Source organism: Streptomyces sp. NPDC032721 (assembly GCF_055579625.1).
In genome coordinates, this window is record NZ_JBVIMX010000009.1 from 276831 (window position 1) to 329629 (window position 52799).

Annotated in this window: 60 protein-coding genes (2 of these 60 cut by a window edge); 31 read left to right on the forward strand and 29 right to left on the reverse strand. The window is 71.9% G+C overall.

Going from position 1 to position 52799, the window contains the following annotated elements; all coding sequences use genetic code 11:
* Both ACZ5PB_RS20805 and ACZ5PB_RS20810 read left to right on the forward strand, forming a co-directional pair.
* A protein-coding gene (locus ACZ5PB_RS20805; RefSeq protein ID WP_468693113.1) for a YdeI/OmpD-associated family protein crosses the window boundary here: on the forward strand, positions 1-214 show its final stretch. The gene continues 416 nt to the left of window position 1, outside the view; 214 of the gene's 630 nt are visible here — the last part of the coding sequence; its start codon lies off the left edge, out of view; it ends in the stop codon at positions 212-214.
* Complete coding sequence (locus tag ACZ5PB_RS20810) at positions 211-1149, forward strand: NADP-dependent oxidoreductase (protein ID WP_468693114.1); 939 nt, start codon at positions 211-213, stop codon at positions 1147-1149. Before ACZ5PB_RS20805 ends, ACZ5PB_RS20810 begins: the two co-directional genes overlap by 4 nt.
* Positions 1150-1177: 28 nt before the next feature.
* Here the strand turns inward: ACZ5PB_RS20810 and ACZ5PB_RS20815 are convergent, their stop codons facing one another.
* Positions 1178-2200, reverse strand: coding sequence for a hypothetical protein (locus tag ACZ5PB_RS20815; RefSeq protein WP_468693116.1), 1023 nt, complete (start codon positions 2198-2200; stop codon positions 1178-1180).
* Entirely contained in the window at positions 2197-2778 is a 582-nt protein-coding gene (locus tag ACZ5PB_RS20820) for a PadR family transcriptional regulator (protein WP_468693118.1), read from the reverse strand. The genes ACZ5PB_RS20815 and ACZ5PB_RS20820 overlap by 4 nt, the downstream gene beginning before the upstream one ends.
* Positions 2779-2892: 114 nt before the next feature.
* Between ACZ5PB_RS20820 and ACZ5PB_RS20825 the strand changes: the two genes are divergently transcribed.
* Together ACZ5PB_RS20825 and ACZ5PB_RS20830 are read left to right on the forward strand one after the other, a co-directional pair.
* Positions 2893-3492, forward strand: coding sequence for a DinB family protein (locus ACZ5PB_RS20825; RefSeq protein WP_468693120.1), 600 nt, complete (start codon positions 2893-2895; stop codon positions 3490-3492).
* Positions 3493-3634: 142 nt separating this feature from the next.
* A complete protein-coding gene (locus ACZ5PB_RS20830; protein WP_468693122.1) occupies positions 3635-3925 on the forward strand; it encodes a hypothetical protein in 291 nt (96 codons plus the stop codon).
* An 18-nt stretch (positions 3926-3943) separates the two neighbouring features.
* Here the strand turns inward: ACZ5PB_RS20830 and ACZ5PB_RS20835 are convergent, their stop codons facing one another.
* Together ACZ5PB_RS20835 and ACZ5PB_RS20840 are read right to left on the reverse strand one after the other, a co-directional pair.
* A complete protein-coding gene (locus ACZ5PB_RS20835; protein ID WP_468693124.1) occupies positions 3944-4429 on the reverse strand; it encodes a hypothetical protein in 486 nt (161 codons plus the stop codon).
* Positions 4426-5181: a 2-phosphosulfolactate phosphatase gene (locus ACZ5PB_RS20840; protein WP_468693126.1), complete on the reverse strand. Its 756-nt coding sequence runs from the start codon at positions 5179-5181 to the stop codon at positions 4426-4428. The genes ACZ5PB_RS20835 and ACZ5PB_RS20840 overlap by 4 nt, the downstream gene beginning before the upstream one ends.
* Positions 5182-5281: 100 nt before the next feature.
* Between ACZ5PB_RS20840 and ACZ5PB_RS20845 the strand changes: the two genes are divergently transcribed.
* From ACZ5PB_RS20845 to ACZ5PB_RS20855, 3 genes are all read left to right on the forward strand, one after another.
* Positions 5282-5920, forward strand: a complete 639-nt coding sequence (locus tag ACZ5PB_RS20845) for a GNAT family N-acetyltransferase (protein ID WP_468693127.1) — start codon at positions 5282-5284, stop codon at positions 5918-5920.
* A gap of 104 nt (positions 5921-6024) precedes the next feature.
* Positions 6025-6948, forward strand: a complete 924-nt coding sequence (locus ACZ5PB_RS20850; RefSeq protein ID WP_468693129.1) for an NADP-dependent oxidoreductase — start codon at positions 6025-6027, stop codon at positions 6946-6948.
* Positions 6949-7024: 76 nt separating this feature from the next.
* A complete protein-coding gene (locus tag ACZ5PB_RS20855) occupies positions 7025-7987 on the forward strand; it encodes an AraC family transcriptional regulator (RefSeq protein ID WP_468693131.1) in 963 nt (320 codons plus the stop codon).
* A gap of 43 nt (positions 7988-8030) precedes the next feature.
* Here the strand turns inward: ACZ5PB_RS20855 and ACZ5PB_RS20860 are convergent, their stop codons facing one another.
* From ACZ5PB_RS20860 to ACZ5PB_RS20870, 3 genes are all read right to left on the reverse strand, one after another.
* Positions 8031-8687 (reverse strand): DJ-1/PfpI family protein, encoded by a 657-nt coding sequence (locus tag ACZ5PB_RS20860; protein WP_468693133.1) that lies wholly within the window; start codon positions 8685-8687, stop codon positions 8031-8033.
* A gap of 21 nt (positions 8688-8708) precedes the next feature.
* A complete protein-coding gene (locus ACZ5PB_RS20865) occupies positions 8709-9716 on the reverse strand; it encodes a GlxA family transcriptional regulator (protein ID WP_468693134.1) in 1008 nt (335 codons plus the stop codon).
* Positions 9717-9835: 119 nt separating this feature from the next.
* On the reverse strand, positions 9836-10375 hold the full coding sequence (locus tag ACZ5PB_RS20870) for an AAA family ATPase (protein ID WP_468693135.1): 540 nt from the start codon (positions 10373-10375) through the stop codon (positions 9836-9838).
* A 51-nt stretch (positions 10376-10426) separates the two neighbouring features.
* Between ACZ5PB_RS20870 and ACZ5PB_RS20875 the strand changes: the two genes are divergently transcribed.
* Together ACZ5PB_RS20875 and ACZ5PB_RS20880 are read left to right on the forward strand one after the other, a co-directional pair.
* Positions 10427-10840: an SCO4402 family protein gene (locus ACZ5PB_RS20875; RefSeq protein ID WP_468693137.1), complete on the forward strand. Its 414-nt coding sequence runs from the start codon at positions 10427-10429 to the stop codon at positions 10838-10840.
* Positions 10841-10933: 93 nt separating this feature from the next.
* Positions 10934-14062, forward strand: a complete 3129-nt coding sequence (locus ACZ5PB_RS20880; protein ID WP_468693138.1) for a tetratricopeptide repeat protein — start codon at positions 10934-10936, stop codon at positions 14060-14062.
* A gap of 28 nt (positions 14063-14090) precedes the next feature.
* On the opposite strand, the gene ACZ5PB_RS20885 is transcribed toward ACZ5PB_RS20880, so the two are convergent.
* Positions 14091-15002, reverse strand: a complete 912-nt coding sequence (locus ACZ5PB_RS20885) for a LysR family transcriptional regulator (protein ID WP_468693140.1) — start codon at positions 15000-15002, stop codon at positions 14091-14093.
* A 116-nt stretch (positions 15003-15118) separates the two neighbouring features.
* Between ACZ5PB_RS20885 and ACZ5PB_RS20890 the strand changes: the two genes are divergently transcribed.
* Positions 15119-16327: an MFS transporter gene (locus ACZ5PB_RS20890; RefSeq protein ID WP_468693142.1), complete on the forward strand. Its 1209-nt coding sequence runs from the start codon at positions 15119-15121 to the stop codon at positions 16325-16327.
* A gap of 54 nt (positions 16328-16381) precedes the next feature.
* Here ACZ5PB_RS20890 and ACZ5PB_RS20895 read toward each other — a convergent pair whose 3' ends face one another.
* Together ACZ5PB_RS20895 and ACZ5PB_RS20900 are read right to left on the reverse strand one after the other, a co-directional pair.
* Positions 16382-16585, reverse strand: a complete 204-nt coding sequence (locus tag ACZ5PB_RS20895) for a ferredoxin (RefSeq protein WP_468693144.1) — start codon at positions 16583-16585, stop codon at positions 16382-16384.
* Between the two features lie 4 nt (positions 16586-16589).
* Positions 16590-17828, reverse strand: coding sequence for a cytochrome P450 (locus tag ACZ5PB_RS20900; protein ID WP_468693146.1), 1239 nt, complete (start codon positions 17826-17828; stop codon positions 16590-16592).
* Between the two features lie 193 nt (positions 17829-18021).
* On the opposite strand from ACZ5PB_RS20900, the gene ACZ5PB_RS20905 reads away from it, so the two are divergent.
* Positions 18022-18471 (forward strand): BlaI/MecI/CopY family transcriptional regulator, encoded by a 450-nt coding sequence (locus ACZ5PB_RS20905; RefSeq protein ID WP_468693267.1) that lies wholly within the window; start codon positions 18022-18024, stop codon positions 18469-18471.
* Positions 18472-18477: 6 nt separating this feature from the next.
* Positions 18478-19440: a M56 family metallopeptidase gene (locus ACZ5PB_RS20910; RefSeq protein WP_468693149.1), complete on the forward strand. Its 963-nt coding sequence runs from the start codon at positions 18478-18480 to the stop codon at positions 19438-19440.
* 68 nt (positions 19441-19508) lie between these two features.
* Here ACZ5PB_RS20910 and ACZ5PB_RS20915 read toward each other — a convergent pair whose 3' ends face one another.
* Positions 19509-20429 (reverse strand): LysR family substrate-binding domain-containing protein, encoded by a 921-nt coding sequence (locus ACZ5PB_RS20915; RefSeq protein WP_468693152.1) that lies wholly within the window; start codon positions 20427-20429, stop codon positions 19509-19511.
* An 82-nt stretch (positions 20430-20511) separates the two neighbouring features.
* Here ACZ5PB_RS20915 and ACZ5PB_RS20920 point away from each other — a divergent pair, with 82 nt between their 5' ends.
* The gene (locus ACZ5PB_RS20920) at positions 20512-20904 is read left to right on the forward strand and encodes a DUF5997 family protein (RefSeq protein ID WP_468693153.1); all 393 of its coding nucleotides are present in this window, start codon (positions 20512-20514) and stop codon (positions 20902-20904) included.
* A gap of 69 nt (positions 20905-20973) precedes the next feature.
* Here ACZ5PB_RS20920 and ACZ5PB_RS20925 read toward each other — a convergent pair whose 3' ends face one another.
* The 3 genes from ACZ5PB_RS20925 to ACZ5PB_RS20935 all read right to left on the reverse strand — a co-directional run bounded on the left by ACZ5PB_RS20925 (position 20974) and on the right by ACZ5PB_RS20935 (position 23411).
* Positions 20974-22023, reverse strand: coding sequence for a S66 family peptidase (locus ACZ5PB_RS20925; protein WP_468693155.1), 1050 nt, complete (start codon positions 22021-22023; stop codon positions 20974-20976).
* Positions 22024-22126: 103 nt separating this feature from the next.
* A complete protein-coding gene (locus ACZ5PB_RS20930; protein WP_468693156.1) occupies positions 22127-22918 on the reverse strand; it encodes an amidohydrolase family protein in 792 nt (263 codons plus the stop codon).
* 139 nt (positions 22919-23057) lie between these two features.
* Complete coding sequence (locus ACZ5PB_RS20935) at positions 23058-23411, reverse strand: DoxX family protein (protein ID WP_468693159.1); 354 nt, start codon at positions 23409-23411, stop codon at positions 23058-23060.
* Positions 23412-23511: 100 nt separating this feature from the next.
* Between ACZ5PB_RS20935 and ACZ5PB_RS20940 the strand changes: the two genes are divergently transcribed.
* Entirely contained in the window at positions 23512-24435 is a 924-nt protein-coding gene (locus ACZ5PB_RS20940; RefSeq protein WP_468693160.1) for a LysR family transcriptional regulator, read from the forward strand.
* 29 nt (positions 24436-24464) lie between these two features.
* Here the strand turns inward: ACZ5PB_RS20940 and ACZ5PB_RS20945 are convergent, their stop codons facing one another.
* Entirely contained in the window at positions 24465-25832 is a 1368-nt protein-coding gene (locus tag ACZ5PB_RS20945) for a LuxR C-terminal-related transcriptional regulator (RefSeq protein WP_468693162.1), read from the reverse strand.
* Positions 25833-25993: 161 nt separating this feature from the next.
* Between ACZ5PB_RS20945 and ACZ5PB_RS20950 the strand changes: the two genes are divergently transcribed.
* The gene (locus ACZ5PB_RS20950) at positions 25994-26902 is read left to right on the forward strand and encodes an NADP-dependent oxidoreductase (RefSeq protein WP_468693165.1); all 909 of its coding nucleotides are present in this window, start codon (positions 25994-25996) and stop codon (positions 26900-26902) included.
* A gap of 152 nt (positions 26903-27054) precedes the next feature.
* On the forward strand, positions 27055-27528 hold the full coding sequence (locus ACZ5PB_RS20955) for a carboxymuconolactone decarboxylase family protein (protein ID WP_468693167.1): 474 nt from the start codon (positions 27055-27057) through the stop codon (positions 27526-27528).
* Positions 27529-27573: 45 nt separating this feature from the next.
* On the opposite strand, the gene cydB is transcribed toward ACZ5PB_RS20955, so the two are convergent.
* Together cydB and ACZ5PB_RS20965 are read right to left on the reverse strand one after the other, a co-directional pair.
* On the reverse strand, positions 27574-28617 hold the full coding sequence (cydB, locus tag ACZ5PB_RS20960) for a cytochrome d ubiquinol oxidase subunit II (RefSeq protein WP_468693168.1): 1044 nt from the start codon (positions 28615-28617) through the stop codon (positions 27574-27576).
* 44 nt (positions 28618-28661) lie between these two features.
* A complete protein-coding gene (locus tag ACZ5PB_RS20965; RefSeq protein WP_468693169.1) occupies positions 28662-29957 on the reverse strand; it encodes a cytochrome ubiquinol oxidase subunit I in 1296 nt (431 codons plus the stop codon).
* Between the two features lie 269 nt (positions 29958-30226).
* Between ACZ5PB_RS20965 and ACZ5PB_RS20970 the strand changes: the two genes are divergently transcribed.
* From ACZ5PB_RS20970 to ACZ5PB_RS20980, 3 genes are all read left to right on the forward strand, one after another.
* The gene (locus ACZ5PB_RS20970) at positions 30227-31183 is read left to right on the forward strand and encodes a LysR family transcriptional regulator (protein WP_468693171.1); all 957 of its coding nucleotides are present in this window, start codon (positions 30227-30229) and stop codon (positions 31181-31183) included.
* A 205-nt stretch (positions 31184-31388) separates the two neighbouring features.
* Complete coding sequence (locus tag ACZ5PB_RS20975) at positions 31389-31724, forward strand: 2Fe-2S iron-sulfur cluster-binding protein (RefSeq protein WP_468693173.1); 336 nt, start codon at positions 31389-31391, stop codon at positions 31722-31724.
* Positions 31724-33007: an NAD(P)/FAD-dependent oxidoreductase gene (locus ACZ5PB_RS20980; RefSeq protein WP_468693174.1), complete on the forward strand. Its 1284-nt coding sequence runs from the start codon at positions 31724-31726 to the stop codon at positions 33005-33007. Before ACZ5PB_RS20975 ends, ACZ5PB_RS20980 begins: the two co-directional genes overlap by 1 nt.
* A 103-nt stretch (positions 33008-33110) precedes the next feature.
* Here the strand turns inward: ACZ5PB_RS20980 and ACZ5PB_RS20985 are convergent, their stop codons facing one another.
* Positions 33111-33566 carry a PPOX class F420-dependent oxidoreductase gene (locus ACZ5PB_RS20985; RefSeq protein ID WP_468693175.1) on the reverse strand — a complete coding sequence of 152 codons (456 nt, stop codon included), beginning with the start codon at positions 33564-33566 and terminating at the stop codon, positions 33111-33113.
* Here ACZ5PB_RS20985 and ACZ5PB_RS20990 point away from each other — a divergent pair.
* The 3 genes from ACZ5PB_RS20990 (at position 33468) to ACZ5PB_RS21000 (ending at position 36090) form a co-directional block, all read left to right on the forward strand.
* Positions 33468-34673 (forward strand): RNA-guided endonuclease InsQ/TnpB family protein, encoded by a 1206-nt coding sequence (locus tag ACZ5PB_RS20990; RefSeq protein ID WP_468693177.1) that lies wholly within the window; start codon positions 33468-33470, stop codon positions 34671-34673. The genes ACZ5PB_RS20985 and ACZ5PB_RS20990 overlap by 99 nt on opposite strands.
* Before the next feature lie 109 nt (positions 34674-34782).
* Positions 34783-35007: a phospholipase D-like domain-containing protein gene (locus tag ACZ5PB_RS20995; RefSeq protein WP_468693178.1), complete on the forward strand. Its 225-nt coding sequence runs from the start codon at positions 34783-34785 to the stop codon at positions 35005-35007.
* 291 nt (positions 35008-35298) lie between these two features.
* A complete protein-coding gene (locus ACZ5PB_RS21000) occupies positions 35299-36090 on the forward strand; it encodes a DUF4344 domain-containing metallopeptidase (RefSeq protein WP_468693180.1) in 792 nt (263 codons plus the stop codon).
* Here ACZ5PB_RS21000 and ACZ5PB_RS21005 read toward each other — a convergent pair.
* Positions 36073-36402, reverse strand: a complete 330-nt coding sequence (locus ACZ5PB_RS21005; RefSeq protein WP_468693181.1) for a hypothetical protein — start codon at positions 36400-36402, stop codon at positions 36073-36075. The two genes, ACZ5PB_RS21000 and ACZ5PB_RS21005, sit on opposite strands and share 18 nt — an antisense overlap.
* 60 nt (positions 36403-36462) lie before the next feature.
* On the opposite strand from ACZ5PB_RS21005, the gene ACZ5PB_RS21010 reads away from it, so the two are divergent.
* Entirely contained in the window at positions 36463-36678 is a 216-nt protein-coding gene (locus tag ACZ5PB_RS21010; RefSeq protein WP_468693182.1) for a CGNR zinc finger domain-containing protein, read from the forward strand.
* Between the two features lie 12 nt (positions 36679-36690).
* On the opposite strand, the gene ACZ5PB_RS21015 is transcribed toward ACZ5PB_RS21010, so the two are convergent.
* Both ACZ5PB_RS21015 and ACZ5PB_RS21020 read right to left on the reverse strand, forming a co-directional pair.
* Complete coding sequence (locus ACZ5PB_RS21015) at positions 36691-37290, reverse strand: hypothetical protein (RefSeq protein ID WP_468693184.1); 600 nt, start codon at positions 37288-37290, stop codon at positions 36691-36693.
* Between the two features lie 174 nt (positions 37291-37464).
* Entirely contained in the window at positions 37465-38109 is a 645-nt protein-coding gene (locus ACZ5PB_RS21020; RefSeq protein WP_468693185.1) for a cysteine hydrolase family protein, read from the reverse strand.
* 142 nt (positions 38110-38251) lie between these two features.
* On the opposite strand from ACZ5PB_RS21020, the gene ACZ5PB_RS21025 reads away from it, so the two are divergent.
* Positions 38252-39232 (forward strand): GlxA family transcriptional regulator, encoded by a 981-nt coding sequence (locus ACZ5PB_RS21025; RefSeq protein ID WP_468693187.1) that lies wholly within the window; start codon positions 38252-38254, stop codon positions 39230-39232.
* Here the strand turns inward: ACZ5PB_RS21025 and ACZ5PB_RS21030 are convergent.
* Positions 39177-39860 (reverse strand): GrpB family protein, encoded by a 684-nt coding sequence (locus ACZ5PB_RS21030; protein ID WP_468693189.1) that lies wholly within the window; start codon positions 39858-39860, stop codon positions 39177-39179. The genes ACZ5PB_RS21025 and ACZ5PB_RS21030 overlap by 56 nt on opposite strands.
* Positions 39861-39973: 113 nt before the next feature.
* Here ACZ5PB_RS21030 and ACZ5PB_RS21035 point away from each other — a divergent pair, with 113 nt between their 5' ends.
* Genes ACZ5PB_RS21035 through ACZ5PB_RS21045 form a run of 3 tightly spaced genes read left to right on the forward strand, consistent with a single transcriptional unit; the run spans position 39974 to position 42563 of the window.
* Positions 39974-40759 (forward strand): alpha/beta fold hydrolase, encoded by a 786-nt coding sequence (locus tag ACZ5PB_RS21035; RefSeq protein ID WP_468693190.1) that lies wholly within the window; start codon positions 39974-39976, stop codon positions 40757-40759.
* A gap of 15 nt (positions 40760-40774) precedes the next feature.
* The gene (locus ACZ5PB_RS21040; RefSeq protein ID WP_468693191.1) at positions 40775-41926 is read left to right on the forward strand and encodes an ABC transporter substrate-binding protein; all 1152 of its coding nucleotides are present in this window, start codon (positions 40775-40777) and stop codon (positions 41924-41926) included.
* A gap of 37 nt (positions 41927-41963) precedes the next feature.
* Positions 41964-42563, forward strand: a complete 600-nt coding sequence (locus tag ACZ5PB_RS21045; protein ID WP_468693193.1) for a DUF6609 family protein — start codon at positions 41964-41966, stop codon at positions 42561-42563.
* Here ACZ5PB_RS21045 and ACZ5PB_RS21050 read toward each other — a convergent pair.
* The gene (locus ACZ5PB_RS21050) at positions 42556-43818 is read right to left on the reverse strand and encodes a glycosyltransferase (protein WP_468693194.1); all 1263 of its coding nucleotides are present in this window, start codon (positions 43816-43818) and stop codon (positions 42556-42558) included. The two genes, ACZ5PB_RS21045 and ACZ5PB_RS21050, sit on opposite strands and share 8 nt — an antisense overlap.
* A 297-nt stretch (positions 43819-44115) precedes the next feature.
* Between ACZ5PB_RS21050 and ACZ5PB_RS21055 the strand changes: the two genes are divergently transcribed.
* Positions 44116-45555 (forward strand): CoA transferase, encoded by a 1440-nt coding sequence (locus ACZ5PB_RS21055; protein WP_468693196.1) that lies wholly within the window; start codon positions 44116-44118, stop codon positions 45553-45555.
* A gap of 330 nt (positions 45556-45885) precedes the next feature.
* Complete coding sequence (locus ACZ5PB_RS21060) at positions 45886-46602, forward strand: 4'-phosphopantetheinyl transferase family protein (protein ID WP_468693198.1); 717 nt, start codon at positions 45886-45888, stop codon at positions 46600-46602.
* Between the two features lies 1 nt (position 46603).
* On the opposite strand, the gene ACZ5PB_RS21065 is transcribed toward ACZ5PB_RS21060, so the two are convergent.
* From ACZ5PB_RS21065 to ACZ5PB_RS21075, 3 genes are all read right to left on the reverse strand, one after another.
* Positions 46604-47242, reverse strand: a complete 639-nt coding sequence (locus ACZ5PB_RS21065; protein ID WP_468693199.1) for a GNAT family N-acetyltransferase — start codon at positions 47240-47242, stop codon at positions 46604-46606.
* A gap of 75 nt (positions 47243-47317) precedes the next feature.
* The gene (locus tag ACZ5PB_RS21070; RefSeq protein WP_468693201.1) at positions 47318-48205 is read right to left on the reverse strand and encodes a GNAT family N-acetyltransferase; all 888 of its coding nucleotides are present in this window, start codon (positions 48203-48205) and stop codon (positions 47318-47320) included.
* Complete coding sequence (locus tag ACZ5PB_RS21075; protein WP_468693203.1) at positions 48202-49056, reverse strand: class I SAM-dependent methyltransferase; 855 nt, start codon at positions 49054-49056, stop codon at positions 48202-48204. The genes ACZ5PB_RS21070 and ACZ5PB_RS21075 overlap by 4 nt, the downstream gene beginning before the upstream one ends.
* A gap of 96 nt (positions 49057-49152) precedes the next feature.
* On the opposite strand from ACZ5PB_RS21075, the gene cutA reads away from it, so the two are divergent.
* Positions 49153-49515: a divalent-cation tolerance protein CutA gene (cutA, locus tag ACZ5PB_RS21080; RefSeq protein ID WP_468693205.1), complete on the forward strand. Its 363-nt coding sequence runs from the start codon at positions 49153-49155 to the stop codon at positions 49513-49515.
* Between the two features lie 30 nt (positions 49516-49545).
* Here cutA and ACZ5PB_RS21085 read toward each other — a convergent pair whose 3' ends face one another.
* The 3 genes from ACZ5PB_RS21085 to ACZ5PB_RS21095 all read right to left on the reverse strand — a co-directional run bounded on the left by ACZ5PB_RS21085 (position 49546) and on the right by ACZ5PB_RS21095 (position 52071).
* Complete coding sequence (locus ACZ5PB_RS21085) at positions 49546-50784, reverse strand: cytochrome P450 family protein (RefSeq protein WP_468693207.1); 1239 nt, start codon at positions 50782-50784, stop codon at positions 49546-49548.
* Complete coding sequence (locus tag ACZ5PB_RS21090) at positions 50765-51910, reverse strand: cytochrome P450 (protein WP_468693208.1); 1146 nt, start codon at positions 51908-51910, stop codon at positions 50765-50767. Before ACZ5PB_RS21090 ends, ACZ5PB_RS21085 begins: the two co-directional genes overlap by 20 nt.
* 80 nt (positions 51911-51990) lie before the next feature.
* Positions 51991-52071, reverse strand: coding sequence for a tryptorubin family RiPP precursor (locus tag ACZ5PB_RS21095; protein ID WP_468693268.1), 81 nt, complete (start codon positions 52069-52071; stop codon positions 51991-51993).
* 291 nt (positions 52072-52362) lie between these two features.
* On the opposite strand from ACZ5PB_RS21095, the gene ACZ5PB_RS21100 reads away from it, so the two are divergent.
* Positions 52363-52799 carry the 5' portion of a GNAT family N-acetyltransferase gene (locus ACZ5PB_RS21100; RefSeq protein WP_468693210.1) on the forward strand. Its footprint extends 127 nt past the window's final position, so only the first 437 of its 564 coding nucleotides appear in the window; it begins with the start codon at positions 52363-52365; its stop codon lies off the right edge, out of view.

Consider the following 52799-nt stretch of genomic DNA (forward strand, 5'->3'; position numbering starts at 1 on the left):
GGCACTGGAGGCCGATCCCATGGCGAAGGCGGCGTTCGAGGAGCTGGACAGGACCGCCGCGTACCAGCTGATCCTCCCGCTGCTGCAGGCGCTGACACCGCAGACCCGCGAGGCACGGCTGAGCGCCGCGCTCGCCCGGCTCGGCCAGGGCCACCCGCGTGCCGCTCCCATTGGTAGGCAGTCAATCCAAGATCGTCAAGAAGGAGCCCCATGACGACCACAAGAGTGATCACCCAGAGAACCACCGGCACCTCCGACGTGCTGGAAGTGGCCGAAGTGCCCGTTCCCGTGCCGGGTCCCGGCGAGGTGCTGGTGCGCGTTCTGGCCACCGGCATGAATCCGGCGGACTGGAAGGTCCGGATCGGCAAGGTCGACTTCTTCGGGCCGCCGCCCTACGTCCTGGGCCACGAGTTCAGCGGCACCGTCGAGCGCGTCGGAGAAGGCGTGACCCGGTGCGCGGTGGGCGAGGAGGTCTACGGCTGGACCACGCCGCCGCACGGCAGCCACGCGGAGCACGTCGTGGTGGCCGAGGACCGTGTCGCCGCCAAGCCCCGGACCCTTGACCACGTCGGTTCCGCGGCCCTGCCCATCTCCGGATTCACCGCCTACCAGGCCCTGATCACCCTGTCCGACGTGCAGCCGGGCCAGCGCGTGCTGATCCACGGCGCGGCGGGCGGGGTCGGTCACCTCGCCGTGCAGATAGCCAAGGCCAGGGGCGCGTACGTCATCGGTACCGCCAGCGCCGCCAAGCACGACTACCTGCGCGGGCTCGGCGCCGACGAGCTGATCGACTACACGGCCGAGGACTTCTCCACGCTGCGCGACATCGACGCGGTCCTGGACACGATCAGCAACGACTACGGCCCCCGCTCGCTCGCCACCCTCAAGCCGGGCGGCATCCTCGTGGACGTCGTCGGCGTCGGCGTGGACCGCACCGAGGTCACCGCGCGCGCCGCTGAACTCGGTGTGCGCTTCGTGGAGTTCTTCCTCGACCCGACCCCCGCCGTGCTGACCGCGTTCGCCGCACTGGTCGACGAGCACGGCGTACGCCCCACGATCGCCGAGACGCTCCCGCTGGACCAGGCCGCCAAGGCACACGACCTGAGCGAGACCGGGCGCGTGCGCGGGAAGATCGTCCTGGTTCCCTGAGTCGGGTGAGCCCGGCCGGTCAGCGTGGTCAGCGGACCGGCCGGGCCCGGCCGAGTTCGGTGATGAGCGTGCGGTACGTCTCGTACGCGGGCTTCGGGCGGTAGTCGCTGGTGGTCAGGCCGAATCGGGCCACCGCCTCGGGGTTCGCGGAGTCGGCGTCGCGGAGGCCGAAGAGCTCGTAGTGGGTGATGTGGTGGCGGGCGGCGGCCGACGCGATCGTACGGATCATGGATTCCAGGCGCGCCGCCTGCTCCTGCGGGGTGCGGTCGGGGGTGGTCGGGGTGCCGTTCTCGCAGATTCGGATCGGCGTGCCGGGGCGCAGGCCGAGCGGCGGGAGGCTGACCGTGCGCAGATGGGTGAGGGCGTGCTCGACCATGGGCGCGAGGTGTTCGTACGGGGTCGGGGAGAAGGCGTCCGGGTAGAGGCCGAGCCCCACGTAGTCGACGTACGCGGCGAACTCCCCGGCCGGTACGGCGGCGAGCCGCGCCCAGAACTCGTCGTCGCCGCCCAGCCATTCGGCGGGCTCGGCCACCGAGAACCCGATCCGTACGTGGCCCAGGCCCGCGGCGTCCAGCGTGCGGCGGGCGTGCGCGGTGCCGCGTACGAGAGCGGTGACGGCGCCGGGGGAGCTGCCGTCGATCCACGGGACGGGGAAGTTGGGTTCGAGGGTGACCTGGAGGTGCCGGACGATCGGGCCGTAGCGGCGGACGGCGCGCGTGATGAAGTCCAGCCAGCCGTCGATGTCCTCGGTCTCGGGCAAGTAGCTGAGGACCAGGTCCAGTTCACGGCCGTGCTCGGTGTACCAGGCGTCGGGCATGGTCAGGGCGGTCATCGTCTCCTCGGGCCGGAGGGCCTTCACCTTCTCGGGGTCGGGGCTCTGCCCGAGGAAGTGGATGTACTCGCGGACGAGGAAGGGGAGTTGGCCGCCGGGGCGCAGCCCGTCGACGAGGAGGTCGATCGAGCGGGGGTCGTCGGGGATGCCGAAGATCTTGCTGACCTGGCCGGCGGCGTAGATGCCGAAGGTGAGGGAGCCGTCTGTGCTCGTACTCATTTCTGGGGGCCTTCCTCTGCTGGCCACGGCAGGCTGCCGTCGGCGATACGGGCGATCAGGTTCCGGATCCAGTCGGACTCGGAGCGCAGCTGGTGGCCGACGAACGCGGTCTCGACCATGAAGAGTTCCGGAACCCCACCGGCCCCCGCCTCGTCCGCCGCCGTGGCGAGCGCCTCGATCTGCGCGTCGAGCGAGCCGACCCGCTCCCGCAGCGCGGCCACGGCCTCCTCCCGGCCGAGCGCCCCCAGGTAGGCCAGCGCGTCCACGAACGCCGAGGTCTCCACCTTGGCCTCGCGCACCTGCCGCCCGACCCGCTCTCGGAACGCCTGCCACCCCTGGGGCGTGAGCGCGTACACGGTGCGGGCGGGGCGGTTCCCGGCCTGCTCGGTCCCGGTAGGGGCGATCCAGCCCGCGTCGATCAGCGAGGTGGTGAGCGTGTAGAGCGAGCCGCTGCGGGCTCGTACGTGCGGATAGCGCCTGTTGAGCTCGGTTCCGAGCGCGTACGTGTGCATGGGGCGCTCGACGAGCAGCCCCAGGAGGCGAAGGGCCAACGGGTTGTCCACGGCTTTCAGCGGCATGCCGGAAACCGTAACACCCGTATACAGGTATTCGGGTGCTCGGGTGCTCGGGTGCTCGGGTGCTCGGGTGCTCGGGTATGCCGATTGTCAGTGGCGGATGGGAGGGTGTCGCACATGACGCAACCGGACCCCAAGCAAGACCTGCACCACTACCTCAAGTCCGCCAGGGAAGCCCTGTTGTGGAAGGTCGAAGGGCTGTCGGAGTACGACGCGCGCCGCCCGCTCACGCCGACCGGCACCAACCTCCTTGGCCTGCTCAAGCACCTGGCGGGCTGCGAGGCCGGGTACTTCGGCGACACCTTCGGGCGGCCCTTCGCCGAACCGATGCCCTGGACCGAGGAGTTCGACGAGGACCCCACCGTCGACATGTGGGCGAAGGCCGACGAGTCCCGTGAGTACATCACCAGTCTCTACCGCAAAGCCTGCGCCCACTCCGACGCCACCATCGAGGCCCTGGACTGGGACTCCCTCGGCCGCGTCCCGCACTGGCCGGCGGAGCGCAACGAGGTGACCCTGCACCGCATCCTGATCCACATGCTCGCCGAGACCAACCGGCACGGCGGCCACGCCGACATCGTCCGCGAACTCATCGACGGAGCCGCCGGTCTCCAGCACGACAACGAGAACATGCCACCGGCCGAGGGCCTTTCGTGGGTCGAGTACCGGCAGAAGCTGGAGGAGGTGGCGCTGGAGGCGGGGAAGGCGGAGCAGTAGGCGAAGGCGAAGGTGGAGCGGTAGGCAGGCGAAGGCGGGGTGGGAAAAGGGCCATCTGGTCACAAACCGCTACGGTCGACTACCGTGTGTGCCTTGTGTGTTGCGTAGGGCAACCACAGCGAGGGAAAGAGGTACGCACGTGATGCGACGTATGGCAACGGCTCTGGGGGCTGCCGGGACGGCTCTGGCGCTCGTGCTCGCCGTCTCGAACACCGCCTACGCGGCCAGCGGGACCCTGAGCATCAACGGCAGCGAGTACGACGACCCGAGCGGCTGCTACGCGGTCGACTGGTTCCCGTCGTCCGTCACCAACCACACCGACGCCATCGCCGAGGTCCACAGCGGGCCGAACTGCACGGGGCAGGTCGAATGGCTGGTCTACCCCGGGGAGACGTACCACACCGAGACGGCCCAAAGCGTCTTCATCCTCTGACTCTGACCCTTCCGCCCGTCAGTCCCAGGCGTTGAAGAGCACTCCACCCAGCGTGGTGATGCCGTAGAGGCGGACCTCGCGCCACTCGCCCCGGGTGAGTGGCGCGGTGTCGACTTCGGTGAGCGGCATGGTCAGTTGCCCGTGCGTGAGCACCGTGAACCCCGCGTCGGTGAAGGCGCGGGCCCACGGCGGCGGCGCGAGGAACTGGTCGGTGTACCAGTCGCGGCGTTGCCCGGCGAACGCGATCCATGGGTGGTGGGCGTGGCACAGGACGATGCGCTCGCCCGCGCCATCGGTGACCGACGCGGCGTGGAAGGTACGGGGATAGGCCTGCTCCTCCACCTCCCCGACCTCGCCACCGGCGGCGCGGGCGGCCGCGTGCAGCGCGGTACGGAAGAGCCGGAGGTCGACCTCCGGAAGCGGGCCGTCCGCCGGGCGGAAGAAGCCCGTCGCACCTCGCGGCAGCGCGAAGCCCGCCTGCCCTTCATTGCTCTGCGGCGTCATGCGGTGAAGGCACCTTCGCTCAGCAGCGGGACGGCCTCGCTGGTGTCCAACTCCCTTGCCACGGCGACGTCCTGGGCGAACCCGCCCTCGGTCAGCTCCCGTCCGGAGGAGCAGGTGGCGAGGGCCTCGCCGATATCGGGCATCGCCGTGTACGCGGCGGCGGCTGCCGTGGCCTCGGGGGAGAGGGAGCCCGGTTCCGGTAGGTGTTCCCGCAGCGCCGCGATCACCGCTCCGGCGCCGAGCAGGTCCTCCAGAGCGGGGCGCAGGCTGCCGTCGGGCCAGCGTTCGCCCGAGGCGATGACGCCGACCGGGCGGGAGGCCCGCCCGTACCCCCGTACCGCGAGCCATCGGCCCACGGCGGCGGCGTTCCGCAGGGAGGCCGCGACGACGGTGGAGTCACCGGCGGCTGCGGCGATGGCCGACCCGTTGGGGGAGGGGAGCACCAGCCTGGGAGTGAAGGGCGCCTCGCGCAGGGCGGCCGGGGAGAGCGTCCACGGGGTCGTCCCGGTGACCATGCGGCGCCCCACCGCCAGGTCGGCGCCCAGTTCGGCGGCGTACCCGGCGGCGGTCCCGTCGCGCCACCGGTAGGGGTAGACCCGGGTCCCGGCCTCCACCGCGACGCCCACCGCCGTGGTGAACGACAGCACGTCGACGACCACCAGACACGCCACGTCCGGCGCCAGCCGCTCGGCCCCCGCAGGCCCCCACTCGAAACGTACGCCGTGCCCTGCCTGCCGGAACCAGTCATCCATGAGGGCCGATCATGCCAGCCGCCGCATGTGGTGCCCGCCGCACGGGGTAGCCGCCGCACCCGGCAGCGGTGCTGTCAGTGCCAGGTGCGAGGATCCCGGGATGCCGAACAGCCCCGCCACCCTCCACCAGTTCACCTCGCCGGACGAGCTCACCCCCACCGTGCGGCAGTCCCTCGCCGCCTGCTGGACCGAGGTCACCAACTCCGGCGGGGCGGCAGGTTTTCCCTTCCCGCCGATCGACCGGGAGCAGGCGGTCGCGGCCGTCGACGCGCTCGCCGGTTCGCTCGCACCGGAGGCCGGCCGCATCCTCACCGTGACGACCCAGGACACCGGGTACACCTCGGACGGACTCGTCGGCTGGCTGAACATCCGCCGCGACCCGTCGTCCCCACTGACCGCGCACTGGGGCACCCTTCACCACGTCCAGACCCACCCGGCCGTACGGGGGCACGGCCACGGAGCCTTCCTCATGGCGGAGGTCCACCGGATCGCCCGCGACGAAATGGGCCTGGAGCAGCTCCACTTGGCCGCGCGCGGCGGGGTCGGACTGGAGACCTTCTACGCCCGGCACGGCTGGCGGGAGGTAGGGCGCTGGCCGCGCGCGCTGCGGTTCGCCCCGGGCGGGGGCGGCGACGACCGGGACGAGGTGCTGATGTTCCTCGACCTGCACAGCCCGCACAGCCCGAGCAGCCATCACAGCGGACCCGGGGCGTGCCTGCCCCAGAAGGACGTCCGGTGAGACGAATGGACATGTGGGCGAGACGGAAGGCCATTCAGAGGCTCGTCCGGACTTCCTAGGGTTGAGGACATCAGCCTCGATCCGAACCAATTCAGGGAGTTGTCGTGCGCGCGATCATCCAGAAGTCCTTCGGCGGCCCCGAAGTCCTTGAGCTCGTGGAGCGTGAGCGGCCGGTGCCGCTGCCCGGGGAGGTCCTCGTCAGGGTGCGTGCCAGTGGGATCAACCCGGCGGACGTGGCCGTCAGGTCCGGTCAGTACCCCGTGCTCGGCGACCCGCCGTTCGGCGTCGGCTGGGACATCTCGGGAGTGGTCGAGGAAGCGGCCCCCGGCGCCAGGTTCGCGGTGGGGGACGAGGTCTACGGGATGCCGTTCTTCCCCCGCGCCGCCAACGCCTACGCCGAGTACGTCGCCGCCCCCTCCCGCCAACTCGCCCGCAAGCCCGCCTCGATCGACCACGTGCACGCCGCGGCCGTCCCCCTCGCGGCACTCACCGCCTGGCAGGGCCTCGTCCAGGCGGCGGCCGTCAAGGAGGGCGACCGCGTACTGGTCCAGCGCGCGGCGGGCGGGGTCGGCCACTTCGCGGTGCAGATCGCCAAGGCGCGCGGCGCCCACGTGATCGGCATCGCCGGCGCGGGCCGGCACGACTTCCTCACCCGTATCGGCGCGGACGAGGTGATCGACTACAGGACCACCGACTTCACCGAGGTCGTCCGGGACGTCGACGTGGTGTTCGACTCGATGGCCCAGGGCGCCCGGTCGCTCGGCGTGCTGCGCCCCGGCGGCGCACTCATCAGCATCATGGAGCACGGCGATCAGGACCTGGCCGCCCGTACGGAAGCGGAGGGCAAGCTATTCATCGGCGTCTCGGTCGAGCCCGACTACGCGGCGCTCGAAGCGATCGCCGAACTGATCGACGCGGGCCGCATCCACCCGCACGTATCGGAGACCTTCCCGCTGGCGGAGGTGGGCAAGGCGCACGAGTTGGTCGCCACGGGACACGTACAAGGCAAGATTGTGCTGACGGTCTGACGCCACCGCCACCGCCAACGCCACCAACGTCAACGCCAACGACGAACAAGAACCGCACCAGGGAGGGCGAGGCCGCATGGACATCCTCACCGAGGCACTGGCCTCGATGCGCACCGGCAGTCCGGCGTCCGTACGGACCATCGGCCGCGCCCCCTGGGGCCTGCGGCTGCCGCCCGTGCTGGGCGCGAGCTTCCACGTGGTGCTGTACGGAACCTGCTGGCTGACCCCGGAGGGCGGGTCCTTCCCCGAACCGCTCCCGCTCAGCCCCGGAGACGTGGTCTTCCTCCGTGGCGGCGGCGGCCACATCCTCTCCGACCACCCCTCCACCCCGCCCGTCGACCCCGGGGACAAGCAGCTCGAATGGAACCTGGGCCACTCGGACCGTTCACCGATCGGCGCGCTCCGCCTCGGCGGCGAAGGACCCGAGACCCGGCTGCTGTGCGGCAGTTACGACCTCGACCAGAGCCGCCCGCACCCCTTGGTGCGCCGGCTCCCCGAAGTCATCCACCTCCAGACCCGGCACGGCAGCCACCCGGAGCTCAGCGCGGCGGTCCAGCTGCTCGGAGCCGAACTGGAGAACCCGAGGATCGGCTCGGACGGCATAGTGCCCTCGCTGATCGACTCGCTGCTGCTGTACATCCTGCGGGCCTGGCTCGACGACGAGGCCCCGGCGGCCGTCGACGGCTGGGCGGCGGCGCTGGCCGACCCGGCCGTGGCGCCCGCCCTGGCCGCGATGCACGACGACCCCGCCGCCCAGTGGACGGTCGAGTCCCTCGCCGAACGCGCGGGACTGTCCCGCGCCGCCTTCGCCCGCCGGTTCGCCACACTGGTCGGCGAACCCCCGATGTCGTACCTCACCCACTGGCGCATGACCACCGCCGCACGCCTGCTCCGCGAATCCGACACCCCGCTCACGGCGGTCGCCACGCGCGCGGGATACGGCTCGGAGTTCGCCTTCGCCAAGGCCTTCAAGCGGGCGTACGGCCTGGCCCCCGGCGGCTACCGCCGGCAGACGGGAGCGACCCGCCTGGGCGCGTGAGGCGCGCAGAGCGCCGCGTGGGACCGGGCTCAGGAATGCGCCCCTATGCGGATACGGACTTGGGCCGGGCCGTGCGGCGCGGGCGGGTCGCCAGGTACTGCTTCGCTTCCCGGGACGCCTTGGCGTACGAGCCGGAGTCGAAGGGAGGCTCGGGGTCGTACTCGATGGCGAGCTGGAACGCCTCGGCGGCGACCCGTCCCGCGGTCAGTTCCGCCAGCCGCAGGGCCATGTCGATGCCCGAGGACACCCCGGCGGCGGTGACGATGCCGCCCGGCTGCTCCACGACGCGACGTGCCGTGTAGGTGGCGCCGTACGACTCCAGGGTGTCGACGGCCCCCCAGTGCGTGGTGGCCTCCAGCCCGTCGAGCAGGCCGGCCGCGCCGAGCAGCAAGGAGCCGGTGCACACCGAGGTGGTCCACGTGGTGGTGGTGTGGAGGTGACGGATCCAGTCGAGCAGCGACTCGTCGGTGAGGCCGCGACGTGCGCCGGGACCACCGGGCACCAGGAGGACGTCGGCTTCCGTGACCTCCCGGAAGGAGGCCGTCGCGAGGAGGTGGAGCAGCCCCTCGCCGTCCGCGCAGGCGCCCGGATCGGCTGCGGCGAAGACGACGTCGGAATCCGGCAGCATGCGGAGGATCTCGTACGGGCCGACGACGTCGAGCGCGGTGAATCCGTCGAAGAGCGGGATGACGATGCGCATGGGAGTGCCTTTCGGAGGTGGCTACCGCCGCTGTCGGACGGCGGCGGTGTGGGCGGAGAAGTGCTTGCGGTACTCGCCGGGGGTGACCTGGAGCGTTCGTTTGAAGTTGCGGTGCAGGGTCTCGACGGTGCCGAAGCCACAGTCGTGCGCCACCGATTCCAGGGTGGCGGAGGTGGTTTCCAGGAGCCTTCTGGCGGCCTCGATGCGGGTGCTCTCGACGTACGCGGCGGGGGTGCGGCCGGTCTCCGCACGGAAGACGCGGGTGAAGTTGCGTTCGCTCATCGCGGCGCGCGCCGCGAGGGCGGCCACGCCGAGTTCGCCGTCGGGGTGGTCGGCGATCCAGTCGAGGACCTCGCGCAACGGTGCCCGCCCCGGTCGCTGGGCGGCGAGCTGGGCGCTGAACTGCGCCTGCCCTCCGGGTCGTTGGACGAACATCACCATCTGGCGGGCGATGGCGCGGGACACCTCGGGTCCGTGGTCGTCCTCGGTCATGGCGAGCGCGAGGTCCATGCCCGCGGTGATCCCGGCCGAGGTCCACACCTCGCCGTCCCGGACGAAGATCGGGTCGGGGTCGACCGTGACCTGCGGATACCGCTCGGCCAACTGGTCGCAGCGGGACCAGTGAGTGACCGCGTGCCGCCCGTCGAGGAGCCCGGCGGCGCCCAGCAGGAAGGCGCCGCTGCACACCGCGGCGGTACGGCGGGCCCGGTGGGCGGTCCTGGCGAACCAGTCGACGAAGCGCGTGTCCTCGCAGGCCCGGTGAACACCCGTGCCGCCCACGGCGACGAGCGTGTCCACCGGCCTGGCGTCCTGGCCGTACTCGTCGTCCTCGCCGTACTCGTCGATCGTCAGTGTCGGGGAGACCGCGAGACCGCCGCTCGACGGAACAGGACCGGGCGCGGCGGCCACCGTTTCGAGGACGACGCCTCCGGTGAGGCGTGCGGCCTGGGTGAATACCTCATGAGGTCCGGTCAGGTCGAGGATCTGGAAGTCCGGAAAGACGGCGAAGACGATGCGCTGGGTGCTCACCCGTCCATCGTGGCCACATCTCCCCATGGCGGCAAGGACACGAACATGACGATTCCCGCCACCGCCACCCGCCGCACGGATCGTGCGCGGTGATCAGCTGCGGTGGTCAGCTGCGGTGATCAGGCACGGTCCTCGTCCCCCTTGACCGCCTCCGCGATCCGCAGGGCGGCTTCCCCGGGCGTGAGGTGGGTGGTGTCGACGACCTCGGCCGCGTCGTGCAGCCAGGTGCGGGCCGCCTCGGCGTAGGGCTCCAGGTGCTGGAGGCGGAAGGGGGAGTTCGGTCCGAGGACCATGTCGCCCGCGATACGCCCGCGAAGGGTCTCCTGGTCCGCGTGAAGAACGAAGTGCCGTACGGGGACGCCGTATCGGGCCAGACCCTCGCTGATCTCGCGCCAGTACTCCTCGACCAGGACGGTCATGGGCACCACCAGGATGCCGCCGGTGTAGTCGAGCACCCGACGCGCGGTCTCGACCACGAGCGGGCGCCACGGTGGCCAGTGCTGGAAGTTGTCCGTCGCGGGCAGCCCCGGCGAGATGTCCATGAGCGTCTCACCGACCTTCTCGGCGTCGAACACCCTTGAATCCGGAAGCAGTTGCTGCACGAGCGCACTGGTCGTCGTCTTGCCCGCACCGTGGGTCCCGTTGAGCCATACGATCATGCGGCTCCAGGGTAGTGCCGTGCGGCCGCCACCGGTGAGTACTGTCGGCGGGTGATCGATCACGGCATTGCTCTGCCCTACTACCGCCTCCATGTCGTGCCCGCTGTCGTGGCGCTCGCCAGCCCGGCGTGGCAGCGGGAGGTGTGGCTCGACCCCGGTGAGTTCGAGGATCTCGATCACACCGTCCACGTCCTCTTCGACGACTTCTGCGATGCGCGCGATCCCTCGCCCTGGCTGGGGCAGTGTCTGCGGACCGAGGAGGAGGTCGAGCTGATGGCGCGGCTCGGTGTCGCCTACGGCGTGGTGCAGGACTCGGTCGGGGCCGGTGCCCGTGACGAGGTCTACCTGGATTCGCCGGGTTGGGGTGAGGTGGTCGCGGTCGCGGCTCGGCTGGCGCAGGTTCTCGTGGCGAACGATCACACGGCCCTGAGCAAGCTGCACGAAGCTGGTCATCGCTGGCCCTGATCGGACGAGCGGGGCTCGCCGTCCGTCCCGTGTTCCCCGTGTTTCCCCGCGCGAGTGCGTGGGCGCCCATACTGGCTTCGGGGGTGGTCCGTGATGGCCGAACGTCCGTTGTCCCGACAGGAGTTGACGCAGCGCCGCAGGCGGAGCGGGTTCGTCGGGCGGCGGGCCGAGATGAGCGGATTCCGGGAGAACCTTGAGCGGGACCCGGCGGACGACGAGTTCCGCTTCCTCTTCCACGTCCGGGGCAATGCCGGCGTCGGCAAGACCTCGCTCGTCCGGCAGTGGGAGGAGGTCGCGCGGGCGCACCGCGACACCGTCTGCGCGTACGTCGACGACGCCGTGCACAGCCCCGTCGAGGCCATGGAGGCCATCGCCGAGCGGCTCGGGCGGCAGGGTGCGGAGTTCCGGCGGTTCGGGAAGCTGCTCGGGGCTTACCGGCAGCGGGTGCAGGAGGTGCAGAGCGCGCAGACCTCGCAGACCCCGCAGGCCGTGCCGGGGGGTCGGCAGGTAGGACAACACGGGTGCGCCGATGGCCAGTTGGCGGGGGAGGGTGGCCCGGTGGCCGTTCCCCCGGCTGCTTCTCCCTCCTCGGTCGTCGCCGCCCAGGTCGGCCTCGTCGGCCTCGGCATGGTGCCCGGCGTCGGTGCCATCGCCGGGGCCGTCGACCCCCAGCAGCTCGCCCAGGGCGCCGACCGGCTGCGGGCCGCGCTCGGCGCCCGGCTGCGCTCGCACGACGACGTACGCCTGGTGATGGACCCGGTGCGCAGCCTGACGCCCGTCTTCCTGGAGGAACTGGCGGAGACGGCCCGCAAACGCCCCTGGGTGGTGCTGTTCTTCGACGTGTACGAGCGGACCGGACCCGCCCTCGACGGCTGGCTCCGCGACATCGCCTTCGGCGACGTGCACGGCCTGCTGCCCGCCAACGTGCAGTTGGTCCTGTCCGGACAGGGGCGCCTGGACGCACGCTGCTGGGGCGACTGGCTGGACCTGGTGACCGAAGTGCCCCTCGAAGTCTTCACGGAGGAGGAGGCGCGGTCGCTGCTGGCGCTCCAGGGCATCGCGGACGAGCACGTCGTCGAGGTGGTGCTGCGGCTCTCCGGCGGGCTGCCCGTTCTCGTGCACACCCTCGCCCAGGCGCGGCCGGGGTCCGCCGAGGCCGTGGACGATCCGTCGGGTACGGCCGTGGAACGCTTCCTGAAGTGGGAGAACGACCCCGCGCGGCGGGCGGCCGCGCTCGCCTGCGCGCTGCCGCTCCAGTTCGACGAGGACGTCTTCCGGGCCGTCGTGCCCCAGGCGGCGGCCGAGCAGTACGCATGGGTGCGGCGGCTGGCGTTCGTCACGGACCGGGGCGGCCGGTGCCGCTACCACGAGGTCGTACGGACCCCCATGCTGCGGCTCCAGCGCACCCAGTCGCCCGCGCGCTGGCGGCAGGCGCACGAGACGCTCGCCGCGATGTTCGGGGCGGGCCGGGAACGGCGCGAGGAGGGGCTGCCGGAGGGCGAGTGGTGGGCGGACGCCCAGTGGCGCGAGCAGCGGGCGGGCGAGACGTACCACCTGCTGTGCGCCGCGCCGCTGCGCACCCTGCCCGACGCGCTCGCCGAGGTGGCGGAAGCGTGCGAGCAGGGCGCGGGGACGGTACGCCGCTGGGCCCAGCTCCTCGTACAGGCGGGGGAGGACGCGGGGGAGGACGGGCTCGCGGAGTGGGGACGGCGGCTGCTGGGGGGCGGGGCGCGGGAGGAGGGGGCTACGGACGCGGCGGGTGCGACGGATGCGGCGGATGTGGCGCTCGGTGCCTTGCTCGACGGGCCCGGTGCCGGCTCCCGTCCCGGGCCGAGCCGTGCCGGGAGGGTCAGGGCCCATGTCGTACGGGCACGGATGCACCGGAACGCCGAACGGTACGAGCAGTCCCTCGCCGACTGCCGGGCGGCGCTCGCCATCGACCCCGGTGCCACGGACGCGCTGGCCCTGCTGGCCCTCTCCCTCACGGACACCGACCGCTTCCCCGAGGCGCTGACGGCGTGGAGCGAGGTGATCGCGGCCGAGCCCGACCGGGCCGTGCACCACGCCTTCCGGGGATACGTACAGCTGAGGGCGGGGAACCGGACCGCGGCCGCCGAGGACCTGGACCGGGCGATCGAGCTGGACCCCGGGCAGAAGTGGGCGTACATCAACCGGGCGTACGCACGTCGCCAACAGGGCTTCTCCCAGGAGGCGTTGGAGGACGCGGAGCGGGTGCTGACGATGGACCCCGAGCACGCGCCGGCCCATGTGGAGCGGTCGCGGAACCTGGAGAGCCTGGGGAGGTGGGACGAGGCCGAGCGGGCGATGCGGCGGGCGGTCGAGCTGGGAGAGGCCGAGGGGCGGGGCGGGTGGTATCCGGCGTACCTGGCGGCGCTGCTGCTCGACCTCGGACGGCCCGCCGACGCGCTGGTGGAGATCGAGCGGGCGCTGACCGTCGAGGAGCGGAGCGGCTACCGGGGCGAGGAACCGTGGGAGACCGGCTGGCCGTACACGGTCCGGGCGTGGGCACTGCACGCGCTGGGGCCGGGACCGGGACTGGGGCAGGGACCGGGACGGGGGCCGGGTGGACCGTACGGGCGGGACGCCGAGGCCATGGCGGACCTCGACCGGGCTGCGGAGCTCGGCGATCCGACGGGGCAGGTGTTCGCGATGCGTGGCTGGCTGGCCTGGGAGGCCGGTCAACTCGACCTTGCGGAAGGCGAGTTCACGCGCGCGCTGGACCTGCGGTCGCAATGGGCGTGGTGCCTCATGGGGCGCAGCATCGTACGGGCCTATGCCCGGCGGCACGAAGAGGCCGTCGCCGATATGACGCGTGCCGTCGCCCTGGGGCTGGGTGTGCCGGAGGCCGAAGTGGAGTCGACGGTGGCCCGCCCGCTGGTCGACCTCCTCCGCGAACACCTCCCGGCCAACCGGGCTGCCGTGACGGCCGCGATCAGGGCGGGCGCGCTGCTCTCGTCCCAGTTGCAGTGGCCGGGGCTGGCGGGGCAGGTGGGGAAGGTGCTGTCCCTGCGGCCGAGCCCACGGCTGGTGCTGGGGTCACTGACGGTGCTGCGGAGGGCGGTGGGGTTGCTGAGGGAGAGGGAGCAGTACGCGGGCTCGGGTGGGGCTGCTGCGGAGTCCACCAGGAGTCAGGCGTGGGCGCTGAAGCTGCTCGGGCCGCTGTTGCGGGTGCTGGAGCGGGTCCCGGGCGGGCGGGGGTAGGGCGGCCCCGCCAAGGATCCGCCACCCGTCACAGCTCCTCGGCCGCTTCCTCGGCCGCCTCCCCGAGCGCCTCCGCGAACGCCCGTGTCCTGGCCGTCTCGCGGCTTCGGTGCCACACCAGTCCCAGCTGTGACTCCGGCAGCCCGTCCACCGGTACGAAGGTGAGCGCGCGGTGCCGGTAGTACTCCGACGAGGGGCGGCACAGCAGCATCGCGCCACGGTCCGCCTGGACCTGGGCCAGGCCCTCCTGGAGCGTGTTGACCGTGGGGCCGGGTGGGATGGGGAGGCCGCCGGGTGTGGTGGCGGGGGCCTGGGCGTGGCGCCAGTACTCAGGGGCGTGGGTGCTGGTGGCGCCGATGAGGGAGCAGCGGGCCAGGTCCTCGGCGGTCAGGCGGGGGCGGCGGGCGAAGGGGTGGTGGGAGGGGAGCGCGAGGGTCTGGGGGCGGCGCGAGAAGACCCGGCCCACGACGAGTTCGGGCTCGTCGACCGGGAGCAGGACGGCTGCCGTGTCGACCTCGTGCCGGTGCAGCGCGCCGAACGGGTCGGAGAACGGGATCTCCACCAACTCCGTGACGGTGTCCGGGTGTTGGCGGCGAAAGAGGGTCAGCGCGCTCATGACGTGGTCGTTGGCCGTGCCCTGGAAGCCGATGCGCAGGGTGCCCGTGGTGCCCCGGGCTGCGGTGCGTACGTCGTCGAGTGCGGTGAGCAGTGCGTCGTACGCGGGCCGGGACGCCTCGTACAACTGGCTGCCGAGCGGGGTGAGGGCGGCCCGGCGGCTGGTGCGGTCCACCAGGCGCGCGCCGACCCGGCCCTCCAGCGAGCGGAGCAGCTGGCTGACGCGGCTCTGGGAGAGGTGGAGGCGCTCGGCGGTGCGCCCGAAGTGCAGTTCCTCGGCGAGCGCGAGGAACGCTTCCAGCTCGCGTGCTTCCAGGGCGGACATCGCTGACTCCCGTGTTTCTGCGGATTGCTTCTGTGGTCGGATTGATGAGCTCTGCTCATAGAAGGGTGAGGGGTTCGCCGTTGTTCCGGGGCGGTGCGGTGGGTTGGCTGGGGGGCATGAGAGATCTTGTGCAAGCCGGTGTGTCAGTGCGCGGTGTGGGGCGTCAACTTCCGGTGTGGCGCGGGTGGTTGGGGGTCGGCGCGCTGGCTGTCGGCACCTTCGCCGTGGTCACCTCCGAGATGCTGCCCGTCGGGCTGTTGACGCCGATGGGCGGTTCGCTGCGGGTGTCGGACGGGCTCGCCGGGTTCACCCTCACCGTCACCGGGCTCGTCGCGGCCCTCTCCTCGCCCCTGCTGACCTCCCTTCTCGGGCGGTTCGACCGGCGCGCCGTCCTGTGCGCACTGCTGGCCGTGCTCGTGGCCGGGAACCTCGCCGCCGCCTGGGCGCCCGACTACGGCGTCATGATCGCGGCACGCGTGCTGGTGGGCATCGGGATGGGCGGGGTGTGGGCGATAGCGGCGGGGCTCGCGGTACGGCTGGTGCCCGCGAGGTCCGTGCCTGCGGCGACCGCCCTCGTATTCAGCGGCATCGCCGTCGCCTCCGTACTGGGCGTACCCGCGGGCACGTACCTCGGTGAACTGGCGGGCTGGCGCACGGCGTTCCTCGCGGCGGCGGGCCTCGGGTTCGTTGTCCTCGTCGCGTTGGCTCTGCTCCTGCCCCGGCTCCCCGCGGAGCGGACGCTCGCGCTGGGCGGTGTGCTGCGGCTGGCCCGCACCGCGCGGGTGCGGACCGGGCTGTTCGTCGTCGCGTTCCTGGTGACCGGGCACTTCGCCGCGTACACCTATGTCCGCCCGGTGCTGGAATCCGTCTCCGGGGCGAGCCCGGGCACGATCGGCACGCTGCTCCTGGTGTACGGGGTGGCCGGTGTGGCCGGGAACTTCCTCGCCGGAGCGGGGGCCGCCCGCTCCCCGCGCCGTACGGTCCTGACGATCGGCGCGGCACTCGCCGGGACCGCCCTGCTCATGGTCCTGCTGCTGCCGGCCACGGGCGGGTCGCTGATCGTGGCGGGCGTGCTGATGGCGGTGTGGGGGCTGACGTACGGAGGTGTGTCGGTGAGCACCCAGAGCTGGCTGCTGGACGCCGCCCCCGAGGCGAGGGAGGCGGTGTCGGCGCTGTTCGTCGGCGTCTTCAACGGGGCCATCGCGCTGGGCGCTTCGGCGGGCGGACTGGTGGCGGACGGTGCCGGGGTCACGGCGGTGATGTGGCTGGCCGCGGCGCTCGCACTGGGCGCGGTGGCGACGGTGGCGCGGGGCGGCGCGTGGTGAGGTGGAGTGGCGTGGTGAGGTGGGGCGCCCGGTCAATCCTGGCGCCCCACCGGTTCACTCCACCGAAATCGCCTGCGCCGGACACATGACCGTGGCCTCGTGCACGGCCTCCACGTCCGGGTCCTCCTCCGGCAGCCGGGAGCGGAGCAGGAGGACCAGGCCCTCCTCGACGTCCTGGTCGAACACCTCGGGTGCGGTCAGGGCGCACATCCCGGCACCCACGCAGCGGCCCCGGTCGACCCGTATCTCCGTACTCATCGGATCAGGCCTCGTCCCAGGTCACCATGAGGCTCTCCACCCCGAAGATGGAGGCTCCGGTGCGCAGCGGAACCTCGTCGGGACGTACGGCCAGACGCAGGCTCGGGAAGCGCCTGACCAGGGCGGGGAGCGCCACCTGCATCTCGACGCGGGCCAGTTGCTGGCCCAGGCACTGGTGGATGCCGTGGCCGAAGCCCAGATGGCCGGTGGCCTTGCGGTGCAGGTCGAGGGAGTCCGGGTCCGGGAAGCGCAGCGGGTCGCGGTTGGCCGACTCCATGGACATGGTCACCGACTCACCGGCCTTGATGACCTTGCCGTCCAGCTCGACGTCCTCCAGTGCGGACTTGACGGTGGTGTGCGCGATGGTCAGATAGCGCATCAGCTCCTCCACGGCCTGCGGGGCCAGTTCCGGGTCCTCGCGCAGGGCGGCCAGCTGGTCCGGGTTGCTCAGCAGGGCGAACGTACCCAGGGAGAGCATGTTCGCGGTGGTTTCGAGGCCCGCGCCGAGCAGGAAGGCGCTGATGCCGGTGAGTTCCTCGTGGGTGAGGTCGGTGGTGGTGAGGTCGCTGAGCATGTCGTCGGTGGGGTTCGCACGCTTGGCGGTGACCAGGTCGCTCATGTACGCCTGGAGCGCGGCGAGCGCGTCGCCCATCGCCACCACGTCGGAGCCCTTGGTGATCATGATGGTCGCCCAGCGCTGGAACTTGTCCCGGTCCTCGCTCGGAACACCGAGCAGCTCGCAGATCATCAGCGCGGGGATCGGCTGCGCGAACGCCTCCAGCAGGTCCACCGGGCCGCCCTCGCGCTCCATCGCGTCCAGGTACTCGTCGGCGATCTGCTCGGCCCGCTCGGTCAGTTCACGCATCCGGCGGACCGTGAACCTGCTGATCAGCAGCTTCCGGTAGCGGGTGTGCTCGGGGGCGTCCATGCCGGTCATGTCGCCGACCGGCGCGGGCGGCAGCTGGCCGATGTCGGCGAAGGGGTAGTGGAGCAGTTCGTAGCGCGAGCTGAACCGGGGATCGGCGAATATCGACCGCACCGTGGAGTAACCGGTGGCCAGCCACCCCTCGTGCCCGTCCGGGTACCGCATCCGCACCAGCGGGTCCTGCTCGCGCAGCTCGCCGAGCCCGGCGGCCGGGGAGAAGGGGCAGCCGGCGTCGCGCCCGGTGGGGATGGTCACCGGCTCGGTCACCGGTTCGGCGGTCGGCGCGGTCTCCGGTTCGGTCGTCGATTCGTGTCGCATGTGTCCTCCAAGATCCAGAGCAAAAGGCATGGAGGGGCCCGGGCCGGTACGGCCTCACCCCGTAGTGCCAGTGTGGCATCACTATGGCGTCACCCCAAGACAGTCTGGCATTTCATGGTGCCAATATCGGTGCCAAGCTGGCTCCCGTCCGGTCTGAGTACGATGCCCCTTCGTGAGCAGGAGTAGTGAGGGGATGCCGCGCATGACCGACGGCACGGGCAGCACGGAGGGTTCGCGTCCGCGCGACCGCAGGCGGGGCCAGGGCGAGCTGGAGGCACAGGTGCTGTCCGTGCTCGGGGCCGCCACCGGACCGGTGACCGCGGCGTGGGTGCAGGAGCGCCTCGGCGGCGGTCTCGCGTACACCACCGTCATCACGATCCTCACCAGGCTCTACGACAAGGGCGCCGTCACCCGTACCCGCGCCGGGCGGTCCTTCGAGTGGACGCCCGTCGCGGACGGCGCCGGGCTGGTGGCCCTCCGGATGCGCAAGCTGCTCGACAAGCAGGACGACAGGGACGCCGTGCTGTCCAGCTTCGTATCGGCGCTCTCGCCGGAGGACGAGCGGCTGCTGCGGGCGCTGCTCGGTGAAGGTGAAGGGGACGCCGAAGCGGACGACAGCGGGTCCGAAGGTCCGGGGCGCTGAGCCGAAGTGGGTGTTTTCGTCTTTCTGCCGTTGATCCTGCCGCTCACCGCCCTGCCGATCGCCCGGCTCGCCGAGCAGCACCTGCACCCGCGTACCGCAGCCCGGCTGCTCACCGCCGTGGCCGTGATCCTCGCCGTGTGCAGCACCGTCTGCCTCTGTCTCCTGGTCGTGGTCGGCACCGCCCAACTGCCCGGCAACCCGCTGCCCGACAGCTGGTCGGACCCGGAGGTGCGGGCGGCGGTGCCCTACGACGAGATCGCGGGGAAGGTGTCGATCGGCGCGCTGGCGGCGGTGGTGTCGGCATGGACCGTCGCGCTGTACCGCGACCGCCGGTACCGGGCGCGGGCACACCGCGCGCTGGCGGGGCTGCGTACGGCCTCCGAGGTCGCGGTGCTCAGCGACGAGAGCCCGTACGCCTACGCGCTGCCGGGCCGGGGCGCCTCCCGGAGCGGACGCATCCTGGTGTCCACCGGGATGCTCGCCGCCCTCACCGACGACGAACGCCACGCCCTCCTCGCCCATGAACGCGCCCACCTCACCGGGCGCCACCACCGGCTGCTCCTCCTGGTACGGCTGGCGGCCTGCGCGAATCCGCTGCTGCGCCCGTTGCGCGGGGCGGTCGGGTACGGCACCGAGCGCTGGGCCGACGAGGAGGCCGCCCGCGCGACCGGCGACCGGCGCACCACGGCCCGTGCGGTGGGCAAGGCGGCACTGATGGCCGGCCGGGGAGGGAACGCCGGGCCCCCCGCCTTCACCGGGCTGGCGGCCTTCGCCGAGGCGGGCCCCGTGCCGCGCCGGGTGGCGGCACTGCTGGGCCCCGTACCACCGGCCGGAGGATGGCCGCCGGGCCTCACCTGGGCGGGGATCGCCGCGCTGGTGGCGGCGGCGGGCACGGCGGCCTCGACGCTCTCGGCGGTCAACGCGGCGGTGGGACTCTTCGTGGTCCTGCGGGGGGTCGGACTGGGCTGAGGGGGCGCGGGCCGGGCTGCGGGGGTGCGGCCGGGCTACGGGGGTGCGGGCCGGGCGGCCGGTCAGCGTCAGCGGCCCTGCTTGCCCCGGCGGTTCCCGCCCTGGCCGCCCTTGGCACTGCCCTTGGTGTGGTTGCGGGCCACGGCCTTGCCGCCCTTGGTACCGGTGCCCGAGCCCCGCGCGCCCCGGCCCGCCGACTTGCCCGCGGCGGGCTTGGCCTTGGCGGAGTCGCCGGACCTGCCCTTCTTCCCGGACTTCTGCGACTTCTGCGAGGTCTGCTGGGCCGCCGGCAGCGACGGACCCCGCGTGCTGTTCACCGTGCGGCCCCGGACGATCCCGATGAAGTGCTCCACCAGCTCCGGCGGCTCCCCGCTCTCGCTCAGCGGCCACGACAGCGCGATCCGCGACTCGGGAACCGGGACCTCGTCGGTGCCGGTCAGCGTCCGGTACGTGAGGTCCTTGCGGTGGTGGAGACGGGCCAGCGACTGCGGCACGACCAGCAGGCCGACGCCCGCAGCGACCAGTTCGATCGCGTCGGCGGTCGTCTCCGGGCGCTCGTTGGCGGGCAGGCCCGGCGGGTGCTGCTGCTCCCAGCCGAGGGTGTCGTCCAGCGGATGCAGTACGAGTTCCTCGGCGAGCTCCGTCACCGAGACCTCCTCGACGGACGTGATCGCGTGGTCCTTGGGGATCACGACGACCGTGGTCTCGGTGTAGAGGGGGATCGCGCTCAGCGTCGTACGGTCGTCGACCGGCAGGCGTACGAAACCGGCGTCGGCGCCGCCCTCCCGCAGCAGACCGAACGCCTCGGCGGGGGCCGCCGCGACCAGGGTCAGCGCCACGTCGGGCAGCCGCTCGTGCCAGATCCGCACCCACTTGGTGGGCGTCACGCCCGGGACGTACGCGAGCCGGAACGAAGGCTTCGACGATTCCGCCGCCGCTGTCGCCGTTGCTTCCGCTGATGCTGAGGAGGGTGCTTCCGAGCCTGTCACCCGGCCAGATTACCGGCCGTGGCCAGGGACGCCGCCCGGCGGTGTGGTCAGCGATGGCGCACATGCTCGATACCCTTGGACCATGACGTCGCACCAGAGCACCCAGACCATGAAGCCCGCCACCGCGGCGAAGAAGCTGGGTGTGTATCTCGAAGCCACCCCCGCAGAGTTCCAGGAGGGTGTCGTTTCGCGCGCCGAGCTGACCGCGCTCCAGGCCGAGCCGCCCCAGTGGCTCCAGGACCTGCGCGCCAACGGCCCGCACCCCCGCCCGGTCGTCGCGAACAAGCTCGGCGTCTCCATCTCCGGCCTCGCCCGTGGCGGCGTGACCGAGGCGCTCACCACCGAGCAGATCGACGCGATCAAGGACGAGAACCCGGAGTGGCTCCAGAAGGAGCGCGCCACCCAGTCCGAGGTCCGCAAGGAAACGGTGCGCCTCAAGGAGAAGAACGCGGAGAAGGACAGCAAGACCGGCTGACCTGGGTCCGAGGACGTACGAAGGGGCTGCCGAACCGCTCGGCAGCCCCTTCGCGTTCAGTCCGTGACTTCAGTACGTGACCGTGATCCGGCGCCGCACGCCGTCCACCCGTACCTCGCCGCCGTACGGGATCACCACCTGCGGATCGGTGTGACCGAAGTCCACGTCGAGGACGACGAGGGTCTTCGGGGCGTACGCGGCCAGGGCGCGCAGCACCGCCTCGCGCTGCTGCGACGCGTAGGCCGCGCTCTCCTCGGGGGAGTTGGGGCGGTCGAGGGACCAGGTCTTGGGGCGGGCCATCAGCAGGGCGGGGAAACGGGCGAGGATGCCGCGTTCGCCCATGGCGCGCAGGATGCGGAAGACCGCTTCGGCGGAGGGGAGTTCCTCGGACGTTTCGAGGAAGAGGACGCCGCCCTCGTACGCCGCCGGATCGCGCTCGATCTCGCGGTCGGCCATCAGCAGGTCGGACAGGATCTCCAGGTTCCCGCCCCAGGCGAGCCCTTCGACCACCTTCTCCGGACCGTGCCAGGTCCAGCCCGCGCCGGGGCGGGTCTCGGGTTCGGCGTCGAAGGTGGCGGGGTCGGCCCAGTCGCGGTCGATGTCGCGGAAGCGGTCGGCGGGCCGGAGTTCGTACGGGCCGTGGGTGAAGAGCGCCGCGCGCAGTGAGTCGGCGGTCAACGGGGCCAGGGCGCCGGGGCGGCCGAGCTCGACCATCACGCTGGCGCCGTGATAGCTGACCATGCCCAGGTTGCGGAGGGCCAGGAGGAGGTTGGTGTTGTCGCTGTAGCCGAAGAAGGGCTTCGGGTTCGCGCGGATCAACTCCCGGTCGAGGAGCGGCAGTACGGTGATCTGGTCGCTGCCGCCGATGCTCGCGATCACCGCCTTGACCGTCGGATCGGCGAACGCCGCGTGGATGTCGTCGGCCCGCTCCTGCGGCGTGGACTCCCACTTCCGCGTCGCCGGGTACTCGACCGGCTCCAGCCCGAACTCCTTCCGCAGCCGCTCCAGCCCGAGCTCGTACGGCAACGGGAGGATCCCGGCCAGCCCCGAGGAGGGCGAGAGGACGGCGACCCGGTCACCGGGGACGGGCTTGGGCGGGTGGAGCGGCGGAGTTGTCATGTGGCGAGGATAGGGGGGCGGGAGGAGCCGGGCGAGGGATATTCGCGCAGGTGGGAGTGGGTACTCCGCCGAACGCCGAACGCCGAACGCCGAACGCCGAACGTCAGAGGCGGAAGACCCGTCGCGCATTGCCGTGCAGGAACAACTCGCTCGCCTCGTCGTCGAGTTGGAGCTCCTCCAGGTGCTCCAGGGCCCGGGTCGGCGTGAGCATCGGATAGTTCGAGCCGAACATGACCTTGCGGCGGCCCCGGCCGCGCAGGTACTCCACCAGTTCGCTCGGGTAGCGGCGGACCGCGTACGCGCTCGTGTCGATGTACACATTGACGTGCTTGTCGGCGACGGCGATCATCTCGGTCGTCCACGGGTAGCCGATGTGCCCGCACACGATCGTCAACTCCGGGAAGTCCAGGGCGATCTGGTCGACGTACGGGATGGGGCGGCCGGTCTCCGAGGGGCGCAGCGGGCCGGTGTGGCCGACCTGGGTGCAGAACGGGATGCCGAGGTCGACGCAGGCCGCGTACAGCGGGTAGTACAGGCGGTCGGTGGGCGGCAGCTGCCACAGCCACGGCACCAGGCGCAGTGCGACGAAGCCGAGGTCGTCGACGGCCCGGCGCAGCTCGCGCACCGCCTGCACCGGGCGGGTCAGATCGGCGCCCGCGACCCCGCGCAGCCGCCCGTCGGACTGCGCGACGAACTCGGCCACCTCGTCGTTGCTGATCAGCGCGCCCTGGGGCCCGTACCAGGCGGAGGACAGTCCGATCTCGACGCCGGCGGCGTCCATCGCCTCGACCGTCGTCTTCACCGGCGGTGGTTCTGCCAGCAGGCCGAGCCCGGTCCAGCGGCGCAACGATTCGAGCATCTCGTGGTTCTGGTGGCGGACGGTGGGGTGCTGCATCCACGCATCTATGACCGGCAAGGGCTGCTCCCGTCTCGAATGTCGCGAACAACTCGAAACGCCCGCTGAGCGGTCGCTTATCAGGAGCCTAGTGGGCGCGTGCCGCCTTCAGCTACCTGCAGCCTGGGTGGCAGCGACATCAGCCGACCGCGAGCACCAGCGCCAACGACGCGACCGCGAGGGCGAAGTACGTCACCGGAAAGGCGATGTTGTGGAACACGCGCCGGTGGACGTGCGTGGCCACCGCGCCGGTGAAGAACAGGACCAGACCGATCGCGGCGGCCACCCCCAGCGGGCGGTACCCCAGCAGACCGACGAGGAGGCCGACGGCACCCGCCGCCTTGAGGGTGGCGAGCCAGGGGATCCAGGAGGCCGGGACGTGCACCTCGGACGAATTGGCCAGTACCCAGGGCGCCTTGGTGAAGTCGGTGGCGGCGACGGCGACGTTGGCCAGGATCGTGAGGATGGTGACGACGACGTACGCGGTGTGCACGGCGGCCTCCGTAGGGGAAGTGGGGGCGAGGAAGGTTCTCCTCACGAGCCTGGTGCGGAGTCCGCTTGGCGTCCAATACCTCCTTCTATAACCTGACGGCATGGTCGACGTGGACACCCGCCTGCTCCGCTGCTTCGTCGCGGTCGCCGAGGAGGGCAGCCTCACCCGGGCCGCCGGACGCCTGTACGTGTCCCAGCCCGCGCTGACCAAACAGGTCAAGCAACTCGAAGCATTGGTGGGGGAGTTGCTTTTCATCCGTTCCCGGTCCGGCATGGCGCTCACCGAAGCCGGACAGGCGCTCGCCGAGCGGGCGCCCGCGCTCCTCGGTGACTGGGACGCGGTGGTGCGCGAGCTGCGCGGTGCGGCCGGGCGGGCGGCGCGGGTGCTGCGGATCGGGTTCCTGGCGAGTGCCGCGAACGAGGCGACCGAGGGCATCGTCGCGGAGTTCCGGCGGCTGCGGCCGGGGTGGCGGACCGAGATGCGGCAGGCGCGCTGGTCCGACCCGACGGCCGGGCTCGCCGGCGGGGATGCCGATGTGGCGTTGCTGCGGATGCCGTTCCCGGGCCAGGAGGACCTGCGGGTACGGGAGTTGTTCGCCGAGCCGAGGTGGGTGGCGATGGCGGCCGGGCATCCGCTGGCCGCAGGCGGGGCGGACGAACCCCTCGCGTTCCGGGAGCTCTGGGACGAGCCCGTGGTGGCGGCACCGCCCGAGACGGGGGCGTGGCACGACCACTGGGTGGGTGCCGAGGAGCGGGACGGCAGGCCGGTCCGTATCGGAGCCGTCACCGACCAGCCCGACGAATGGCTCAGCGCGATCGCCAACGGCTACGGAATCGCCCTCGCCCCCGAGTCCGCCGCCCGCTACTACGCCAGGCCCGGCATCGTCTACCGCCCGCTCAGCGGGGTCGGCCCGTCAACGGTGGGCGTCGCGTGGTCCCCGGCGGACGACGACAACCCGGTCGTACGGGACTTCGTACGGTGCTGCGTGGCAGGGGTGGAAGGGGCGGAAGGGGTGGAGGCGTAGTCGTCGAGGCACAGGGCCCCGCGTCCGTCTCAGGCCACCACCCTCAGCGTGCGTGCCAGTGCCGCCGCCTCGCCTCGCGTGCTCACGTCCAGTTTGCTCAGGATGTTGGTGACGTGGAACTTCACCGTCGACTCGCTGATGTGCAGCGCCTCGGCGATGGCCCGGTTGCGCTGCCCCCTGGTCAGCGCGGCCAGCACCTCCAACTCCCGTGCCCCGAGCGCCGAGAGCGGATCGGTGGCCGGGACCTCGGGTGCACCCAGGGGCAGGGTCATCGTCACCGTGGTGCCCCAGCCGGGCACCGCGTCCACCGCCAGCCGGCCGCCGAGCGCGGCCAGCCGTTCGCCGACCCTGCGCACCGCGAACGCCTCGGGGGCGAGCGTGCCGGGGCCGTCGTCCCGTACCGTCGCCCGCAGTTCGGCCGTCGCCGCGTCCACCTGCCAGCCCACCTGCACCCGCCGCACCGGTTCCTGCTCCAGTACGGCGAGCAGCACCGCGCGCACCACCGCCCGCGCTGTCCGCGCCACGTCGGCGGGCAGTTGCCGGTCCTCCGAGGGCGGCGCCAGTTCGAGGCGGGCCGGGCCGTGCCGCAGCAGCGGGTGCAGTGACTCGGCGAGCCGGTCGAAGGCGCGGCGGGCACTCTCCTCGGTGAGGGCCTGGTCCCGTTCCGCGACCGCACGCAGTTCCACCAGGGAGTCCACCGCGAGACTGGTGGCACGCGCGCGTGCCGAAGCGTCGTCCAGGGTGCGGCTGCGCAGCACGCCCAGCAGCCCGGTCAGCGCGGCCGTGTGCGTCTCGCTCAACTCGGCGATGGCACGGGCGCGTTCACCCGCCACCGCCCGCGACTGGAGCATCAGCCCCGGCGGCGCCTCGGTCGCCACCCGGTCCAGATGGGCCGTCGTCAGGTCCCACAGTGCCTGTACGAGGTCGAGGGCCCCGGTAGCGAGGAGGGGCGCGGGGGCGGGCCGTACGAGGACGAGCAGGGTCGGGCGGGGGCCGCCGGTGACGGGGTGCTCGGCGGTGTGCCCGGTGGTCGCGCCCGCGGTGTGGCCCTTGGTGCTGCTGACGGCGAGCACCGGGTGCTCCGCGCCCGCGAACGTGGCGCTCCCCTGCCAGGGCAGGCCCGGCCGGACGGTGTCGACCAGGACGTCGAGCTCCCCGGCGGTGACGCGCGCGGCGAGGGCTTCCTCCCCGAACGCCTTGAAGGGCGAGTGCGCACAGTGCGCGGAGAGCGAGGCGGACGCGCGGTGCGGGACCAGGTCGCGCAGGACGCCGGACAGCCGCCGCTGGAGCTCGGGGAGCGGGCCCGCGAGGATCCCCGCGGCGAGGGAGAGGGCATCGGTGGCCGGGCCGAGGACGTGCGGCTCCGGGACGGCGGCGAAACGGCGGGTCTCCTGCATGGAGCCAGCGTACGTACAGGTGGCGGCCGGACGCCCCCGTCCCTTCGGACAGGCGGAACTGTCCGAAGGGACGGCCGGGCCTGCGGCGGCGGCGGGCCAGGCTGAGGGGGACCCGCCGAGTGGCGGGACAGAGTCGTGGGACTGCGAGGAATGGAATGCCCATGGAAGCGATCATTTTCGAGGAGTTCGGCGGGCCCGAGGTGCTGAAGCCGGCCACCGTGCCCGAGGTGCACGCCGGGCCGGGGCAGGTGCGCCTCAAGGTGGCGGCGATCGGTGTGAACCCGGTCGACGGCAAGATCCGGGCCGGTCTGCTTCAGGAGAACTTCCCGATCGAGTTCCCGTTCGTGCCCGGGCTTGATGTGGCGGGCGTTGTCGACGAGATCGGCGAGGGCGTCACCGGGTTCGCGGTCGGCGACGAGGTGCTGGGCTGGGCGGACACCGGCGCGTACGCCGAGTACACCCTCTCCACCACCTTCGTGCACAAGCCCGCCGGACTGTCGTGGGAGCAGGCTGCCTCGCTGCCCATCGCGGGCGAGACCGCCCAGCGCGTACTGGACGAACTGGGGCTCGCGGCCGGGGAGACACTGCTGATCAACGGGGCGGCGGGGGCGGTCGGCTCGTTCGCCGTACAGCTCGCGGTGGCACTCGGCGCGACGGTCGTCGGCACCGCGTCGGCCGCCAACCACGCGTATCTGAAGGAACTCGGCGCGACCCCGGTCACGTACGGCGAAGGACTCGTGGGGCGGGTCCGCGAGGTGGCTCCGCAGGGCATCGACGCGGTCTTCGACGTCGCGGGACAGGGCGCGCTGCCGGACTCGATCGAGCTGCGCGGCGGCACCACCGACCGCGTCATCACCGTCGGGGACTTCCACGCGGCGGAGCACGGGGTGCCCTTCTCCCACGACCACAAGGAGGACCGGCGGCCGGACCTGGCCGAACAGGCGCGTCTGGTGGCGGAGGGAGCGCTGACCCTGCGGGTGTCGGAGGTGCTGCCGCTGGCGCGGGCGGTGAAGGCGCACGAGATCAGCGACGGGGGGCACGCGCCCGGGAAGGTGGTGTTGCGTCCCTGAGCGCACACTCGCCTCGGCCCGGGGACCGCACCTTCGGGCCGATCTGTGACTCAGGTCACGTCCGCCCGTGTCACATCCTCGCCGGCCGGTCCGTCAAAGGGTTGTCACCACATGACAGTCGCAGCCACATGACAACGGCGGAGGAGCCCACCATGGAAGCCCGGATGAACCTCTTCGGAAACGCGATCGCCGGCAAGCTCGTCAAGCACTTCAACGCGGCCGGGAAGGTCCTGTCGGAGTCGGGCCTGCCGATGACCACGCAGGAACTGGTGAAGATCCGAGCCAGCCAGATCAACGGCTGCGGCATGTGCCTCGACATGCACACCAAGGACGCGACGCACGCAGGGGAGACCCCGGTGCGGCTCAACCTGATCGCCGCCTGGCGCGAGGCCACCGTCTTCACGGACGCCGAGCGGGCCGCGCTGGAACTGACCGAGCAGGGCACCCGTATCGCCGACGCGGCGGGCGGCGTCACGGACGAGGTGTGGGCGAACGCGGCCAAGCACTTCGACGAGGACCAGCTCGCCGCCCTGGTGGGTCTGATCGCCCTGATCAACGCCTACAACCGGGTGAACGTCATCAACCAGCAGCCGGCGGGCGACTACCAGCCCGGCCAGTTCGGCTGATCCCGCGCGAGGCCCTCGACCGGTACGGCCGCCACCCCGGACTGCTCAGAAGTAGCTGGGGTGGCGGAGCCCCGTCCGCCCCCGGAACGCCCACCAGCTCCACGCCTGGTACGCGAGGATCACCGGCACCACCACGATCCCGAACGCGGACAGGATCTTCAACGTCACCCCGTCCGTGACCGCGTGCTGGAGCGTCAACCCGGCGCCCGCCGAGCTGATCAGGACGTACGGGTAGTGGCCCGCCCCCACCAGCAGCACCGGCAGCGCGGACGCGACGGCAGTGACCGTGAACCCCGCCCGCCGGTGCCCGCGCACCAGGCACCACCAGCCGGCCCCCAGTGCCACCGCGAACACCCCGGCCAGCACCGCCGACACCCCGCGATTCGTCATCGAGGCACCCGCCCCGAAGAGCGTCAGCAGCAGCGGGAGGGCGGCTGCGGCACCCGTCGCGCGAAGCAGCTGTGCACCCAACTTCCGTGCTCTGCTTGCCAGTTCGGGTTCCGCGCGCAGGGCCACGAAGGCCGCCCCGTGCGCCGCGAAGAGCAGCACGGAGGTCATCCCACAGGCCAGTACGAACGGTGTGAACACCTCCCCGAACCCGATGTGGAAGCTCCCGTCGGCCCGGCGCGGCACCCCGTGCAGCAGCAGGCCCAGCACCAGGCCCCAGCACAGGGCGGGCAGCAGCCCGCCGAACACGATCAGCGCGTCCCACCACCGGCGCCCCCGCACGCCGTGGGTCCGGCCGCGCAGCTGGATCGCGGCGTTGCCCAGCACCAGGCCCACCAGAATCGCCACGATCAGCGGATACAGACCGGACAGGAAGGCGCCCTCCAGGTGCGGGAACGCCCCGAACAGGACGCCCGTGAACGCCACCAGCCAGACCTCGTTGCCCAGGAAGAAGGGCGCCATGGCGTCGAGGGCCGCGTTCCGGGAGGACGGGGAGGTCGGGGAGGACGGGGGAGGCGGGCCGTCGTTCCGCGCGCGTAGGAAGGGGTGCAGCATCTGTACGCCGTAGTCGTAGCCGCCGAGTACGAAGTACCCGGCGAGAAGCAGGCCGAGGAGGGCCAGCCAGAGGGTCTCCAGACTCATCTCGCTCTACTTTCAGTCGAATGGGGGCCGGGGGGTGGGCGGTGTCAGTAGGTCGCGATCGGCTGCTTGTCGCGCGGGTCGGCCCCGGGTGCGTCGTCGCCCTCCGGCGGTTCCGGCGCCCCCAGTTGCACGGCGTCCGGGCCTCGGCGGGCGAAGCGCGTGAGGAGCGTCCAGTTCGTCACCGCCAGGCCGACGAAGATGGCGATGAACGCGGCGCAGGACACCGCCAGCGACAGCCGGCTCACCTGGGAGAGCGCGTCCTCGACCTTCAACTCCCCGTAAATCAGCCAGGGTTGGCGCCCGACCTCCCGGAAGACCCAGCCGCCGATCGAGGCGATGAACGGGAACGGGACCATCGCCACCATCAGCCACACCAGCGGACGCCACCGCACCAGCCAGTCCTTCCAGAGCAGGAGCGCGGCGAGGAGGGTGATCGTGGACACCGTGTTGCCGATGATCGTCATCGAGTCCAGCGAGATCCGCAGCCAGGACTCCGGGGGCACGTAGTTGCCCGGCCCGTACTGCTGGACCAGCTGCGCCTGCACCTCCGCGACGTCCCGGCCCTCGGCGATCGCCATCTTCATCGGCTGGAACTCTTCGATCAGCGGGAACTGCATGTCGCCGACGACGACCACGAAGAACGAGGCGACCGCCGCCACCCACACCCCCAGCCGCAGCGAACCCCGGAACAGCTCGGTGTCCTTGGTGCGCCCGAGGAAGTGCCAGGCGCTGATCCCGGCGACGAAGACGCCGCCCGTGGTCAGCGCGGCGAGGGTGATGTGGGCGAGCGCGAGGAGGGCGTTGGGGTTGGTGAGCATCGCCGCGAAGTCGGTCAAGTAGGCGACGCCGTCGCGGACTTCGTAGCCGACGGGGTGCTGCATGAAACCGTTGGCGACCGTGATCCAGTACGCGGAGGCGGACGCGGTCAGGGCGACCAGCCAGATGAGCGTGACGTGCACGCCCTGGCGCAGCCGGCCCCAGCCGAAGATCCACATTCCGAGGAAGGTGGATTCCGCGAAGAAGGCGATGAGGGTTTCCAGGGCCAGCGGGGCACCGAAGACATTGCCCGCGAACTTGCTCAGCCCGCTCCAGCTCAGCCCGAACTGGAACTCCATGACCAGGCCGGTGACGATGCCGACCGCGTAGTTGATGAGGTACAGCTGACCCCAGAAGCGGGTCCGCCGCTCCCGTAGGGCTCTCTTGGCGGGATCACGGGCGAACGCGGCCCGGGTGTGCATGATCGCCACCAGCGGGACGAGGCCCATGGTGAGGATCACGAACAGCCAGTGGATACCGGTCGTGGCCGCGAACTGGAGTCGGGCCAGATCCGCAGCACTCATGGGACGGCCTTTCTGGGGGACGGGAGGGACGGGAGAACGGGAGGAACCGGAGAACGGGAGGGACTGGGGGACTGAAGGGACTGGGAATCGAAAGAGGAGGAAATCGGAGTGGGGTCGTCGCTTCGCGTGTACGGATGGCCGGTGTCGCGTCCCGTCCGTCCGTGCGGTGACCTCGTGGAAAACCGTAGGGAGAATTGCTTATGCGTTCCAAGACCGGTTCTGCCATGTGACGATGACCCGGAAGGCATGAGTAGAGGTGGAGGGCGGGTATGGACCTGTTGCAGCTGCGCTATTTCCAGGTCGTGGCCCGGTACGAGCACATCAGCCGGGCCGCCGAGGAACTGCGCGTCGCCCAGCCGTCGGTCAGCCGCACCATCGCCCGCCTGGAGTCCGAACTCGGCTCCCAGCTCTTCGACCGGCAGGGCCGCCGCATCCGGCTCAACCAGTACGGCGAGATGTTCCTGCGCCATGTCGACCGCGCCCTGAGCGAACTCGACGACGGCCGCCGGGCCCTGCGCGACGCCCGCGACTCCGGGCTCGGACAGGTCAGCGTCGCCTCCGAGACCCTCCTGACGATCACCCACGCCCTCGGCAGCTTCCGGGCCGCCCACCCCCGCGCCGAAGTCCGCCTCTTCCAGTCCAACGCGGCCGAGATGGAGCGCCAACTCCGGGCAGGAGAGGTCGACTTCTGCGTCGCCTCGCAGCCACTGGCCGGTCCCGACCTCGATTCGATCGAGCTCGCCCGTGAGGAGGTGCTGCTCGCGGTGCCGCGCGGGCACTGGCTGGACGGAAGGGAGAGCGTCACGATCCGCGAGATCGCCGACGAGCCGTTCGTCTCGACCCGTACCGGACACTGGCAACGCACCCTGCTCGACCGGCTGTTCGCGGCCGAGGGGCTGCCGTTCCGGCTGTCCTGCGAGGGAAACGAACCGGCCGCCATCCAGGACATGATCAGTGCGGGGCTCGGCATCGGCCTGATCCCCGCGATGTCCCGCAGGGCCGGCACTACGTACTTCGTCCCCGTCGGCTGGGTGCGGGTGGCGGCGCCGGGCTGCCACCGGGTGCTCACCCTGGTGTGGAACCGGGACAGCTACCTCTCCGAAGCCGCGCTGAAATTCCGCGAGTTCGTCGCCGCGATCCCCTTCATGACCCACCGCCTCCCCGATCCGCGCGGCCCCCGCCCCCACGTACCGTCCGAACGGCCCGACGGCACGGACCGGCACTGAGCCGTCCTGGCGGCGCCGGGAATTCCTCTGGTACGCTCCACCGCGCTGCCGCACCCCCGGCCAAGGACCGTCGCGTGTCCTCATGAACGGCGGGCCGGTGAAGGCGAGTTGGCAGGGGTGTCGCGTCCCCCACCAACTGCCGGGCGGCACCCTCCTCATCTTCTTCTCCTCGGAGTCCGCTCCGATTTCCGGCAGGAGTTCCGGCATGCCCAAAATCACGTACATCGCCCTCGACGGCACCGAGAGCACGGCCGAGGTCCCCCTCGGTACGAGCGTCATGCGCGGCGCCGTCCTCAACGACATCGACGGCATCGTCGCCCAGTGCGGCGGCAACGCCCAGTGCGCCACCTGCCACGTCTACGTGGACGAGTCGACCCTCGACAAGCTGCCCCCGGCCGATGCCAGGCCGGGCCCCGCCGAGGACTACATGCTCGACTTCACCGTGGCCGAACGCCGTCCGTCCAGCCGCCTGAGCTGCCAGCTCAAGGTCGCCGAACCCATGGACGGCCTCATCGTCCACCTCCCGGAGCGGCAGAACTGATGCCCGCACCTCACCCTCACCCCCACCCCCACCCCCACCTCCATCCCCACCCCGACTCCGTCGTCATCGTCGGCGCCGGACAGGGAGGCCACCAGACGGCGGCCTCCCTGCGCGAACGCGGCTACCGGGGCCGCGTCACCCTGATCAGCGCCGAGGACACCCTCCCGTACGAGCGCCCGCCGCTGTCCAAGGCGTACCTCAAGGGCGAGGCCGACGAGGCACAGCTGTGGCTGCGGCCGGTGACGTACTACGGGCGCAAGGCGATCGACCTGGTCGGCGGCACCGTGACGGCCATCGACCGCACCACCCGCACGGTCCGCCTCGCCGACGGCTCCCAGTACGACTACGGCCATCTCGTCCTGGCCACCGGCGCCCGGCCGCGCACCCTCGACGTGCCGGGTGCGGGCCTGCGCGGTGTGCACACCCTGCGCACCGCCCAGGACGCCGCCGCACTGCGGGCCACCCTCGCCGGGGCGCGGCGTGCGGTGGTGGTGGGGGCCGGGTTCATCGGGCTTGAATTCGCCGCCGTGGCACGGGGGTTGGGGTGTGAGGTGACCGTCGTCGAGGCGGCGGAGCGTGCGCTCGTACGAGCCGTGTCGGCGCGCACCGCCGAGCACTTCGTCCGGCTGCACCGCGAGGCGGGCACCCGGCTGCTGTTCGGCCGGGGTGTCGCGGCCGTGCACGGCAATGGCCGAGGTGGCGTGAGTGCGGTGGAACTGGCCGACGGGAGCCGACTCCCCGCCGACCTGGTGCTGACCGGTGTCGGCGTCACCCCGCGCACGGAGCTGGCGGCGGCGGCCGGGCTGAAGGTCAGCGGTGGCATCGCCGTCGACGCCCGGCTGCTGACCGGCGACCCGCACATCTCGGCCATCGGGGACTGCGCGGCCTTCCCGCACCTGCGCTCCGGGAACCGGCTGCGGCTCGAATCGGTGCAGAACGCCGTCGGCCACGCCCGGCTGGTCGCCGAACGGCTGACCGGGGCGCCCCGTCCTTACGACGAAACGCCCTGGTTCTGGAGCGACCAGTTCTCGACGACGCTGCAGATCGCGGGACTCGACGAGGAACACGACTCCGAAGTCGTGGTGGGCGAAGACGGATCCGACTCCTTCTCGGTGCTCCTCTTCGGCGGCGCGACCCTGCTCGCAGTCGAGTCCGTCAACCGCCCGGCCGACCACCTGTCGGCCCGCCAACTCCTCAGTCTCAACACGGAGTTGACCCCGACCGACGCGATGAAGGAGGGCTTCTCCCTCAGGACGCACCTTGCCACGGCCCGAGCTGTCTGAGCCGGCGAGGCGCGGGGGTCGGGGCGGCGGGCGGCGGTACCGGCCGCGCCGCGGCCCGGCTGTCCGGAGGCCGGCTGACCGGGTCGGGCGTCGATCGGTCGGGTCAGCCGTCGATGTCGAGGGCCGTTCCGTACAGCCGGTTCACCTTCAGGCGGATCACCACCCGCTCCTCGGCGACCTGCTGGGCCAGGAACGCGTCCGCTTCCGCGCCCTGCGGGCGTGCGGCCTGCGGGAGCATTGCGAGCAGTTCCTGCCCGACCGCGTCACCCGGGGCGGCCGTGGCTTCGGACACCTCGGCCTCTCCCTCGGCGACGGCGAACGACCACACGTTGCCGCCGGGGCCCCTCAGGTGCGGGGGGGGGGAGGGTGCGGTCCGTGGAACAGGGAACGCATGTTCCCCGCGACACCGGGCGTGCGGTACTCGTACGCTCGGCGTATGCAGCTTCGGTACACCTTCCGTGTGCACCCCGAGCCGGGCCAGCGCACCGCGCTGGGACGGGCGTTCGGGTGCGCCAGGGTGGTGTTTAACGACGCTGTCCGGGCCCGGCGGGCCGCGCACGCGGCGGGCGAGTTCTACCCGAGCGGGGCCGTGCTTTCGCAGCGGCTGATCACCCAGGCGAAGACCACCCCCGAGCGGGCCTGGCTCGGCGAGGTCTCTTCCGTCGTGCTCCAGCAAGCTTTGCGGGACGTGGAGACCGCGTACCGAAACTTCTTCGCCTCCCTCAACGGTGCCCGTAAGGGGCCGAAGGGGCGGGCACCGCGCTTCAAGTCCCGTAAGGATGCCAGGCAGGCGATCCGGTTCACCGCCAACGCCCGCTGGAGGATCACTCACCGGGGGCGGCTGGCACTGCCGAAGATCGGCGAGCTGAAGGTGACCTGGTCGAGGGTGCTGCCCGCAGTCCCGTCCAGTGTGACCGTGATCAAGGATGCGGCGGGCCGGTACTTCGCTTCCTTCGTCGTTAATACCGACCCGGACACCGACCACACTCGGTGGGAGGCCCCCGACCCCACCAGTGCGGTCGGGATCGACCTCGGGCTGACGCACTTCGCGGTGCTGTCGGATGGCACGAAGATCGCGTCGCCGAGGTTTCTGCGGCGGGCAGAGAAGAAGCTGAAGAGGGCCCAACGGAGCCTGTCCCGTAAGGAGAAGGGGTCGAAAAACCGGGCCAAGGCCCGTCTGAAAGTCGCCCGCGTCCACGCGAAGGTGGCCGACGCGCGCAAGGAGTTTCACCACCAGTTGTCCACGAAGCTGATTCGCGAGAACCAAGCGATCGCGGTGGAGGACCTGGCGGTGAACGGACTCGCGCGTACCCATCTGGCCAAGAGTGTCCACGACGCGGGCTGGGCCCAGTTCGTCACCATGCTCGAATACAAAGCGGCCCGGTACGGACGGGTCTTCGTCAAGATCGGCCGGTTCGAGCCGACCAGCCAGATCTGCTCCGCCTGCGGACACCGCGACGGACCCAAACCCCTCCACATCCGGGAATGGACCTGCCCCGCCTGCGGGGCGGTCCACGACCGTGACCATAACGCCTCGAAGAACGTCATCACGGCCGCCGGACTGGCGGTCACAGCCTGCGGAGCGCCGGTGAGACCCGAACCCGTTCGGGCACAGCGTCAAGAAACAGGAAGCCATGGAATCCCTGCCCACCGCCGTGCCACATAGCGGCACAGCCACAGGCGGGGACGGCCAGAATCCCTGGGCTTCAGCCTGAGGAGCGTGTCAACAGCACGACGACGACAACGACCAGGGCGCGAAGACCCCGAACCGCATCGTGCACTCCAAGAACCTCATGATCGACGGAATGTACGCGGGCGCCCGCGAGAAGCTGGTCTTCACCGGCAGCCACAACTGGAGCGGCCCGGCCCTGCGCGACAACGACGAGGCGATGGTCCGGATCAACAACGCCGCCGTCTTCCAGGCCTTCGTGACCAACTTCGACGACACCCGCGCGGCCGCCCTCCCGGGCACCGCCGACGACGTCTCCGTCTGCCGCTGAGAATTGGTGGAAAGTTTCTCGGGTTCGGGGTGAATGCCCTCCCGAAGGCAGGGCAGAAGCACCATCGACCCGAGCCTGGCAGGCACCCCCCCCGCTTGTCGGCACCCAGGATGCCCCACGGCCACCCCCCCCAGGCCGTGGGGCATCACCCTTCTCCCTGCTTCTCCCTGCTTCTCCTGCGTGAGCGAAGATGGGTACATGTTTTCGGGCGAAGGTGAGAAAAGGGGTGGACGGGGCGGGCGGACCGGCCGGACCGGCTGGTTCCGTGGCCGTCTGCGGCGGGTCCCGGTCGTGGCGATCGTGCTGGCCGCCACCGTCTCCGCCTGCCAGCAGCCGTCGCGGTCGCCCCAGCCGCCCCAGCCGCCCCAGCCGTCGAAGCCGCCCCGCCCCGTGCTCTCCGTCCGGTACGAAGCCCCCGCGAACGCCGCCGACCGGCGCGACGCCGGTTTCCTGCGCGCCGGGCGGACCGTCGAGGAGGCCGCCGCCGCGCTCGCCGGATTCGTACGCTGGGGAACGCGCGAGCCGGTGCCGCTCGTCGTCAAGTCCTGTGCGGGGGAGGGGCCTTCGTACGATCCCGGGGCCCGCCGCATCGAGGTCTGCTACGACGAGGTCTCGGAAACCCGCGAGCTCTTCCGGGAGTCCGGCCGCCGTCCCACCGACGACGATGCGGTGCGCTCCGTACTCCTCGAATCGCTGCACCACGAGTCCGCCCATGCCCTCATCGACGTGCTCGGGCTCGAAGTCCCCGGTGACGAGGAGGACGCCGCAGACCGTTTCGCCGCCCTGATGCTGCTGCGCAAGGGGGAGAGCGGCGAGCGGCAGCTGCTCGCGGCGGCCGAGACCTGGCAGGTGTCCTCCGAGGTGTACGAGGAGGCGGCGGACGACGAGCACGCCACCGACCGGGAGCGGGCCGCCGCGATGCGGTGCTACGTGTACGGGGCCGCCCCCGCCCGCCACCCGGAACTCACGGCGCCCCCGGCACGACTGCTCCCCGCCGCCCGGGCCGCCGGGTGCGGGGAGGAGTGGCGGGCGGCGCGCGACGGCTGGACCGCTGCGCTCAGGGGCTCAGGCGTCCTTGCCTAGCTCCGCCTTCGTGACGTTGCGGAGGAAGGGCGGGACCGTGGCGGCCACCGCCAGCGCGAAGACGAGGAACGCGGTCCGGGTGCCGAGCCACTCGGCGAGCACCCCGATCAGCGCCGCGCCCACCGGCATGCCGCCCCAGCTGAGCAGCCGGGCCGTGCTGCTGTAGCGGCCCATCAGGGCGTCCGGCACGATGTTCTGCGAGATGAGCCGGGCGTTGAGGGACCACAGGGTGCCGCCCATGTCGCCGAGGAACGCGGCCGTCGCGACCGCCCACACCTGCGCGGCGGCATCCGCGAGGCCCTGGGCCTGCACGCGGACAGCCCGGACCCGGCCCTGGAGCCGTCGCCCGAACTGCCCCCGGTCCGGCGGGCATTGGCGGAGATCTCCATCGCCTGGACCGAGATCGGCATCACCGGAGACATCGCCCGGCTCAAGCGCTGCGCGGAGCACAACTGCGCCTGGGTCTTCTGGGACACCTCGAAGAACCGCAGCCGCCGCTCGCGCTCGATGCGCGTCTGCGGCAACCGCACGAAGGCCCGTCGTTACGCGGCCAAGCGCGAGACGGGGTCCTCGTCCCCGACGCCGTGAATCCGGAGGAGGTCAGGTGACGCCGACGGCGCTGTGGCCGCCGTCCGCCATGCGCTGCCGGTAGGAGTCGCTGTCGATGACCTCGATGCCCGTGACCGCCCATGCGCCCAGGGCCGTGCGCTTGCGGTGGTCCAGCCAGAGCCGCAGCGCCGATTCGATGACCCCGGGCAGGTGGGCGGCGTTGGCCCAGTAGCGGAGCTCGGCGCGGGTGGCCCCGTAGCGGGCGTGCAGGAGGAAGGGTGCGTCCTGCGCCAGTTGCTCCAGGGCGTCGCGTACGAGGGCGAGGGCGACCGTGGGGCCGGAAACGTTGAGCGTGACGTGCCAGAAGGGCACCTGGTCCGGCTGGTCCGGGGCGTTGCGGGAGGGGTGGAGGGCGAGGACACGGGGTGCGGGTGTGGGTGCGACGGCGGGTGCGACGGCGGGCGGGTCCTCGGCCGGTCTCCCGCCCGGAGCCCCGTCCGGAGCCCCGGCCGGGTCTTCGGAGGCCGCGGTAGGTGGCTCCTTCGGTCCCTTCAGTCCCTCCCGGTCCCTCCGGCCGAGGGCGCGGACGGTCGGTGAGCCGGGGGACGGGCGGGCCAACAGGCGCTCGGTGCCGTCGAGTTCGTCACGCATGCTGCTGCTCACCCTGCCCCCCACCCGTTGCTCCGCGCCTTGGTGCGCCACCGGTGGAGGGCGGGCGGCGAGGAGTTCGACCACGTACCCCGAATACAACCAGCCGGGCGGCACCGAAATGCCGTACCGGGCCGGTTTCTCCCCGAACCCTTCGTACTTGGGTTTGCCGGTGGGCTATCCCCTGACCGCCGCGAGCAGGTCCGCCGTCGTCACGATCCGGGCGAACTTGCCGCCGTGCAGGGAGATCGCCGTCGAGCGGGCCAGTTCGTCGGCCGACTGCCGCCAGCCGAACGGACCCTTCAGCTCGAAGGTGTGCGTGGCGTCCAGCGGGAACAGCACCTGGTAGCCGAGGTTGCCGCCCATCCGGGCCGTGATCTCCGCACACATGTTGGTCTGGATCCCGGCCACCACGAACTGGGTGATGCCCTCCTGCTTGAACCAGGCGTCCAGGTCGGGGGTCCCGTAGAAGACGGAGTTCACGGTCTTGGTGATCAGCAGCTCCGGCCCGCCGCCGCCGAGTTCCCGCCGCGCCTCCACGTAGTCCTTGAAGTCGTTGCCCGGCCGGCCGGGTCGTAACGGGGTGTCGGGCGTGGTCGCGTCGTGCCGTACGAAGACGACGGGGCGGCCGGTCTCCTGCCAGGCGGTGATGAGTTCGGCGATGTTCTCGTCAGCGGCGGGGTTGTTGCGCAGCCCCCAGAACTCCTCGTCCTCGAAGCCCTTCTGTACGTCGATGACGACGAGTGCGGCGTTTCCCGCGACGTCCGGGTTCGCGCCTGTGCTCGCTTCTGTGCTCGCTTCTGTGTTCGCTTCGTTGTCCATGGCCCCATGCTGTCGTTGCCGGGGCACTTCCCCCAGGCATCCAGAAGTCAACGACCGATGGTTTACTGCCAATGTGCCGCCAGTATCCCCAGCGCCCTCCCCAGCGCCTTCCCCCGCGTTTCCGTCCCCCCACCCCGTCGCCATGCTCGCCTTCCCCGGCATCCGCGCCTTCGACGTGACCGTGATCTCGGAGGTGTGGGGCGTGGACCGGACCGACCGTCAGGTGCCCGCCTTCGACCTGCGCCGGATCGCCGTGAGCCCCGCCCCGGTGCCGATGCGCGGCGGGCTCACCCTCACCCCGGACCGCACCCTGCGCTGGCTGGACCGCGCGGAACTGATCCTCGTACCCGGGCTGGACGACCTGACAACTCCCGCCCCGAAGCCGCTGCTTGACGCACTGCGCCGCGCCCACGCACGCGGCACCACCATCGCCGCCATGTGCGGCGGCGCCTTCACCCTCGCCCAGGCGGGGCTCCTCGACGGCCGCCGCGCCCTCACCCACTGGAACCTCGTCGACCTGCTCGTCGCACGCCATCCACGGGTACGGGTGGAACCCGACGCGCTGTTCATCGAGGACGGCAACATCTGGACCGCCGCGGGCACCGCCGCCGGCATCGACCTCTGTCTGCACCTCGTACGCAGCAGGCACGGCGCCGAGGCCGCCGCGACCATCGCCCGCCACATGGTCACCGCCCCGTTCAGGACCGGCTCGCAGGCGCAGTTCATCGAGCGCCCCACCCCGCGCACGGACCGCGACGCGGACGCCCTGGCCGAGGTGCGCGCGTACGCACTCGCCCATCTGCACGAGCCCTTCACCGTCGCAGCCCTGGCCGCCCGCGCCGGAATGTCCCCGCGCTCCTTCGCCCGCCACTTCACCGCCGCCACCGGCACCAGCCCGCTCAGCTGGCTGCTCGACCAGCGCATCGCGGCGGCCCAGAAGCTCCTCGAACGCACCGACCTGGCCATGCCCGAGGTCGCCCGCCGGGCCGGCTTCGGCAGCGAGGTCACCATGCGCCAGCACTTCGCGTCCCGCCTCACCACCAGCCCGCGCGCCTACCGGGCGTCGTTCAACGACCGTACGGCGCCCACCCCGTGGCGGCGGCCCACGGTTCCGCGACCGTGACCACGAGGTCGACGACCGGGTCCTTCACGTCGGCGTACACCCCGGTGTCGTCGACCGCCCCCGCGAGGAGCTGCTTGAAGCGGGCGTACGCGGGGACCGCCTCCGGGTGGGCGCGGAACCAGTCCCGGAAGAGCAGCGCGAGCCGCTCGTTGGGCGAGCCCAGGCGGCGTACGTGCAGATTGACGGCGGGCGGCGCCTCGACGGCGGGCGGCACCTCGGCGGCGGGCGGCGCCGACTCCTGACCGGCCCGGCGCGTCCACAGCCGCTTCGTCCACTCCTGCGGGTCGTCGTCGAGCCCGGCGGGTACGTGGTCGTGCCGGTGGCGGGAGAGCTCGAAGCCCAGCGAGGCGAGCGGCGCCGCGAACGCCCGCTCGGCCTCCTCCAGGTCCGCGACACCGACCTGGAGGTCGAAGACCGGCTTGGCCGCCATGCCGGGGATCGCGGTACTGCCGATGTGCTCGACGCGCACGGCCAGGGGCGCGAGCGCGGCACGCACTTCGGCGACGAGCGCGAGGCCCTGCGCCTGCCAGGCGGGGGAGGGGGCGACGACCACGGGTGCGACGGCATCGGGCACGGCGGGGTGGGGTTCGGCGGGGTCGGGTGCGACGGGCTGTTCGGCGTTGATCATCCGGCCGAGTCTAGGCGGGTGTGCGAGACGGATGTCGTACGTACCGTGGATGCCGTGCGGCCCGCCCGGGCCGGGCGGTGCTCGCTCCTACGTCCTCGGAGGGCCAGGACCATATGACCGGCACGGCAGAAGTACCGGAGGCGGCGAGGCCGCGACCCGAAGAAGTGGCCTTCTCCGTACGGGAGTTCACCCTCGCCTGCGACGGCGAACTCCTCAGCTGCGCGGAAGCCGCTCCCGCCCAGGAGCCCCCGTCCGACCTCACCGCCGTACTCCTCCACGGCGCCGGGAACGGCGACAAACAGAGCCCCGCCCTTCTCGCCACCCACCTCGCCGCCCTCGGCCACCGTGCCCTCGCCCTCGACTTCTCCGGCCACGGCGCCAGCACCGGACAGCTCGCCGAACTCAGCCTGGAACGCCGCTTCGAGCAGGCCCGGACCCTCATCGACCACCACGCCACCGCAGGGTCCCGCCTCCTCCTCGTGGGCTTCAGCATGAGCGGCCAGACCGTCGCGGACCTGGCCGCGCACTACGGGTCGCGGGTCGCCGCGATCGGGCTCGGGGCGCCCGCGGTGTACGGGGCCCGGGCGTGGCCCGTCCGGTTCGGGGCGGGCTTCACGGAGATCATCCGTACGCCCGACAGCTGGCGGAAGTCCCCCGCCCTGGACGTCTTCCGGCAGTTGCCCGCCACCGTCCGTGCGGTCCTCGCGACCCCGGCCGTCGACGCGGTGATCCCACCGGCGGTCACGGAAGCGGTCGACGACGCCCTCGCCTCGTCGGACGCGCGGTACACCCGGCTGGTGTTCCCGACGGCCGACCACCGGATGAGCCTGCGGTTCGCGGCGGACGCCGCAGCGCGCGAAAACTTCTTCGACGCGCTGCTGGGCCGTGCCACCCTGTGATCCATGCACATGCACATGGACACGTCACTTGCGCCCCTGCGGATCGGCGCCCTCGTTCCACTGACCCGTCCCGGCTGGGCAGGAGCGGGCCGCCATCTGCTCGCCGGCCTCGAACTCGCCGTGCACGAGGTCAATGACGCGGGCGGGGTCGGCGGCAGACCGCTGGAGCTGCTGGTCCGGGACACCGCGGCCGACCCCGCGCGGGCCGAGGCCGCCGTGGACGAACTGGCCGGTCTCGGCGTGGCAGCCCTGGCGGGGGAGTACCACAGCGTCGTCGCCCGCACCGTCGCGACCAGGGCCGATGCCCTCGGGCTGCCGTACCTCTGCTCGTCGGCGGTGTTCGACGCGCTCACCGAGCAGCCGACGGACCGGGTCGCCCGGCTGTCCCCGCCGCAGTCGCGCGGCTGGCGAATATACGCGGACTTCCTGCGGGGCGCGGGCCACACCCGTATCGCCGTGGCCACCCAGCCGAGCGTCTACTGGGAGTCCGGGACCCGCATCCTGCGGGAGTGCCTGGCGCCGAGCGGCGGCACCGTCGTCGAACTCGGCACGCGCACACGGGACCCCGAGGCGCTGTGCGACGCGCTCGCCGACAGCGGCGCGACCGCGCTCCTCCTCCTGGTCGGCCACCCGGAGCCCGCGGTACCGATCGTCCGCGCGGTACGCCGTGACGCCCGCCTCGCCGATGTCCTGCTGGGCGCCCCGGCCGGACAGCCCGAACTCGCCGACTGGGCAGAGCTGTTGGGCGAGGAGGGGGCGGGGGTCCCGTTCCTGCGCTACTTGCCCGAACGGCCGACGCCACTCGGTGCGCGGGTCGGGAAGGTGCTCGGCGAACGGCTGGGCGAGGAGCCCTCGTTCGTCGCCTTCGAGGGGTACGACACGATCGCGGTGCTGGCGGACGTCCTGAGTTCGTACGGTGCGGAGGGCGCTGAGGGCGCTGAGGGCGCTGAGGGCTCGGAGGGTGTGAGCCTCGCCGAGGCCTGGGCGGGTGTCGCGGTCGAGGGCACGCGTGGCCGGATCAGGTTCTCGCGTACGCCGGGGATCAGTGTGTGGCAGTGGACCTGGGCGCCCGTCCAGGTGGCCGACCGGGACCCGGCGGCACCGTCCGGGTTCCGGGTACTGCACACCGGTGAAGTCCTGTCCCAGGAAGATAAGTTGACCTCATGAACGGTCACATGGCCCACACGGCCCCCGGGTTCGGGCGATGAACGCCCCCGCACTCCTCACCTCGCTCGCAGCCGGGGCCGCGCAGGACCACCCGTACCCCCTCATCCGAGGCGGCGGCCTCTTCCTCCTCTGTGTGGGGCTCGGGTTCCTGCTCGGCTGGGTCTTCCAGAGCAGGTGGATCCCGTTCGCCATCGGCGGTGGAGTGGCGGGGTTCGTCGCGAGCGGGCTGAGCGCGTTGCTCCCGTCGATCGGATCGCCGACCTTCGTCCAGATCGCGGGACTGGTCGCCTCGTTCGTCCTCGAAATGGGCCTGATCTACCTGGTCATCAGCCGCTATCAGAAGCAGCAGCAGACTCAGCAGAGTCAACAGACTCAGCAGAACCAGGAGCCGCAGGGGAGCGAACGGACCCTCATCCTGACCATCCTGTTCGTGGTCGGCCTGCACTTCCTCCTCATGGGCCTCGCCCACGGCCCGTTGATGACCGTCCTGGGCGTCGCCACCTCGGCCAACGCACTGATCGGGCTGTACGTGGCCAAGGCGGCGCCGGTCCGCGCGCTGGGCGTGGTCGACGCGCTGCTCAAACTCGGTTTCGGCGCGTGGATGCTGCTGGCCTACCCGGCGGTGACCTTCACCTGACGCTCTGGCTCGGAACCGGACCCGGACCCGCCGTCGCGTCGACCGGCCGGGCGATCTCCTCCAGCAGCAACTTCGCCGCCACCGCCGCCCCGTCGGCACGGACCCCGCCCGCCACCTCCCGGGCCCGCTCACGCGTCGCCGGGTCCAGGGCCACCTCAAGGGCCGCCGACAGGGACTCGACGGTCGGGGTCGGCGCCGGCACCTCCCCCTCCGGGCCGCCGTGCGCCACTCCGACCCCCAACTCGGCCACCCTGCCCGCCCAGTACGGCTGGTCGCCACCCTGGGCCACCACCACCTGTGGCGTACCGGCCAGGGTGGCCGTCGTCGTGGTGCTCGCGCTGCCGTGGTGCACGGCGGCGGCCACCCGGTCGAACAGCGCCCGCTGGTTGACCTCGCCGACGACGAAGCAGTCGTCGTGGTGGTCGTCGGCCGGTTCCAGACCCGCCCAGCCACGGGAGAGCACCACTCGGCGGCCCTGCGCGCGGATCGCCTCGACGGCCGCCCTGCCGACGTCCTTCAGGGCAGGCGTGGGCATGCTGCCGAAGCCCACGTACACCGGCGGAGCACCGGCCTCCAGGAAGGTCAACAGGTCGTCGGGGAGCGGACGTTCGTCGTCCCTGATCCACGCACCCGTCTGCACGACGTCAAGACCCAGGGACTCAGAGCGCGGAGTCTCCGGCCAGGGGCTCAGCACCGGATCCGTCGCCAGCCACGGCCGCTCGGTGAAGGCGTAGCCGCGGACGTCGTCCACCGGCGGCAGGCCGACCGCCGCCCGGTGGGCGTTGATGACCTCGCCGAACATCTCGTTCGCGTTCCTGGCGTCGATCTCCCACAGCTCACGGTTGTCGGACACCCCGGCCGGCAACGGACGGCCCCGCCGCGCGGGCGGCGGCTGGTGCGCCGAAGGCATGCTGATCGGCTGGTGACTGGCATGCACATAGCGGATGCCCAGCTTGTCGGCCACCGAGCGCCCGCCCGCCGCGACCGGCAACGGACCGGTCACCACCAGCGCGTCACACCCCTCCGCCACCTCGGCCACCGTCTCGAACTGCGCCGCCACCAACGCGGCGACCCGCTCCGCGAGCCCCGCCGCCGACCCCGGCTTCACCGACCCCACCAACGGCCGCACCGGCGCCCCGACCGGCACCACCGTCATCCCGTCCCCGGCGAACAGCTCCACGAACTCCGCGTCCGGCGGCACGCACACGCGCACCTCCGCCCCGAGCGCCCGCAGTTCCCTCGCGAGCGCCACCATCGGCTCGACGCTCCCACGTGCCCCATACGTCGACAACAACACACGCACTTCGCGGTTCTCACTTCCGTCGTTCTGGTTCTGGTTCTGGTTCTGCTTTTGCTTAGGCCGGTGATTCTGCGGCACCCCCAGGGCCTTGCCGCAAGCCCCCCGGCAGGCTATAAGTTGAGTACGGAAAGGGCACCTGACCTCCTGCTTTGCCTCTGCTCGGCAGTAGAGCGGCAGTTGAGCTCCGCTCCCGCCGTGATATCTGGATCACACCGCCCGTCCAGCGCCGCCCGGGTGCTGCATGCTGGGCCGATGACGAACAGCGATGGTTACGGAGACGCCCCGACCGCCCACGCCTGGACCGCCCTCGGCGGGCGGCCCGACCTCGTGACGAAGGTGTCGTACGAGCGGGACGCGGGGGATGTGCTCCAAGCCCGGCTGCGGGTACGGGAGTTGGCGCGTGCCACGGTGGGGGCCTGCTCGCTGGCCGCCGCCGAGCTCGCGGCGGAACGCGGGGGTTCCGGGGCTACTGGGGGTGCGGTGCCCGACGTACGGGTGTCGGAAGGCGCCGTCGCCGCCGCCTTCCTCAGCGAGCGCGTGCTCCGTATCGACGGCCGCGCACCGACCAACTTCGCCCCGCTCTCCGGCTTCTGGCGCACCGCGGACAGCTGGGTCCGCACGCACGCCAACTATCCGCACCACCGCGCCCGCCTGCTCGCGGCCCTCGGCATCCCGGACGACGGGACGCGCGACGACCACGCACTGGCCGAGGTGCTCGCCGCCGAGTTGCGGACGCGCACGGCGTACCAGGTGCAGGAAGCGGTGTACGAGGCGGGCGGGCTGGCGGTGGCGGTGGCGCCCGCGCCGGAGCTTGGCCGGGCGGCGGGCGGGGGTGTGCCCGACCTGCCGCTGGTCGAGAGGCGCACCAGCCCCGGTGGCGGGGCGGGGCGACTGGCCGACGCCTCGCTTCCGGCGGCGGGCGTACGGGTCCTCGACCTCACGCGCGTACTGGCCGGACCGGTCGCGGCACGCACCCTCGCGCTCCTCGGCGCCGACGTACTGCGCATCGACTCGCCCCGCCTCCGCGAGGACGCCGACACCCACACCGACACCGGCATGGGCAAACGCTCCACGCTCCTCGACCTCGCGGCACCTCACGACAGCGAGACCTTCGAGGAGTTGCTCGCCTCCGCCGACGTCGTACTGACCGGGTACCGGCCGGGCACCCTGGACCGTCTGGGCCTGGCCCCGGAAGCCCTGTGGGAGCGCCGTCCCGGTCTCGTCGTGGCCCAACTGTGCGCCTGGGGGTGGGCGGACGGGCCGTGGGCGGGGCGGCGCGGCTTCGACAGTCTCGTACAGGTGGGGACGGGGATCGCCGCGATCGAGGGGGCGGAGGGACGGCCGGGGGCGCTGCCGGCGCAGGCGCTGGATCACGGTACGGGGTATTTGGTCGCGGGTGGTGTGCTGCGTGCGCTGACTAAGCGTCAGGGGGACGGGTTGGGGCGGCACTTGCGGTACTCGCTGGCGGGGACGGCGGCGTGGCTCATGGGTGGGCTGGGTGAGGGGGCTGTCGGGGACGGGGACGGGGACGGGGACGGGGGTGGTGATGACCTCCGGCGTTGGATGGCGACGGCCGAGTCGCCGTACGGCAAGCTCGATCATGCGTTGCCGGCTGTGAGCTATGAGGGTTCGCCGGGCAACTGGTCGCGGTCCGTGAGCAGTTGGGGTACGGACCGGGCGGTCTGGCTGTGACGGGGGGCGCGGCGGTATTTCCGGCGGGCTAGGGGCCATGGCGGAGGTGGGGCGGGGTCGGGGTGTTCGGCTCCGCCGGGGGCCGCCCCCTTGCCCGCCCGTTCCGCCCCCGGGGGGCGGCCCCGCCGCCCAAGGGGGCGGGCGGGGTAGGGGCGGCTCCGCCCGCCCGAGGGGGCTGGGGGGTGGGGGTAGTGGCGGCCCCGCCGCCCGAGGGGCTAGGGCGTAGAGGCGGCCCCGCCGCCCGAGGGGGTGGGGGTCGGTGTTTGAGGGGGGTGGCGTGATTAAGGTGGGGGGTTATGTCGTGTGTTTGATCGGAGAGGCTCCGTCCCGATGTCGTCGCAAGCTCCTCCTTCCCCGCGCAGTCTGTATCCCGGGCCGTACGAGGGAAGGCTCTCGCTCCCGCAGCAGGGTGCGGACATCTGGCAGTTGGACGGCCCCGAGTACGTCGCCGGAACGGCCGACAGTTCGCTCTCCCTGCTGGACCCCGACGAGCGGGCCCGGTATGCCGCCTTCCGCAGGAGTGCCGACAAGGACCGGTACGCCGCCGCCCACATCGGGCTCCGCCATCTCCTCGCCGCCTACCTCGACCGGGCTCCCGGCGACATCGTCCTGGGCCGCGAACCCTGCCCCCTGTGCCCCGAGCCGCACGGCCGCCCCTACGTGCCCGACGCGGACGGCTTCCACTTCTCGCTCTCGCACAGCGGCGACCTGGTGCTCCTCGCCTTCGCCCAGACCACGGTCGGCATCGACGTCGAGCTGCTCACCGACACCGCCCAGGCGGACGAGGTGTCCGGCGTCCTGCACCCCCGCGAACGCGCCGAACTCACCGACCTCGCCACGGACGACGCGGCCCGCCTGACCGCGTTCGGCCGCTGCTGGTGCCGCAAGGAGGCCTACCTCAAGGGAACAGGAACAGGCCTCGCCGTACCCCTCGACGCCACCTACGTGGGCACCACCCCTGAGCCAGGAACCATCCCTGGCTGGCAACTCACGGACATCGCCGTGCGCGAGGGCTACGCGGCGGCGGTCGCCACCGCGAACCCGTAGCTCAGCGCTGCTCGGGCAGGCCCGCCGGCCGGGGGTCCGTGGCCAGGCGGGCGTGGAGGTGTTCGTCGTGGTACTCGCCGTCGCCGAAGCGGAACGAGGCGCGGAGGGTGCCCTCGGCGGGGAAGGCGCAGCGTTCGGCGACGCGGCAGGAGGGTTCGTTCTCCACGGCGTGGGCGAGTTCGAGGCGGCGGACGCCCGCCGTGGCGAACGCCCAGTCGGCCGCGGCGGTGGTCGCCCTGGTGGCCAGGCCCCGGCCCCGGGCGGCGGGCAGCAGCCAGTAGCCGATCATCGCGAGGCCGTCGGAGCGGTCGACCCAGCGGACGGTGATGGTGCCCAGCAGGCCCGGGGCGTCAGTGTCCTCGGCGGCCTCGGTGTTCTTGGGGTTCTCGACCAGGGCGAAAGTGGCGACGGTTCCGGCGTTCCAGGCCTTGTCGCGGACCTCCACCCACTTCTTCGCGGCGTCGTGGTCGGTGGCGGGGAGGGGGTTCCACAGGGCGAGCTGCGGATCGGCCGAGGCGGCTATCAGGGCGGCCATCGTGGCCGGGTCGTCGATGTCCGTGCTGCTCCACGGGCGCAGTACGGCTTCGTCGAGTTCGAGGGTGGCGCGGACGAAGTCCTGGGGGGAGGTCAGGGTGCTCATGGGGGCTCTTTCTACCGGGGGTTGTGGATCTTCGCGAGTGGGTTTTCGGTGAACGCGCTGGTCAGGTGTGGTCGGTCAGAGGACGCGGCCGCTCGGGAGGTACGGGGCCGGGGTCGTCATGCCGCGCAGCGCCAGGTAACCGTCCTGGCCCAGTTCGAGCCCGGCCGCGAAGCCGACCTCCAGTGCCCACTGGTTCGCCGCGGTGATCACGGGCGGTACCGCGGCGCGGCCGTCCGGCGATGAGGCCAGGATCTCCCAGAGCAACTGCTGTGCGCTGTGCGGGTGTTGGGCGGCCAGGAGGAGCGCTGTGCCGTTGTTGTCCGTGTAGGCGTAGCCCCGGCGGCCTTCCGTGTCGCGGGACACGATCAGGCGGTGCGATGCGTGCATGTGGTGGTGGTCGGGGCCGTGCCCGGCCCCGCGCAGGCCCTCGTCCAGCAGGTCCATCCACGCGAGGTCGTCGGCCGTGCCCTCGTCAAGACCCGTGACCTCCGGGAGGGCGGCCCGGTCGACGGTGCCGCTCAGCGACATCAGCGGCTGGAGCGCGAACCCGGCCTGCCAGTACCTGCGGGTCGCCGCCGGGTGCACGGTCGAGATGAACATGCCCTGCCGGTCACCGCCGTGCGTCAGTACGGCGTCCATCAGGCGTGTGCCGATTCCCTTGCCCTGGAGGCCGGGCAGCACCCCGTACGTGATCAGCAGCCAGAGCGGGCCCCGGTTCTGCGAGAGCGCGAAGCCGACCACCTCGTCGTCGCGGACGGCCACCCAGCAGCCGTCCGGGTCCGTCGCGAGGAAGTGGCCCATCCTGGCGATCCACTGCGCGGACTGCGCCGCCGTACGCGGCTCGGGCTCGGGTTCGTACGCCCTTCTGCTGCGCCGGTCGCCCTCCAGGAACGTCACCCCGGACGCGTGCTCGGCGGACGGGAGGTCGCTCTCCCGCATCGGCCTCACCTGGATCGGGTTCATATCGCCTTCCGTCCGTCGCCGTCGTTCCGTACGTCTTCTTGTAGTGCGTGCGAGATCACGATGAACTCGCCGTCGCCCGCGCCGACCGGCTCGCGCCGCCACCCTCCGTAGATCCGCTCGACCCCGAAGCCCGCGGTGGCCAGGGATGTGCGGATCTCCTCCTCGGAGCGGAAGCGGAGGGTGGCCGTGCTCAACAGTTCCGTGCCGTCGTCGGCCCAGGTGTAGTGGTGGGTGAAGCTCACCGCCGCGTCGCGGACCTCGGTCACCTCCGTCCAGACCTCGACTGTGCGTCCTTCGGCGGTGACGACGCTGTGCCGTGAGTCGACCGGGTTCCAGCGTTCCCAGCGGCGGTCCGCCGGATCGCGGGTCTCGAAGACGAGCCGGCCCCCTGGCACGAGGGCGCGCCGCAGGTCGGCCAGGGTGCGCGCCCAGTCCTCGTCCTCGACGAAGAACTGCGCCACGTGGCTGGTCATGACGGCCACGTCGAAGGCGGCGGAAGCGGGGAGCGCGGCAGAGGTTCCCGGCAGCCAACTCACTTTCTCCGCACCGGGTTTGGCGCGCGCGGCGGCCAGGGAGGCGGGTGCCGGGTCGACTCCGGTGACCTCGTGGCCCGCGGCGGCCAGGGCCAGCGTGAACCGGCCCGTACCGCAGCCGAGGTCCAGGACCCGCAGGGGTGTGGTCCGGGGGTGCGGGGTCTCGTCGACGAGGGCGAGGAAGAGGTCGTCGTCGTACGACCAGAGCGCCTGGGCGTCGTAGACCTGGACCAGGAGGGGGTCGCGGAATTCGGCCTGGAGGGGAGTGGGGTGAGCAGTGGGGCGGGAGGTGCGGCCGCGCGGCGGTGTCGGGTCCATTCGGGGAAGGTACTCGGCGGGATCCCCGGTGGGCGCGCGAATTTGGCCGCGGTGGGGGAGGGGGTGCGAGTGCATGTCCGTGCGTACGCTCGTGGCATGACTCCGTCCTCCGCTTCCGCCGCGCACACCGCGCACGCCGTGCTCACCACGACCACCGACGCCGAGGACAAGGCCCACGCCCTTGCCGCCCGCGCGGTCGACGAGCGGTTGGCCGCCTGTGCCCAGGTCCTTCCGGTCGCCTCGGTGTACCGGTGGGAGGGGCGGGTGGAGCGGGCCCAGGAGTGGCGCGTGGACTTCAAGACGCGCGCCGACCTCGTGGACCGGCTCACGGCGCGCATCGGAGAGCTGCACGACTACGACACCCCGGAGATCATCGCCGTACCCGTCGCTGCGGGCAGCCCGGCCTACCTGGCGTGGGTGTCGGAGGAGACGGTGGCGGCGGCCGACGAGCAGGCCTGAGCCTCCTGGGGCCCCTGGGCCCTCTGAGCCTCACGCGCGCAGCCGTACCGGCAGACTGAGCAGGCCTCGGTGGCGGGGGTTGGGCTGCCAGGACGGGTGGCCGTCCGCACGCAGGTCCGGGTAGCGGCGCAGTACGTGCGTGAAGGCGATCTCCGCCTGGAGCCTGGCCAGTTGGGCCCCCAGGCAGTGGTGGATGCCGTGGCCGAACGCCAGGTGACGGGAGGCGTCACGGGTGAGGTCGAAGCGGTCGGGGTCCGCGAAGACGGCTGGATCGCGGTTGGCGGCCAGCAGGGCGATCTGGACGAACTCGCCCGCCGGGATCGTCGTGCCCGCGATCGTCACCGGCTCGGCGGTGTAGCGCAGCGAAGCGACGGCGGACGGGCTCTCGTAGCGCAGCACTTCCTCGACCAGGCCACGTACCAGCGACGGATCGGCGCGCAGCGCGGCGAGCTGGCCGGGGTGGCGGAAGAGGGTGTGGAAGCCGTTGGCGACGAGGTTGACGGTGGTCTGATGACCGGCCACCGCCAGCAGGAACACCATCGAGGTGACCTCGTCCTCGGAGAGCCGGCCGCCGTCGTCGTCCTGCGCGGCGATCAGATCGGAGAGCAGGTCGTCGGCGGGGCGCGCGCGCTTCTCCGCGACGAGGGTGCGGAGGTGGGCGAGGAGCGACTCGGCGGTCCGTACGGAGACCTCGCTGTCGGCGGGCTGCGCGCTGCTCCGTACGCGGATCCGGTCATGGCTCTCGTACGGTGCGCCGAACAGATCGAGGATGACGGCCAGCGGCAGCGGCAGCGCGAACCGGCCGATCAGCTCGATCTCGTCCGCGCCCTCCTCGTCCCATGCGTCCAGCAGCGCCGTGACGTGCGCCTCGACGCGGGGTCTCAGGGCGGCGGTGCGGCGCGCGGTGAACGCCCCCTGCACGATCTTGCGGAGCCGGGTGTGGACGGGCGGGTCGGAGTTGAGCATGTGCGCGGTGAGCGCGCGGCCGGGGCCGTTGCCGCTGCTGCCCTTTCCGTCCGGCACCGGCATGCCGATGTGGCGGGCGAACCGTTCGGTCGCGCCGTCCTTGCGCAGCCGTGGGTCGGCGAGCGCGGCCCGGCACTCGGCGTGACCGGTGATCAGCCAGCCCTCCAGCGCCGCGTCGCCGGGGAAGCGGACCTTGTGCACCCCGCCGCCGGTCTCACGGAAGTGGCGGTAGCTCTCGTGCTGGTGGGAGAAGAAGTCCGTGCCGATGGTCGTGGTCGTGGCTTCAGGGGGTGCGGGCGGCACTTCGCTCCCTCGTCACCCGTACCTCGTCCACCCCGAGCAGACCCGCCAGCGGCACCTTCGCCGACTTCTGGTCGGGGCTGACCGTCAGCCCGTCGCGGCGCAGCAGGTCCAGCAGGAGTTCGGCGAGCGGCATGACCGCGTGCCGGCCCCAGCAGCGTTCGGAGCCGTGGCCGAAGCCGAGGAAGCCGGGCGCGGTGTCGGGGTCGAGCGCGTCCCAGCGTTCCGGGCGGAACTCGTCCGGGGCATCCCACAGGGCCGGGTCCCGGTGCGAGAGCAGCGGCAGTACGAGGATGTCGTCGCCGGGGCCGATCGCCGGGTCGAAGCCGGGGTACTCCGGAGAGGCGTTGCGCAGCATGTTCCACGAGGGCGGCAGCAGCCGCATGGCCTCGTAGAGGATGTTCCGGTTCGAGGTGGCCTCGTCGAACGGCGAGCCCAGCCACAGCGCGTTCGCCACCAGGGTCGAGACGGTGAAGCACACGGGGGCCGCCGCCCGCCGGTACATGCCCATCGCATAGCGGCGGTCGTGGTACCCGGTGGCCTCGGTCACCATACGGGCGAGAGAGGTCAGTTCGGCCCCCGGGCGCGCACCGTTGCGCACTTTGAACGGGCGTGGGAAGGCCGCGCCCGCGGCTATCACGGACCAGGTGAGTTTGGTCGTCAATTCGAGATTCCGGCTCATGAGAATACGCAGCCGATAGGGGTCGTCACCCAGGATCAGATCCCGGAGAAACATGTGGCCGGTAATCGGCCACGGCCCGGAAAGGTCCACGTTCTCCGGCAGTGGTTTCTTCAGTCCCTCGCGTACGTCACGGCCGACGGTCCGCATCACCGAAGCCGCCTCGGCAGGTGCGATCGAACGCCCCTGCAGCGGCTTGAAGGTGGGCCGCTCCGTCTCGGTCGCCTTGCGGGCGGACAGGATCCGGTCGGCCAGTTCGTGCCCGGCGACACCGATCGTGTCGGGCTCCAGCCGGAACACGTCCTTGCCCCGGTGGTCCCGCAGCAGAGCGGCAAGTCGTGGCGCGAACAGGGTGGTTCGCGTGGTGGCGGGGTGCGGGGCGCCGGAGGGGCGGGGGTGTTCCAGGTGTTCCGGGCGTTCCGGGAGTTGCGGGCGTGAAGGCTGCGTCATGGTGAGGTCTCCGAGAGAGCCGGCTCCTACGGGCGGCGGGCCCGCCCCCGCGCAATGGCGGGGGCGGGCCCGGGGGCGTCCTAGTACCAGATGTACCAAGCGCTCGCCTTGAGGCTCTTCTCCGAGGCGATGGCATTGCGGATGGCAAACAGAACCTTCATTTTCCTGCTCCCTGTCTCCCCTTTATATGGGGCGTAATTGGGCACACCGGTGCCCCTTGTGGGGGTGGCGTGCTGCTGGCTCCATGAATGTCCCGCGAATCGCTGAACAGTTGATGAAGGTATGATCAACGCGCTCGTTGATCAAGACCTCGCCGTACTTCTTTTCCCTTTCATGGGAAATGCTTTCAGGGGGAGGGGAATTGGGCGGGAGGGTTTATTGACGGACCCTCTGATTGCCGTCCGTGCCGAAGCCGCCGCGATCACCGCGAACGCCTGCGCGATCATGGCGCCATGACCGATGAGACCAGCACCAACAGCAACAGCACCGGAAGCACCGGCGACTACGCCGCCGTACGCCTCCCCTCGTACGACAGGACCGACCTCGCCCGCATACTCGGCGACGCCCCCGACCCCTTCGGCGTCGCGGACACCGGCCTGACGTGGCTCCCCAAGGAGGAGCACTTCGGCGTCGTCCGGACCGACGACGGCCGCCTCGTCGCCCACGCGGGGCTGCTGCGCCTGCCCCTGACGATCGGCGGCCTCGACACGGAGGCGGTGGGTGTGGGCGGCGTCGCCGTCGCCCCCGACGTACGGGGCCGGGGGCTGGCCCGGCAGGTGGTCGGCGCGGCCCTGGAGCACGCCCGCACACTGGGCCCGGAGCGGGCGATCCTCTTCTGCCGGCCGCCACTTGTCCCCCTGTACGAGAAGCTCGGCTGGCGCCCCGTGAC

Coding starts and splice junctions, on each gene's coding strand:
- ACZ5PB_RS20810 (WP_468693114.1), top strand. CDS start 211: ATGACGACCACAAGAGTGATCACCCAGAGAACCACCGGCACCTCCGAC.
- ACZ5PB_RS20815 (WP_468693116.1), bottom strand. CDS start 2,200: ATGAGTACGAGCACAGACGGCTCCCTCACCTTCGGCATCTACGCCGCC.
- ACZ5PB_RS20820 (WP_468693118.1), bottom strand. CDS start 2,778: ATGCCGCTGAAAGCCGTGGACAACCCGTTGGCCCTTCGCCTCCTGGGG.
- ACZ5PB_RS20825 (WP_468693120.1), top strand. CDS start 2,893: ATGACGCAACCGGACCCCAAGCAAGACCTGCACCACTACCTCAAGTCC.
- ACZ5PB_RS20830 (WP_468693122.1), top strand. CDS start 3,635: ATGCGACGTATGGCAACGGCTCTGGGGGCTGCCGGGACGGCTCTGGCG.
- ACZ5PB_RS20835 (WP_468693124.1), bottom strand. CDS start 4,429: ATGACGCCGCAGAGCAATGAAGGGCAGGCGGGCTTCGCGCTGCCGCGA.
- ACZ5PB_RS20840 (WP_468693126.1), bottom strand. CDS start 5,181: ATGGATGACTGGTTCCGGCAGGCAGGGCACGGCGTACGTTTCGAGTGG.
- ACZ5PB_RS20845 (WP_468693127.1), top strand. CDS start 5,282: ATGCCGAACAGCCCCGCCACCCTCCACCAGTTCACCTCGCCGGACGAG.
- ACZ5PB_RS20855 (WP_468693131.1), top strand. CDS start 7,025: ATGGACATCCTCACCGAGGCACTGGCCTCGATGCGCACCGGCAGTCCG.
- ACZ5PB_RS20860 (WP_468693133.1), bottom strand. CDS start 8,687: ATGCGCATCGTCATCCCGCTCTTCGACGGATTCACCGCGCTCGACGTC.
- ACZ5PB_RS20870 (WP_468693135.1), bottom strand. CDS start 10,375: ATGATCGTATGGCTCAACGGGACCCACGGTGCGGGCAAGACGACGACC.
- ACZ5PB_RS20880 (WP_468693138.1), top strand. CDS start 10,934: ATGGCCGAACGTCCGTTGTCCCGACAGGAGTTGACGCAGCGCCGCAGG.
- ACZ5PB_RS20885 (WP_468693140.1), bottom strand. CDS start 15,002: ATGTCCGCCCTGGAAGCACGCGAGCTGGAAGCGTTCCTCGCGCTCGCC.
- ACZ5PB_RS20890 (WP_468693142.1), top strand. CDS start 15,119: ATGAGAGATCTTGTGCAAGCCGGTGTGTCAGTGCGCGGTGTGGGGCGT.
- ACZ5PB_RS20895 (WP_468693144.1), bottom strand. CDS start 16,585: ATGAGTACGGAGATACGGGTCGACCGGGGCCGCTGCGTGGGTGCCGGG.
- ACZ5PB_RS20900 (WP_468693146.1), bottom strand. CDS start 17,828: ATGCGACACGAATCGACGACCGAACCGGAGACCGCGCCGACCGCCGAA.
- ACZ5PB_RS20905 (WP_468693267.1), top strand. CDS start 18,022: ATGCCGCGCATGACCGACGGCACGGGCAGCACGGAGGGTTCGCGTCCG.
- ACZ5PB_RS20920 (WP_468693153.1), top strand. CDS start 20,512: ATGACGTCGCACCAGAGCACCCAGACCATGAAGCCCGCCACCGCGGCG.
- ACZ5PB_RS20925 (WP_468693155.1), bottom strand. CDS start 22,023: ATGACAACTCCGCCGCTCCACCCGCCCAAGCCCGTCCCCGGTGACCGG.
- ACZ5PB_RS20930 (WP_468693156.1), bottom strand. CDS start 22,918: ATGCAGCACCCCACCGTCCGCCACCAGAACCACGAGATGCTCGAATCG.
- ACZ5PB_RS20940 (WP_468693160.1), top strand. CDS start 23,512: ATGGTCGACGTGGACACCCGCCTGCTCCGCTGCTTCGTCGCGGTCGCC.
- ACZ5PB_RS20945 (WP_468693162.1), bottom strand. CDS start 25,832: ATGCAGGAGACCCGCCGTTTCGCCGCCGTCCCGGAGCCGCACGTCCTC.
- ACZ5PB_RS20950 (WP_468693165.1), top strand. CDS start 25,994: ATGGAAGCGATCATTTTCGAGGAGTTCGGCGGGCCCGAGGTGCTGAAG.
- ACZ5PB_RS20955 (WP_468693167.1), top strand. CDS start 27,055: ATGGAAGCCCGGATGAACCTCTTCGGAAACGCGATCGCCGGCAAGCTC.
- cydB (WP_468693168.1), bottom strand. CDS start 28,617: ATGAGTCTGGAGACCCTCTGGCTGGCCCTCCTCGGCCTGCTTCTCGCC.
- ACZ5PB_RS20965 (WP_468693169.1), bottom strand. CDS start 29,957: ATGAGTGCTGCGGATCTGGCCCGACTCCAGTTCGCGGCCACGACCGGT.
- ACZ5PB_RS20970 (WP_468693171.1), top strand. CDS start 30,227: ATGGACCTGTTGCAGCTGCGCTATTTCCAGGTCGTGGCCCGGTACGAG.
- ACZ5PB_RS20975 (WP_468693173.1), top strand. CDS start 31,389: ATGCCCAAAATCACGTACATCGCCCTCGACGGCACCGAGAGCACGGCC.
- ACZ5PB_RS20980 (WP_468693174.1), top strand. CDS start 31,724: ATGCCCGCACCTCACCCTCACCCCCACCCCCACCCCCACCTCCATCCC.
- ACZ5PB_RS21015 (WP_468693184.1), bottom strand. CDS start 37,290: ATGCGTGACGAACTCGACGGCACCGAGCGCCTGTTGGCCCGCCCGTCC.
- ACZ5PB_RS21020 (WP_468693185.1), bottom strand. CDS start 38,109: ATGGACAACGAAGCGAACACAGAAGCGAGCACAGAAGCGAGCACAGGC.
- ACZ5PB_RS21025 (WP_468693187.1), top strand. CDS start 38,252: ATGCTCGCCTTCCCCGGCATCCGCGCCTTCGACGTGACCGTGATCTCG.
- ACZ5PB_RS21030 (WP_468693189.1), bottom strand. CDS start 39,860: ATGATCAACGCCGAACAGCCCGTCGCACCCGACCCCGCCGAACCCCAC.
- ACZ5PB_RS21035 (WP_468693190.1), top strand. CDS start 39,974: ATGACCGGCACGGCAGAAGTACCGGAGGCGGCGAGGCCGCGACCCGAA.
- ACZ5PB_RS21040 (WP_468693191.1), top strand. CDS start 40,775: ATGGACACGTCACTTGCGCCCCTGCGGATCGGCGCCCTCGTTCCACTG.
- ACZ5PB_RS21045 (WP_468693193.1), top strand. CDS start 41,964: ATGAACGCCCCCGCACTCCTCACCTCGCTCGCAGCCGGGGCCGCGCAG.
- ACZ5PB_RS21050 (WP_468693194.1), bottom strand. CDS start 43,818: ATGGTGGCGCTCGCGAGGGAACTGCGGGCGCTCGGGGCGGAGGTGCGC.
- ACZ5PB_RS21055 (WP_468693196.1), top strand. CDS start 44,116: ATGACGAACAGCGATGGTTACGGAGACGCCCCGACCGCCCACGCCTGG.
- ACZ5PB_RS21060 (WP_468693198.1), top strand. CDS start 45,886: ATGTCGTCGCAAGCTCCTCCTTCCCCGCGCAGTCTGTATCCCGGGCCG.
- ACZ5PB_RS21065 (WP_468693199.1), bottom strand. CDS start 47,242: ATGAGCACCCTGACCTCCCCCCAGGACTTCGTCCGCGCCACCCTCGAA.
- ACZ5PB_RS21070 (WP_468693201.1), bottom strand. CDS start 48,205: ATGAACCCGATCCAGGTGAGGCCGATGCGGGAGAGCGACCTCCCGTCC.
- ACZ5PB_RS21075 (WP_468693203.1), bottom strand. CDS start 49,056: ATGGACCCGACACCGCCGCGCGGCCGCACCTCCCGCCCCACTGCTCAC.
- cutA (WP_468693205.1), top strand. CDS start 49,153: ATGACTCCGTCCTCCGCTTCCGCCGCGCACACCGCGCACGCCGTGCTC.
- ACZ5PB_RS21090 (WP_468693208.1), bottom strand. CDS start 51,910: ATGACGCAGCCTTCACGCCCGCAACTCCCGGAACGCCCGGAACACCTG.
- ACZ5PB_RS21095 (WP_468693268.1), bottom strand. CDS start 52,071: ATGAAGGTTCTGTTTGCCATCCGCAATGCCATCGCCTCGGAGAAGAGC.